The 56,866-nt window shown below is 60.1% G+C and carries 52 protein-coding genes and 1 pseudogene (2 of these 53 cut by a window edge); 23 read left to right on the top strand and 30 right to left on the bottom strand.

Annotated elements, in window-relative coordinates; genetic code table 11:
- From I8E17_RS20735 to I8E17_RS35390, 3 genes and pseudogenes are all read right to left on the bottom strand, one after another.
- On the bottom strand, positions 1 to 460 hold the 5' portion of the coding sequence (locus I8E17_RS20735; RefSeq protein WP_069610371.1) for a response regulator. 245 nt of this gene lie to the left of the window's left edge; the window shows 460 of its 705 coding nt (coding positions 1–460); its start codon is at positions 458 to 460; the stop codon falls past the left edge of the window.
- A 17-nt stretch (positions 461 to 477) separates the two neighbouring features.
- On the bottom strand, positions 478 to 1,041 hold the full coding sequence (locus I8E17_RS20740) for a DUF4153 domain-containing protein (protein WP_307777816.1): 564 nt from the start codon (positions 1,039 to 1,041) through the stop codon (positions 478 to 480).
- A gap of 76 nt (positions 1,042 to 1,117) precedes the next feature.
- Positions 1,118 to 2,170 (bottom strand): annotated as a pseudogene (locus I8E17_RS35390) (DUF4153 domain-containing protein); the annotation flags it as partial.
- A 502-nt stretch (positions 2,171 to 2,672) separates the two neighbouring features.
- Here I8E17_RS35390 and I8E17_RS20750 point away from each other — a divergent pair.
- Both I8E17_RS20750 and I8E17_RS20755 read left to right on the top strand, forming a co-directional pair.
- Entirely contained in the window at positions 2,673 to 3,746 is a 1,074-nt protein-coding gene (locus I8E17_RS20750) for a serine hydrolase (RefSeq protein ID WP_083258024.1), read from the top strand.
- 2 nt (positions 3,747 to 3,748) lie between these two features.
- Positions 3,749 to 4,306, top strand: coding sequence for a GNAT family protein (locus tag I8E17_RS20755; RefSeq protein WP_069610372.1), 558 nt, complete (start codon positions 3,749 to 3,751; stop codon positions 4,304 to 4,306).
- Here I8E17_RS20755 and I8E17_RS20760 read toward each other — a convergent pair.
- On the bottom strand, positions 4,303 to 5,130 hold the full coding sequence (locus I8E17_RS20760) for a helix-turn-helix transcriptional regulator (RefSeq protein ID WP_083258025.1): 828 nt from the start codon (positions 5,128 to 5,130) through the stop codon (positions 4,303 to 4,305). The genes I8E17_RS20755 and I8E17_RS20760 overlap by 4 nt on opposite strands.
- 294 nt (positions 5,131 to 5,424) lie before the next feature.
- Between I8E17_RS20760 and leuA the strand changes: the two genes are divergently transcribed.
- A complete protein-coding gene (gene leuA / locus I8E17_RS20765) occupies positions 5,425 to 7,098 on the top strand; it encodes a 2-isopropylmalate synthase (RefSeq protein ID WP_069610373.1) in 1,674 nt (557 codons plus the stop codon).
- A gap of 72 nt (positions 7,099 to 7,170) precedes the next feature.
- On the opposite strand, the gene I8E17_RS20770 is transcribed toward leuA, so the two are convergent.
- The 3 genes from I8E17_RS20770 to I8E17_RS20780 form a co-directional block, all read right to left on the bottom strand.
- Positions 7,171 to 7,470, bottom strand: a complete 300-nt coding sequence (locus I8E17_RS20770; RefSeq protein WP_113366219.1) for a DUF4166 domain-containing protein — start codon at positions 7,468 to 7,470, stop codon at positions 7,171 to 7,173.
- A gap of 261 nt (positions 7,471 to 7,731) precedes the next feature.
- Positions 7,732 to 7,986 carry a hypothetical protein gene (locus I8E17_RS20775; RefSeq protein ID WP_069610375.1) on the bottom strand — a complete coding sequence of 85 codons (255 nt, stop codon included), beginning with the start codon at positions 7,984 to 7,986 and terminating at the stop codon, positions 7,732 to 7,734.
- 175 nt (positions 7,987 to 8,161) lie between these two features.
- The gene (locus I8E17_RS20780) at positions 8,162 to 9,103 is read right to left on the bottom strand and encodes a phosphatase PAP2 family protein (RefSeq protein ID WP_069610376.1); all 942 of its coding nucleotides are present in this window, start codon (positions 9,101 to 9,103) and stop codon (positions 8,162 to 8,164) included.
- A 360-nt stretch (positions 9,104 to 9,463) separates the two neighbouring features.
- On the opposite strand from I8E17_RS20780, the gene I8E17_RS20785 reads away from it, so the two are divergent.
- The 5 genes from I8E17_RS20785 (at position 9,464) to I8E17_RS20805 (ending at position 13,611) form a co-directional block, all read left to right on the top strand.
- Positions 9,464 to 10,414, top strand: a complete 951-nt coding sequence (locus tag I8E17_RS20785) for a GAF domain-containing protein (protein ID WP_069610377.1) — start codon at positions 9,464 to 9,466, stop codon at positions 10,412 to 10,414.
- 154 nt (positions 10,415 to 10,568) lie between these two features.
- Positions 10,569 to 12,077, top strand: coding sequence for an aldehyde dehydrogenase (adh, locus tag I8E17_RS20790; protein WP_069610378.1), 1,509 nt, complete (start codon positions 10,569 to 10,571; stop codon positions 12,075 to 12,077).
- An 82-nt stretch (positions 12,078 to 12,159) separates the two neighbouring features.
- Positions 12,160 to 12,549 (top strand): DUF779 domain-containing protein, encoded by a 390-nt coding sequence (locus tag I8E17_RS20795; protein ID WP_069610379.1) that lies wholly within the window; start codon positions 12,160 to 12,162, stop codon positions 12,547 to 12,549.
- Between the two features lie 96 nt (positions 12,550 to 12,645).
- The gene (locus I8E17_RS20800) at positions 12,646 to 13,242 is read left to right on the top strand and encodes a DJ-1/PfpI family protein (RefSeq protein WP_069610380.1); all 597 of its coding nucleotides are present in this window, start codon (positions 12,646 to 12,648) and stop codon (positions 13,240 to 13,242) included.
- 18 nt (positions 13,243 to 13,260) lie between these two features.
- Entirely contained in the window at positions 13,261 to 13,611 is a 351-nt protein-coding gene (locus I8E17_RS20805; protein ID WP_004124790.1) for a ribbon-helix-helix domain-containing protein, read from the top strand.
- Positions 13,612 to 13,619: 8 nt separating this feature from the next.
- Here the strand turns inward: I8E17_RS20805 and I8E17_RS20810 are convergent, their stop codons facing one another.
- A complete protein-coding gene (locus I8E17_RS20810) occupies positions 13,620 to 14,237 on the bottom strand; it encodes a TetR/AcrR family transcriptional regulator (protein WP_069610381.1) in 618 nt (205 codons plus the stop codon).
- A 61-nt stretch (positions 14,238 to 14,298) separates the two neighbouring features.
- Here I8E17_RS20810 and I8E17_RS20815 point away from each other — a divergent pair, with 61 nt between their 5' ends.
- The 8 genes from I8E17_RS20815 to I8E17_RS20850 all read left to right on the top strand — a co-directional run bounded on the left by I8E17_RS20815 (position 14,299) and on the right by I8E17_RS20850 (position 20,745).
- Complete coding sequence (locus tag I8E17_RS20815; protein WP_229002173.1) at positions 14,299 to 15,219, top strand: alpha/beta fold hydrolase; 921 nt, start codon at positions 14,299 to 14,301, stop codon at positions 15,217 to 15,219.
- A gap of 152 nt (positions 15,220 to 15,371) precedes the next feature.
- Positions 15,372 to 15,677, top strand: coding sequence for an alkylphosphonate utilization protein (locus tag I8E17_RS20820; protein WP_176727953.1), 306 nt, complete (start codon positions 15,372 to 15,374; stop codon positions 15,675 to 15,677).
- Between the two features lie 163 nt (positions 15,678 to 15,840).
- The gene (locus I8E17_RS20825; protein ID WP_069610384.1) at positions 15,841 to 16,848 is read left to right on the top strand and encodes an aldo/keto reductase; all 1,008 of its coding nucleotides are present in this window, start codon (positions 15,841 to 15,843) and stop codon (positions 16,846 to 16,848) included.
- A 115-nt stretch (positions 16,849 to 16,963) separates the two neighbouring features.
- Positions 16,964 to 18,466: a PAS domain S-box protein gene (locus tag I8E17_RS20830; protein WP_069610385.1), complete on the top strand. Its 1,503-nt coding sequence runs from the start codon at positions 16,964 to 16,966 to the stop codon at positions 18,464 to 18,466.
- A gap of 194 nt (positions 18,467 to 18,660) precedes the next feature.
- The gene (locus tag I8E17_RS20835; RefSeq protein ID WP_069610386.1) at positions 18,661 to 18,840 is read left to right on the top strand and encodes a CsbD family protein; all 180 of its coding nucleotides are present in this window, start codon (positions 18,661 to 18,663) and stop codon (positions 18,838 to 18,840) included.
- Between the two features lie 47 nt (positions 18,841 to 18,887).
- On the top strand, positions 18,888 to 19,172 hold the full coding sequence (locus I8E17_RS20840) for a BON domain-containing protein (protein ID WP_069610387.1): 285 nt from the start codon (positions 18,888 to 18,890) through the stop codon (positions 19,170 to 19,172).
- Between the two features lie 55 nt (positions 19,173 to 19,227).
- Positions 19,228 to 19,746: a DUF992 domain-containing protein gene (locus I8E17_RS20845; protein WP_069610388.1), complete on the top strand. Its 519-nt coding sequence runs from the start codon at positions 19,228 to 19,230 to the stop codon at positions 19,744 to 19,746.
- A gap of 129 nt (positions 19,747 to 19,875) precedes the next feature.
- A complete protein-coding gene (locus I8E17_RS20850) occupies positions 19,876 to 20,745 on the top strand; it encodes a PhnA-like protein (RefSeq protein ID WP_229002174.1) in 870 nt (289 codons plus the stop codon).
- A 96-nt stretch (positions 20,746 to 20,841) separates the two neighbouring features.
- On the opposite strand, the gene katG is transcribed toward I8E17_RS20850, so the two are convergent.
- The gene (katG, locus tag I8E17_RS20855; RefSeq protein WP_069610390.1) at positions 20,842 to 23,040 is read right to left on the bottom strand and encodes a catalase/peroxidase HPI; all 2,199 of its coding nucleotides are present in this window, start codon (positions 23,038 to 23,040) and stop codon (positions 20,842 to 20,844) included.
- Positions 23,041 to 23,382: 342 nt separating this feature from the next.
- Between katG and I8E17_RS20860 the strand changes: the two genes are divergently transcribed.
- Both I8E17_RS20860 and I8E17_RS20865 read left to right on the top strand, forming a co-directional pair.
- Positions 23,383 to 24,393: a hydrogen peroxide-inducible genes activator gene (locus tag I8E17_RS20860; protein ID WP_069610391.1), complete on the top strand. Its 1,011-nt coding sequence runs from the start codon at positions 23,383 to 23,385 to the stop codon at positions 24,391 to 24,393.
- Positions 24,394 to 24,549: 156 nt separating this feature from the next.
- Complete coding sequence (locus I8E17_RS20865; RefSeq protein ID WP_173004573.1) at positions 24,550 to 24,726, top strand: hypothetical protein; 177 nt, start codon at positions 24,550 to 24,552, stop codon at positions 24,724 to 24,726.
- 173 nt (positions 24,727 to 24,899) lie between these two features.
- Here the strand turns inward: I8E17_RS20865 and I8E17_RS20870 are convergent, their stop codons facing one another.
- From I8E17_RS20870 to I8E17_RS20890, 5 genes are all read right to left on the bottom strand, one after another.
- On the bottom strand, positions 24,900 to 26,081 hold the full coding sequence (locus tag I8E17_RS20870) for a M20 aminoacylase family protein (protein ID WP_069610392.1): 1,182 nt from the start codon (positions 26,079 to 26,081) through the stop codon (positions 24,900 to 24,902).
- Positions 26,082 to 26,156: 75 nt separating this feature from the next.
- On the bottom strand, positions 26,157 to 26,960 hold the full coding sequence (locus tag I8E17_RS20875) for an amino acid ABC transporter ATP-binding protein (protein WP_275950141.1): 804 nt from the start codon (positions 26,958 to 26,960) through the stop codon (positions 26,157 to 26,159).
- Entirely contained in the window at positions 26,957 to 27,901 is a 945-nt protein-coding gene (locus I8E17_RS20880; RefSeq protein WP_112723419.1) for an amino acid ABC transporter permease, read from the bottom strand. The genes I8E17_RS20875 and I8E17_RS20880 overlap by 4 nt, the downstream gene beginning before the upstream one ends.
- Entirely contained in the window at positions 27,898 to 28,788 is an 891-nt protein-coding gene (locus I8E17_RS20885; RefSeq protein WP_069610478.1) for an ABC transporter substrate-binding protein, read from the bottom strand. Before I8E17_RS20885 ends, I8E17_RS20880 begins: the two co-directional genes overlap by 4 nt.
- A 46-nt stretch (positions 28,789 to 28,834) precedes the next feature.
- A complete protein-coding gene (locus tag I8E17_RS20890; RefSeq protein WP_069610394.1) occupies positions 28,835 to 29,812 on the bottom strand; it encodes an ABC transporter substrate-binding protein in 978 nt (325 codons plus the stop codon).
- Positions 29,813 to 29,912: 100 nt separating this feature from the next.
- Between I8E17_RS20890 and I8E17_RS20895 the strand changes: the two genes are divergently transcribed.
- Entirely contained in the window at positions 29,913 to 31,241 is a 1,329-nt protein-coding gene (locus tag I8E17_RS20895; RefSeq protein ID WP_069610395.1) for a PLP-dependent aminotransferase family protein, read from the top strand.
- A 9-nt stretch (positions 31,242 to 31,250) separates the two neighbouring features.
- Here I8E17_RS20895 and I8E17_RS20900 read toward each other — a convergent pair whose 3' ends face one another.
- The 9 genes from I8E17_RS20900 to I8E17_RS20940 all read right to left on the bottom strand — a co-directional run bounded on the left by I8E17_RS20900 (position 31,251) and on the right by I8E17_RS20940 (position 45,129).
- Positions 31,251 to 32,321 (bottom strand): acyltransferase, encoded by a 1,071-nt coding sequence (locus tag I8E17_RS20900; protein ID WP_069610396.1) that lies wholly within the window; start codon positions 32,319 to 32,321, stop codon positions 31,251 to 31,253.
- Positions 32,322 to 32,359: 38 nt separating this feature from the next.
- Positions 32,360 to 33,175 carry a galactosyl transferase gene (locus I8E17_RS20905; RefSeq protein WP_069610397.1) on the bottom strand — a complete coding sequence of 272 codons (816 nt, stop codon included), beginning with the start codon at positions 33,173 to 33,175 and terminating at the stop codon, positions 32,360 to 32,362.
- 77 nt (positions 33,176 to 33,252) lie between these two features.
- Positions 33,253 to 34,746, bottom strand: a complete 1,494-nt coding sequence (locus I8E17_RS20910; RefSeq protein ID WP_069610398.1) for a lipopolysaccharide biosynthesis protein — start codon at positions 34,744 to 34,746, stop codon at positions 33,253 to 33,255.
- 226 nt (positions 34,747 to 34,972) lie between these two features.
- Complete coding sequence (locus I8E17_RS20915; protein ID WP_069610399.1) at positions 34,973 to 35,602, bottom strand: DnaJ domain-containing protein; 630 nt, start codon at positions 35,600 to 35,602, stop codon at positions 34,973 to 34,975.
- Positions 35,603 to 35,934: 332 nt separating this feature from the next.
- On the bottom strand, positions 35,935 to 37,434 hold the full coding sequence (locus tag I8E17_RS20920; protein ID WP_069610400.1) for a DegQ family serine endoprotease: 1,500 nt from the start codon (positions 37,432 to 37,434) through the stop codon (positions 35,935 to 35,937).
- A gap of 261 nt (positions 37,435 to 37,695) precedes the next feature.
- Positions 37,696 to 38,352: a DUF2161 family putative PD-(D/E)XK-type phosphodiesterase gene (locus I8E17_RS20925; RefSeq protein WP_069610479.1), complete on the bottom strand. Its 657-nt coding sequence runs from the start codon at positions 38,350 to 38,352 to the stop codon at positions 37,696 to 37,698.
- Positions 38,353 to 38,499: 147 nt separating this feature from the next.
- Positions 38,500 to 41,760 (bottom strand): cellobiose phosphorylase, encoded by a 3,261-nt coding sequence (locus I8E17_RS20930; RefSeq protein ID WP_219511628.1) that lies wholly within the window; start codon positions 41,758 to 41,760, stop codon positions 38,500 to 38,502.
- Between the two features lie 176 nt (positions 41,761 to 41,936).
- Positions 41,937 to 44,405: a glycoside hydrolase family 2 protein gene (locus tag I8E17_RS20935; RefSeq protein ID WP_069610402.1), complete on the bottom strand. Its 2,469-nt coding sequence runs from the start codon at positions 44,403 to 44,405 to the stop codon at positions 41,937 to 41,939.
- A gap of 28 nt (positions 44,406 to 44,433) precedes the next feature.
- A complete protein-coding gene (locus tag I8E17_RS20940) occupies positions 44,434 to 45,129 on the bottom strand; it encodes an FCD domain-containing protein (protein ID WP_229002175.1) in 696 nt (231 codons plus the stop codon).
- A gap of 120 nt (positions 45,130 to 45,249) precedes the next feature.
- Between I8E17_RS20940 and uxuA the strand changes: the two genes are divergently transcribed.
- From uxuA to I8E17_RS20955, 3 genes are all read left to right on the top strand, one after another.
- On the top strand, positions 45,250 to 46,428 hold the full coding sequence (gene uxuA, locus I8E17_RS20945; protein WP_069610404.1) for a mannonate dehydratase: 1,179 nt from the start codon (positions 45,250 to 45,252) through the stop codon (positions 46,426 to 46,428).
- A gap of 184 nt (positions 46,429 to 46,612) precedes the next feature.
- The gene (locus I8E17_RS20950) at positions 46,613 to 48,703 is read left to right on the top strand and encodes a bifunctional diguanylate cyclase/phosphodiesterase (RefSeq protein WP_069610405.1); all 2,091 of its coding nucleotides are present in this window, start codon (positions 46,613 to 46,615) and stop codon (positions 48,701 to 48,703) included.
- 140 nt (positions 48,704 to 48,843) lie between these two features.
- Positions 48,844 to 49,269 (top strand): glyoxalase/bleomycin resistance/extradiol dioxygenase family protein, encoded by a 426-nt coding sequence (locus tag I8E17_RS20955; RefSeq protein WP_069610406.1) that lies wholly within the window; start codon positions 48,844 to 48,846, stop codon positions 49,267 to 49,269.
- A gap of 62 nt (positions 49,270 to 49,331) precedes the next feature.
- Here I8E17_RS20955 and I8E17_RS20960 read toward each other — a convergent pair whose 3' ends face one another.
- From I8E17_RS20960 to I8E17_RS20980, 5 genes are all read right to left on the bottom strand, one after another.
- The gene (locus I8E17_RS20960; RefSeq protein WP_069610407.1) at positions 49,332 to 50,162 is read right to left on the bottom strand and encodes an alpha/beta hydrolase; all 831 of its coding nucleotides are present in this window, start codon (positions 50,160 to 50,162) and stop codon (positions 49,332 to 49,334) included.
- 37 nt (positions 50,163 to 50,199) lie between these two features.
- Positions 50,200 to 51,447, bottom strand: a complete 1,248-nt coding sequence (gene kynU / locus I8E17_RS20965) for a kynureninase (protein ID WP_069610408.1) — start codon at positions 51,445 to 51,447, stop codon at positions 50,200 to 50,202.
- Between the two features lie 19 nt (positions 51,448 to 51,466).
- Entirely contained in the window at positions 51,467 to 52,390 is a 924-nt protein-coding gene (locus tag I8E17_RS20970; protein ID WP_069610480.1) for an ABC transporter permease, read from the bottom strand.
- A 7-nt stretch (positions 52,391 to 52,397) separates the two neighbouring features.
- Positions 52,398 to 53,177, bottom strand: a complete 780-nt coding sequence (locus I8E17_RS20975; protein WP_219511625.1) for an ABC transporter ATP-binding protein — start codon at positions 53,175 to 53,177, stop codon at positions 52,398 to 52,400.
- Positions 53,178 to 53,368: 191 nt separating this feature from the next.
- On the bottom strand, positions 53,369 to 54,355 hold the full coding sequence (locus I8E17_RS20980) for an ABC transporter substrate-binding protein (RefSeq protein WP_069610410.1): 987 nt from the start codon (positions 54,353 to 54,355) through the stop codon (positions 53,369 to 53,371).
- A 184-nt stretch (positions 54,356 to 54,539) separates the two neighbouring features.
- On the opposite strand from I8E17_RS20980, the gene I8E17_RS20985 reads away from it, so the two are divergent.
- Positions 54,540 to 55,268 (top strand): GntR family transcriptional regulator, encoded by a 729-nt coding sequence (locus tag I8E17_RS20985; protein ID WP_113366220.1) that lies wholly within the window; start codon positions 54,540 to 54,542, stop codon positions 55,266 to 55,268.
- A gap of 364 nt (positions 55,269 to 55,632) precedes the next feature.
- On the opposite strand, the gene I8E17_RS20990 is transcribed toward I8E17_RS20985, so the two are convergent.
- Together I8E17_RS20990 and adhP are read right to left on the bottom strand one after the other, a co-directional pair.
- Positions 55,633 to 56,007 carry a hypothetical protein gene (locus I8E17_RS20990; RefSeq protein ID WP_069614835.1) on the bottom strand — a complete coding sequence of 125 codons (375 nt, stop codon included), beginning with the start codon at positions 56,005 to 56,007 and terminating at the stop codon, positions 55,633 to 55,635.
- A gap of 143 nt (positions 56,008 to 56,150) precedes the next feature.
- Positions 56,151 to 56,866, bottom strand: the 3' portion of a protein-coding gene (gene adhP / locus I8E17_RS20995; protein ID WP_069614834.1) for an alcohol dehydrogenase AdhP. 358 nt of this gene lie beyond the right edge of the window; only the last 716 of its 1,074 coding nucleotides appear in the window; its start codon lies beyond the right edge, outside the window; it ends in the stop codon at positions 56,151 to 56,153.

Here is a 56,866-nt window from a genome sequence, read left to right on the forward strand (position 1 = left end):
GAGGTACATCGGCGAAACTGGCGGTGCGGCCACCGCGATTGAGCCGCAGAGATCCCACGGACACGGAGCCAATGGCCGCATCCGGCTCAGAGCCATGGCCGGTTCGCTTCAGGATAGTCTTCACCCTGGCAACCAGTTCGCGCGGGCTGAAAGGTTTGGTGACATAATCGTCGCCGCCGATTTCCAGGCCGAGGATCCTGTCGATTTCTTCGTCGCGCGCCGACAGGAAGAGGATCGGAAGGTTCGATGTCTTGCGAATGCGGCGGCAGACTTCCAGTCCATCCATATCGGGCATGCCGACATCAAGGACGATGAGGTCGAGACCGCCTTTGTGAAAGGCCATCATGGCCTCAGTGCCATTGCGCGCGGTCGTCGTCTTCATGCCGGCGCGGTCGAGCGCGAAGCAGATCACGTCGCGAATATTCGGTTCGTCGTCGGCGACGAGGATACGCTGGGCCATGCTGTAAGGGTCCTGGTTCACCCATTCGTTTTCTTCGTTTCCGCCTGATCTTGCAAGAGTTGCGTCCGCTTGAGGTAGCCGTCGAGGCGGGCGCCACGATATGTCCAGCTTCGCCAATCGTGCGAGCGTCCGAGATGCTGCCATAGTAGTGTTTCGCGCACCCTGCGAGCATCCGCATCGGCGGGCAGAGATGCCAGATAGGTGTCGAGCGCCGGAATGGCCGCCGGGCCGAGTGTCAAGAGATAATCAAGGTCGAGCACGATGCCTTCACCCGATATCTCGCGGCTATGTGCAACGTTGAAGCGGGCGATGAAGGCAGGAATATCCGCGAGCGCGGCGGCATAGAGCGTAAGAACCAGCATTGCGGAGCTTAACGCGATCAGCCACTCGTTGGAGCGATCCAGCAGGATGCGCAGAAGGATGAGGCAGAGACCGACCGCGACCAGCCCCATCCAGATGCCGGCAGCAACGCGCAGCTCCGTCAGCGAATAGACTTCGACATAGAGGTCGAGCCGCAGAATGGAGGAAAGGCAAAGCAGGATGTTCTGCACGATCCAGAGGTGCACCAGGCCGCGAAGCATGGGACTTCTGTCGCCTGGCCCCGCCGCGCCGCATGGCAGCAAGCACGAAGATAGCAGCGAGGATTGCGGTGAGCATCAGCGGATAGGCGCCGCGATGGGCGTATTCGGCATGGCTCATGCCATCTGGCAGGCTGGCGCCACCCCAGAGATAGGTGAGATCGAGCAGCGTCTGCACGGCAAACAGCACATTGAAGACCAGCAGCGAACGCAGCAGGGCACCATGGCTGAACAGCGCATCTTCAGCTCCGGTTGCGATATCGGGAACATCCCGTCGGCGAGGGCGCCGCCGCATGAGGCGTGGGCGAAGCAGCGGGCGAAGAAAGGCTGCAACGGCAAGCCAGAAGCCGATCCGCCATATGCTCAACAGTTGCAGCAGGAAGGTAAGGTCGAGGCTGCGAAGCGTCTTGTCGATTAGCGGATTGGCGGCTGCGAAGAGGGCAAGAAAACCCGCGGCAAAAACCAGCGGCATGATCCAGTTGCGAAGATGATGCCGCACACCGCGCGGTGACGGTTTTTGCAGGTGCTGCAGCCAGCGATAGCTCGCGCGGCGAAAAGGCCGCGCCGGCACGTCCAGAAGGAAACGCAGCAGCACGAGCGGCAGGCGAGTCCATTGCGAGGGGATCAATCCGCCGATGCCGAGCGAGATCAAGCAAAGGCTGAGAAGGCTGATTGCGATGCCCATCCAGGAGGTGGCTTCGGCAAGCGGAATGGACGCGACAAGGCCGAGGGCGACAAACGCCGCGATTTTTTGAACGGATGGTCTTTTTCGCGACGAGCTGAGCAGACCGGCGGCAACGGCATTGGTGAAGATAAAAAGATTGAGGCCGGGCTGTCTGTCGAAAAGGAGAAGGTCTGCCAGGGCGACAAGGGCAATGAATATGAGGAGTTTGCGATGGGATTTATTTGTGGAGTTTAAGGGAAGGGTCGCTGCATCGGATAGGCTCATCGGTATCGGCTCCGTAGAGGATGCCTTGCCGTGAAGGCTATGATCCTGGCGTCCTGAACGGGCGGATCGGCCTGTGACTGAGGATCGTCCAGCCACCAGCCTTCCTTGAGAAGACTGCGTGGCAGGCGGATTGGTGGAGCTGTGGTTGTTTCGGGCGTGTTGTTCATGGCGCGACGATGCCATGCGCCTTTGCAGAATTTGTGCAGAAGCTGGGGAGCTCTTCAGGAAAATTGACCAAGTCGGAACGTCCAAATCATCGCGCTTGTATGAGATCTGAACAAGAATTGCCGCTGGCAAAGCCAAACCGGGTGAGAGGGATTCTAGCGCTGCATGAAAGCTGTCTCAAAATGGGGTAGTCACTTGTGGAATTTAATCCTGTATTTCCCAGCTTCCAGTCCGCCTATGGATTGCCGGTGTGAAAATCTATTTGTTGACGCGGCTGTCGTACTCACCCCTGACGACAGCCGGGAATCTCGGAAGCGGCTTTCAGCTGCGACCGGGGTTCTCGTCAGAAAAGGAAGCCTCCACATTCGCGATGAGACTGCAAATCGCGCCTGAAGACAGGGCAGGGCTGCTCTAGAGACCGGGGAATATGGATGCCAGGTTACTCCACAATCGCCTTGCCGCATGCGCGCTTTGATTGTAGCTTTTCTCAGAAAGTCGCTGAGCGAAGGGTGAAGATTGCATGGTCATCACGCAGAGCAATTCATCCTCGTCACCTGATCGCGAAACCTTGCAGGTCATGGGCTTTGATCCCGGGCTCGGCCGCAAATTTGAAGCCGGCATCGAATCCGGCCTGCTGCGCGATCTGCATGTCGTGCTTGCCGCCCGTTCCGGGCGTGTATGCCTGGAATATTATGCCGTTGGTCCCGACGAAAATTGGGGAGATCCGCTCGGGGATGTCGCCTTCGACGCCGATACGCTGCACGATCTTCGCTCTGTCACCAAGAGCATTGCTGGCCTTCTTTATGGCATCGCGCTCGACAGGGGATTGGTGCCGCCACCGGATGCATCGCTCTATGAGCAGTTTCCGGAATACGGCGATCTCGCCCGAGATCCTGCACGCGCCAAGATCACCATTGCCCACGCGCTGACGATGACGCTGGGGATGGAGTGGGACGAGGATCGTCCCTATACCGACCCGCTGAACAGCGAAATTGCGATGGAGAACGCGGAGGACCGATATCGTTTTGTTCTGGAGCGTCCGGTGATCGCCGAGCCGGGAACGCGCTGGATTTATTCCGGCGGCAGCGTCGCGCTGGTGGGGGCGATCATCGAGCGCGGCACGGGCAAGCGCTTGCCCGACTTCGCGCGAGAGGTTCTCTTTGAACCTTTGGAGATTGCAAAATTCCACTGGAATGCCGGGCGTGACGGCGTGGCGTCGTCGGCATCTGGGTTGCGTCTCACGGCCCCCGATTTGCTGAAGATCGGGATGCTTTTCCTTCAGAAGGGTGTGTGGAATGGCCAAAGGGTCGTCTCGGAAGACTGGATCGCGCAATCCCTCGCGCCGGCGATTTCGACCGGGGACGGTCTGAGCTATGGCAGACTGTGGTTCTCAGGCGACGCGCCGGTGCCGGCGTTTGATGGGCTGCGTCCATGGTATGCTGGCTTCGGCAATGGTGGGCAGAGGCTCTGGCTGATGCCCGATGCGGATATCGCCGCTGTCATCTACTCCGGCAAGTATAATTCCTGGGACGCTTGGATCACGCCCACCCGCGTCTGGCGCGAAATCATCCTTGCCAATCTGCTGAAAGCGTGACGATGGCGCCTTCAAAAGCCGAGTTCCCCACCCTTGTCACCGAGCGGCTGCGGCTTCGCGAAGCGAGTATGGATGATCGCGACGACTTCCATGCGCTGATTTCGATTCCGGAGGTCACGCGGTTCTCGAATTGGGTTGATGCGCCCAAAATGGCGCAGATTGAACGTTCCCTGCGATGGATGATCAAAATCTTCCCCAAGGGAGCAGGTTGTTCATGGATCATTGAGGATCGGCTTTCAGGCCACTTGCTCGGCGCGATCCGCTTCAATAGCATCGATCGGCGTGCCAGATGCGCCGAACTGGGCTATGAGCTGCATCCCTCGGCCTGGGGCAAAGGGTTGATGAGCGAAGCGGCACGCGCCGTTGTCCGGTGCGGCTTCGACGATTTTTCGGTCAATCGCATCGAAGCCTGGACGTTGCCGGGAAACACAGCTTCCGATCGGGTTCTGGAAAAAGCGGGCTTCCAATATGAGGGCACACTGCGACAGAAGGCGCGGTTCAAAGAGGCCTTCCATGATTTCCGCATGTTTGGTTGCCTGGCCAGCGACCGACAGAGCTAGCCTCTAGTCGGGTCCCTGCTGGCTTCGCCGGCCAGTGCTGCGGATTGAAAATAGTCTCGGGGCGAGCGCCCGAGCGCCCGCCGGAACATGGCCGAGAAGGCGCTCGGGCTCTCATAGCCGCAGTCCAGCGCGACATCGAGAACACTTCGACCTTCTGCGAGCAAGGTAAGAGCCTTCAACATGCGTGCCTGCTGCCGCCACCGGCCGAAGCTCAGCCCCGTTTCGCGCTGAAACAGCCGCATGAGGGTTGCCCGGCTCATATGCAGCCCATTGGCCGCCTCTTCGATCGAGATTGTGCTCGCAAGATCGCCGAGCAAGGTTTCACAGAACGCCGCAAGCGCCGGATGTTTCGGTAGCGGTAACTTCAGCGGTTGAGCCGGCAAGAAGGTAAGTTCGAGAAGCAGCAGGTGAATGACTGCCTCCACAACCTCTTTCTGATCGGGTTTGTCGACAAGACCGGCGAGCCGCAGGATGAGTTCGCGCAGCAGCGGGGTGACTTCCACCACCGTGCACTCATTCGGCAATGCATCTCTGCCATTGGGATCGATCAATAATGAGCGAAACTGCACGCTGGTATGGCTTGCCGTCACGTGCTCGAGCTGCGGCGGCAGCCAGACCGCTCGGCTCGGCGGTACGACCCAGGTGCCGCTATCCGTGGTCAAGGAGATCACGCCGCTGACGGCGTAGAGCAGTTGCGCCTGCTTATGGCTGTGGCGAGAACTGGTGAAGCGGTGATCGTCATGTGCGATGACGGCGACACCTTCAGCGACATCGGTGCCGTGGTGAAGATAGTATTGATCCTTTTGCGACGATGAATGATCCATACGCGCGAGAATATCAAAGATGTCGACAGTAACCTAGAGTTCCTTTCCAGCAGGATATCTACTTTCGTGTCTGCCGCATCCCGCAATCTGCATCGATCGGACCGACCGCATAGCGCTGCCGTCGCATCGCTGCGCGTGCGGATGGATGCCGGCCCCTCGTCCTGCATACCAGTTTCCCTTCAGTTTTCCGTTGCATTGCGACTTAGCCGCGGTCGTCGGGCCTGACGGCATCCCGGCGGCTGTATTCTGCTGTCCGCTTTCTCCCAAATTGACCGACATGCAACGGAACGGATCATGCTGAAGAATCCTGAAACCAAATATCGTCCTTTCATCTCGCCCATCGAATTGCCGGATCGGCAATGGCCGAACAGGCGCCTCGCCAAGGCGCCCCGCTGGCTCTCAACGGATCTGCGCGACGGAAATCAGGCGCTCGCCAACCCCATGGATGTCGAGCGCAAGCTGCGCTTCTACGACATGCTGCTCGCCTCCGGCTTCAAGGAGATCGAGGTCGCCTTTCCATCGGCCTCGCAGATCGAGTTCGATTTCGTCCGTGCGCTCATCGAGGAAGACCGCATCCCGGAGGATGTGACGATCCAGGTGTTGACCCAATCGCGCGCCGATCTCATCGCGCGCACGTTTGAATCCCTCATCGGCGCCCGCAAAGCCATCGTCCATCTCTACAATGCGACCGCACCGCTCTTCCGCCGCGTCGTCTTTGGCATGGAGCGACACGAGATTGTCGACCTCGCTGTCAGCGGTGTTACAGCAATGCTGGAGGAAAGCCTGAAGCAGCCGGAGACCGACTGGACCTTCGAATATTCGCCGGAAACCTTCTGCTTCACCGAGCCGGATTTCGCGCTCGAAATCTGCGAGCGCGTGCTCGATGTCTGGCAGCCGACTGCGGAACGCCCAGCCATTCTCAACCTGCCGGCAACGGTGGAAGTGGCGATGCCGAATGTCTATGCCGACCAGATCGAATGGTTCTGCCGCCATATTTCGCGCCGCGACGCCGTCATCATCAGCGTTCATCCGCATAATGATCGCGGTACGGCGGTGGCCTCGGCCGAGCAGGCGCTGCTGGCAGGCGCCGATCGGGTCGAAGGTTGCCTATTCGGCAATGGCGAGCGTACCGGCAATGTCGATCTGGTGACGCTAGCGTTAAACCTCTACACGCAGGGCATTGATCCCGGCCTGACCTTTCCGTCGATCCGTGAGGTAGTGAAGACGGTGGAATATTGCAACGGTCTGCCCATTCATCCGCGTCACCCCTATGCGGGCGAACTCGTGCACACGGCCTTCTCCGGCTCGCATCAGGATGCGATCCGCAAGGGATTTGCCGCGCATGAGCGGCGCAATGACGGCGTCTGGGAAATGCCCTACCTGCCGGTCGATCCCGCCGATATCGGCGAGAGTTACGAGGCCGTCATCCGCGTCAACAGCCAGTCGGGCAAGGGCGGGGTCGCCTGGGTGATCGAGCAGGACAAGGGCTTGAAGTTGCCGCGCGCCATGCAGGTCGATTTCAGCAGGCGGGTGCAGCTCCTCGCCGATGAGACGAAGCGCGAACTGACGGCCGAAGATATCTGGAAGGCCTTCGTCGACGCCTATCATGTTGACGATGCCGAGCGCTTCGAACTCGTCGATTATGAAGGTGGTTTTCGCAGGGGAGCCGGCGCCGAGCGCATCTTCACTGGCCGGATTCGCCACGGCAACCAGGATGTCGTCGTCAGCGGTCGCGGTAACGGCCTCGTTTCGGCGGTACTTGCCGCGATTGCCGAGGCTTTCGCAGTGGAGCTGAGCGTCATGGATTATCAGGAGCATGCCCTGCGCCGCGGCAGCGATGCGCAAGCGGCCGCCTATCTGCAATGCGTCCGTGCGGACGGATCGCAGGTCTTCGGCGTCGGTATCGATGCCGATGTTGCGACCGCAACCGTCAAAGCGGTCCTCAGCGCCGCTTGTGCGGCCGGTTGACGATCGTCTGTTCCACTCGCGCTATCGGCTGCAAATCGGCCGATAGCCGGGCCGCTGAGACGCTGGATTGGATCATTTGATTGGCTGCAGCCAGCCCCGATAATGAACGACGGGGCCGATGAGAGGGAGGGCAATCGGTGCGTCGAAGTGGAAGCTATCGTCCTCCGCCCATCCACGAGCGATGCTTTGGGCGGCAGAAGGCGCGGCAGCGGAATGCACAGGAACGACCAGTGTCGCATCTCTATGCTGAGCCCGTTGCCCCCCAATGGGAAGATCGAGTGCAAAGCGGAAGGGGCCGAGGCGTTCGACGAGGTGGCCATTCTCTTCGCTCAAACGGCTGTAGAAGCGCTGGCGGAAAAATCCCGCGTCCATTCTTCTATGCCGTTGGTTTCCTCGAAGGACACATGCAGTGCGTGCTTTCCCGCCGCGGGACGTCTGGTCACAGCTTTGACCGGCTGCATTGCCGCCGTCAATTGCACGTTTTTATGGGCTGCCATGTCAAACCGGCAAACGACCGCGAGCTTTGCATCGCAAGGCTGGGCAGCGGAGGGATGGAGAGAAGCAAGATCGATCTGTCGATTGGCGCGCGGCCCGATCCAGGAGATCGGGCCGCGCGCATCGCGGAAGAGTAGCTTAGCGATAACGCCAGCCACCATGCCACCACTCGCGATGCACCCAATAGCGATGACCGTCCCAGTAGCCACGGCCGGGATAGTAAATGCCATAGGCCGGAACTGCCGGCACGACGACCACAGGCCGTCCATTTGGGCGGCAGTAGCCATAGGGGTTGCGATGCCAACCGATGCCGCATCCGTCGCGAGCCTCGGCCGGAGAAATGGCTGCAAGGCAGGCGATTGCGGCGAAAGTCAGCAAAATGATCTTTTTCATGATGTCCTCATTCGTCCTTGAAGAGCTTCAGGCTGTTATCCCTTCAGCGCTTAAACGGAGGCGAGCGGCAAATCCGTCGCTGTGTCTCGATAATTTTGCGTTCGGGCGAAAAGGCACGGAGCACTTGCCGTGCACAAGCCGGCAACGGTGCGGAACCACTGCGTATGCTGTGGAATCAGGATCGAATTTCAAGGCGCTGAGATGCGAGGCGAGCCTGCTCTTGGCACGATCTCGCTGCCGGCACCATTTTCTTGCCAATGATGGGCGCACGGCGGATCAGCGCGCGCAGCACCGCCTGGATTGCCTTGTATCGCTCCCCCGGACACAAGCGTCCATTGGAATCATAGGCAAACAGGAGACGGCGTCGCGCAAATGCGTGTGCCAGCCACAGGGAAAAAGCAACGCCGACGCCCCAGCCCATCAGGGTATCGCTTGCCCAATGCGCGCCGACCCATTGGCGCGACAGGCAGATCAGGACGCCGACAGGTATGAAGAGGGGGCGAAGCCGGGGAAAGACCAGCGCCAGCGACATCGCCATGGCGCCGGCCGTTGCCGAATGTCCGGAAGGAAAGGAGGCGAAGTCGGCATGGAAGGCAAGGGGCCGGAAAGAGAAGGCGCCGTTCGTGTCCAGGAGTTCCGGCCTGGCGCGACCGATGATGTTCTTTGCGAGCGAATCGACAATGCCGCCGCCGGCGACCGCCAGGAAGACGAAGGCCGCCGCAGTTGCGATGAGATCTGCCCCTGTTCGCATGGATTTCCGCAGTTTGTGCGCGGGCGCGAGGATTGCAAATATCAGCAGCGCTCCGCTGAATGACAGCACCAGAAGCCCGGTGCCGAGGCTGCTGATCCATTTCGCTATCCCGCGCAACTGCGCGGGAAACGACTTCATCCAGATAGCCAGGGAATAATCAGCCGTCCACATGACGAGCAATGACAGCACCAGGAAAATGACGATGATAACGATCGGCCGTTCGAGAAATGCGCGATTGGCAGGAGGCTTGGTGGCCGGTGCGCTGAAGAAGCTACGAAGGCCGCCGATCGCGCGCCTGCGACCAGTCTCGGCGGAACGCGCCAATGCTTCTTTCACAGCCTCGCGGCCTCGTTGCCATGCCTGCATAAAGCCGACTTTCCGCCGCTGTCGAAACAGCCTCTTGTGGAGCCGGGCACACCAATCGCCTTTCGCTCCGTTTCCCTCGGAAAGCTGCTACAACAACACGCTGACAGCCGCCTGAAAGGTTGCGATGGGCAGGTTAGATGCCGGTTATTGGGACGACAAAACAAAGGCCGGGCGTCGACCAGTCGGTTTTGGTTCTCGAGATGTGGAGTCGTGACCGAAAAGCTCCTCGGTGCTCAAAAAGAATGTTCCATCAATAAGATGGCGACCGAATTTCGTGACCCCGGGCGAAAGTCGCCGGGAGGATTGCTTCGATGGCCTTTTTTAGCGACAATTGGGCTAGCGTTCGGTGGGAGGAGCCAAATGCAGCACTATTCCGCACATGCGGATCAGGTTTACGCGTCGGCGCAATCGGCGGCGGCGAGTTCTTCGGTCGTTGCCTCCTGGCGACGGTGCATGGTCATGCATCGTCTGGCGCCGGAAGAGAAGCGTCTGCCGATGCGCTTGACCAGCCAGGAATTTCAAACAGCGTTGGAGCGGTCGGAACGGCTGGTTGCCGAAGCGGCCGGTGAACTGGATCGTCTTTTTCTTGCGGTCGGTAAAGCCGGTTGCTGCCTGCTTCTGACCGACCGGGATGGCATCGCACTCGAACGCCGGGGCGCTGCCGGCGACGACAAGGACTTCCACGATCTCGGCCTATGGACCGGTTCCGTCTGGACGGAGGCGAGCATCGGCACCAACGGCATCGGTACGGCGCTTGCCGACGAGCGGGCCGTTGCGATCTTCCGCGACCAGCATTTCTTCTGCTCAAACATCAATCTCAGCTGCACCACAGCGCCGATCCGCGATCATCGCGGCCAGCTTGCCGGCGCCCTCGACATTTCCACCTGCCGCGATGACGTGAACGACGCGACACTGGCGATCCTGTCGCAGACGGTGCGCGATGCGGCTGTGCGCATCGAACTCAATCTTTTCCGCAGCGCCTTTGCAGGCGCCCGCTTCGTCATGGTGCCGACGGATACGGCTTCCACCTCGGCGCTATTGGCTGTCGACCGCAACGACCTCGTGCTTGGTGCGACCCGCGCAGCCCGGGTGGCATTGAAGCTCGACGATCATCGCATTGCCGTAGGCATTCCTGCTTCTGACATTCTTAGCGAGCAGGGGGCCGGGAGTGAGGATCTCCTGGAGGCCGAGCGCGCTGCCTTGCTGAGAGCGCTTTCGCGCGCCAACGGCAATGTCTCTCAGGCAGCCGCGGCGCTCGGCATGAGCCGCTCGACCCTGCATCGGAAGATGAACCGGCTCAATCTCCACTGAAGCGCCATCAACGCGCATTCGATCTGGCAGCTGTCGCAGAGTTGCGACACTGTGCGCTGCAGCACGGCAGGCGGCCTCTATCGCCCGCCGCGATATGCCCTCAGACTTCTCCCATCGGTTCGCTCATCGAACCTGCCGACCAAGGGAGGATGGCATGCTGCATCAGAAGATCGTGGAATCTCCGTTCAAACTCAAATATGGCAACTATATTGGCGGCGAGTGGCGCGAGCCGATCGCGGGCAAGTATTTCGACAACCTCACACCGATCACCGGCGGCAAGATCTGCGAGATACCGCGCTCCGACGAAAAGGACATCAACGCCGCACTCGATGCCGCCCATGCGGCCAAGGACAAATGGGCTAGGACGTCGACCACCGAGCGCTCCAATATACTGATGAAGATCGCCCAGCGCATGGAAGACAAGCTGGAAGTGCTGGCGCAGGCTGAAAGCTGGGACAACGGCAAGCCGATCCGCGAAACCATGGCGGCCGATATCCCGCTCGCCATTGATCATTTCCGCTACTTCGCTTCCTGCATTCGCGCCCAGGAGGGCTCGATCGGCGAGATCGACCACGATACGGTCGCGTACCACTTTCACGAGCCGCTCGGCGTCGTCGGCCAGATCATTCCCTGGAACTTCCCGATCCTGATGGCCGCCTGGAAGCTTGCGCCGGCGCTTGCCGCCGGCAATTGCGTCGTCATCAAGCCGGCGGAACAGACGCCTGCCTCGCTGTTGGTCTGGGCTGAATTAGTCGGCGATCTCCTGCCGCCTGGCGTGCTCAACATCGTCAACGGTTTCGGCCTCGAAGCGGGCAAGCCGCTCGCCACCAGCCCGCGCATCGCCAAGATCGCCTTTACCGGCGAGACGACCACCGGTCGGCTGATCATGCAATATGCCAGCCAGAACCTGATCCCCGTCACGCTCGAACTCGGCGGCAAGTCGCCGAACATCTTCTTTGCCGATGTTGCCGCCGAGGACGACGATTTCTTCGACAAGGCGCTCGAGGGCTTTGCGATGTTCGCGCTTAACCAAGGCGAGGTCTGCACCTGCCCCAGCCGTGCGCTGATCCAGGAATCGGTCTACGACCGCTTCATGGAGCGTGCCGTCAAGCGCGTGGAAGCCATCAAGCAGGGCAATCCGCTCGATCCCGCAACCATGATCGGCGCGCAGGCATCGAGCGAGCAGATGGAGAAGATTCTCTCTTATCTCGATATCGGCCGGCAGGAAGGTGCCGAGGTGCTGGCGGGCGGCGCGCGCGCCGATCTCGGAGGCGAGCTGTCGAGCGGCTACTACATCAAGCCGACCATCTTCAAAGGCCACAACAAGATGCGTGTGTTCCAGGAAGAAATCTTCGGCCCGGTCGTATCGGTCACCACCTTCAAGGACGAGAAGGAAGCGCTTGAGATCGCGAACGACACGCTCTACGGCCTCGGCGCCGGCGTATGGACCCGCGACGGCAATCGCGCCTATCGCTTTGGCCGCGAGATCCAGGCCGGCCGCGTCTGGACGAATTGCTATCACGCCTATCCAGCCCACGCCGCTTTCGGCGGCTACAAGCAATCGGGCATCGGACGTGAGACGCACAAGATGATGCTCGATCACTATCAGCAGACCAAGAATATGCTGGTGAGCTACAGCCCGAAGGCTCTGGGCTTCTTCTGAGACCTCCCAACAAAGCCAGCAAGGCTCCCAGCTGCAGCTTGGGGGCCTTCGAGCATTCGCACATAGGCAATGGAGGGTGGTCATGGATGATAATGGATCGGAGCCGCGGGTGCTGGCGACCGACAAGGCACTTGAGTTTATCCGAGAGATACAGAAGGACCATCCCGATATCCTGTTTCATCAGTCGGGTGGGTGCTGCGACGGCTCTTCGCCGATGTGCTATCCGGCTGACGAATTCATGATTGGCGACAACGACGTCAAGCTCGGTGAGATCGGTGGCGTGCCCGTCTATATCAGCGGCAGTCAGTTCGAGGCGTGGAAGCATACGCAGCTCATCATCGATGTCGTACCGGGACGCGGCGGCATGTTCTCGCTCGACAATGGGCGGGAGAAGCGATTTCTCACACGCTCGCGCCTCTTCGGCGGTGGCGAAGCCTGCGCAATCCCGGACATCAGCCGTTCGCGGGCATGATAGGCAGGGCCATAAGCGGCGTGTAGTATTCGCCTAATACCTGCGACCGCAGGTACTTTGCTAAAGTGCCGTCCGTTGTTTTTAGGGAGGAAGACGATGCCAGCAGCAAAGATCCTGATGATTACGGGTGATTTCACCGAAGACTACGAGACCATGGTGCCGTTCCAGACGCTGCTTGCCTGCGGCTACACGGTGCATGCCGTCTGCCCTGGCAAGAATGCCGGCGAGACGGTGGCAACGGCCATTCATGATTTCGAAGGCGATCAGACCTATTCCGAGAAGCGCGGCCATAATTTTGCATTGAATGCGACATTCGCCAGTATTCGCGCCGAAGACTATGATGCGCTCGTCATTCCGGGCGGCCGTGCGCCGGAATATCTCCGCCTGAATCCAGAGGTCATCGAGACCGTTCAGCACTTCTTCGAGGCGGGCAAGCCGGTTGCCGCCATCTGCCACGGCGCGCAGTTGTTGGCCGCGGCCGGTGTGCTCAAGGGACGCACCTGCTCGGCCTATCCCGCCTGCAGGCCCGAGGTGGAACTTGCCGGCGGCATTTATGCCGACATCGCCATCAATGATGCAGTTGCCGACGGCAATCTCGTGACCGCTCCGGCGTGGCCGGCGCATCCGTCATGGCTGCGCCAATTCATGGCCGTGCTGGATGCCAATGCCTTGTCGTCAGCGAACGCTGCCTGAACTTGAGGGGAGACGCGCATGTGCGAATTGTTCATCAAGGCCGATGCCAGGCTCTGGGAAAGCACGACGCGCTCCCTCCGCATCGATGGCATGGTGACCAGTGTCCGGCTGGAAAATTTCTTCTGGTCGAAGCTGGAGGAAATCGCGCGACGTGACGGCATGAACGTGGTGCAGCTGATCACCAAACTGCACCACGAATCCATCGACGCCGGCCACGATCTCGGCAATTTCACCTCGTTCCTTCGCGTTTGCTGCGCCCGCTATCTCGATCTGCAGCTGGCCGGCGACATTTCCAGCGATCTTTCCCAGCCGATCGCTGGCGTGGACGCGCCCGCCATTCTCGGTCGCGAGCGCCTGAAGTATCATTGAGCGTATTGCTATGCGGCGCCCGAGAGCCGGTTCTCGGGCGCCGTTGCATCCGACAATCGTTCGGCAATCAGCCGTGCCGCCGCATCAGCCGCGGTTTCCATGTAGCTCGGATCGCGATGGAGCAGGACCACCGCAAATGAGCCGTCGAGGAGCAGCATGATCTGGCGCGCGAGCGGCAGGGCATTGCTGCCCGCGCCCGCCTCCAGGAAGACCGATCCCAGCCATTCCTCAACACTCTTCTTGTGAGCGCGCGCCGCAACCAGCGCGGGATGGCCGGGAAGGTTGATGAGTTCCACCGAAGTCCGCAAGAAACCACAGCCTTTCCATTTGGCGCTGCGCGCCGATTGCGCCAGCTGGCGGAAAATGCCGGCAACCTTTTCTGAAATATTGCCTTCGGTTTCTTCGAACCAGCGTTTGAAGACGGCAAGGTTCGGCTCGCTGCGTGCCTGCAGATGGGCGGCGATCAGGTCGTCCTTGCTGCGGAAATGATAATAGAGGGTGCGCTTGGTAACGCCTGCCTTCTCGGCGATGGCGTCGACACTGATCGCGCGAATGCCGTCGCTGTGGAAGAGTTTTGCGGCGGCCTGAAGAATACGCTCGCGTGTCGGCAGGGAACTGTCTCTCATGGCTCAATGTATACCGGGTAGTGAATATACACAACGCGGCGATCGTCCCATCTTGGCGCCCATGAGCCAGCAACCTCGACCATCCTTGAATGAAGACAGTCTTTCGATTTCCATCCCCTGTCGGGATGACGTCGTTCTCGGTGGCCGCCTTTGGCTGGCGGAGACGAAAAGGCCGGAAGGCAGCGTCATCATCAACCCGGCCACCGGAGTTCTCGCACGCTATTATCACCGCTATGCGCAATTCCTGGCGCGGCATGGGTTCGATGTCCTGACCTTCGATTATCGGGGCATCGGCCAGTCGCGCCCGCAACGGCTGCGTGGATCCCGTTATCGCTGGCGGGATTGGGGCGAGCAGGATTTCGATGCCGCGCTTCGGCTGATGTCCGATCACCGCCGCAACGGTCCGCTTTTGGTGGTGGGTCATAGCGTCGGCGGATTCCTGCCGGGATTGGCTGAGAACGCCCCGAAGATCAACAGGATGCTGACGGTCGGAGCTCAATATGCCTGGTGGGGCGATTACATGCCGAGCAGGCGGGCCGCTCTGTTCCTCAAATGGCATGTGGCTATGCCTGCGATGACCGCGCTCTGCGGCTATTTCCCGGGCCGGCGGCTTGGCTGGCTGGAGGATCTGCCGAAAGGCGTGGCAAACGAGTGGAGTTTTCGTGGCCCCAGGTTCGAGCGCAGCCATCCTGTGGGCGAGAGGCGGGAGGTGCTACGGCGAATGAGCGCCGTCAAAGCATCGATCCTGGCCGTTGCGGTTTCGGACGACGAACTTGGCACCGTACCGGCAATTCGCCGCACACTGAATTACTATACCGGCGCGCAACGCCAGCCGGTGCTGCTCCGTCCGGCTGATTTCGGTCGGGATGCAATCGGCCATTTCGGCCTCTTTCACGATAGCCATGCTGCCGGTTTCTGGGTCGATACGCTTTCGTGGCTTCGGGAGGGCCGTAATCCCTGGCCGGCAGCCGAGCTGAAATAGTAAAGCCAAGTGTCCGCATCGGCTCCTCGCTCCGCGCTTGTTGCATGGGATGATCGTCTCGGGTAGATGCCATTCACAGATCGTGAATGAGATGAAAGCCAGGCATTTGCCGGCCTTGGAATGCTCTAGAAACCCGTAGGATGGAGTTTGGCATGACCAGCCAAAATGACGAATATGTCTATGACGAAGTGACAGGCGAGTGGCGACCTGCTGCGGAGATGGCAGCCGCTGCCGCCGCTACGGGGCCTGTCGTCCACGATGCAAGCGGCAACGTCCTCGCCGATGGCGACTCCGTCACCCTCATCAAGGATTTGAAAGTGAAGGGCGCCAATCAGACTTTGAAGCAGGGTACCGTTATCAAGTCGATTCGACTGACCGACAATCCTGAAGAAGTGGATTGCCGTTACGACGGGATCAAGGGTTTGGTTCTTCGCACCGAGTTCATACGCAAGCGCTAGAACTGTTCCTCCCTCTTCGCAATTGCAAAATTGAACGGTATCGGGCCGATTATCCGGATTCCCGAATTGTAAAATTGGAAATTGGTGCTTATCTCCTTCGCTGGATGCTTTTACATAACCTGTACGGGTATGTAACGGTTGCAGGCCGGCTAGGGGATTATGCATGCATCTTGAAGACTATGCCGCACTCGGCCGCTCGGAGTTGCGCGTCAGTCCGCTTGCGCTCGGAACCATGACTTTCGATAAGGGGTTCATCCGGCATTCGCATGAAAATCAGCCTGCGGCGATCCTGACGCGCTATCTCGAACTCGGTGGCAACTATCTCGATACCGGCAACGGAGCGATGAAAGCGGGCGGCCAGACGGTCGTCGGCAGCTATGTCGCACAAAACTCGATCCAGCGCGATCGTCTTGTCATCGCCGCCAAATTCGATGTCGCGCGACATGGCGAAAGGCTTGGCCGCAAAGCCGTGGTCGACGGCTTCGAGGAGACCCTTCGTCGGCTGCGCACCGACTATCTCGACCTCTATTGGCTGAACAATTGGGACATACAGGCGCCTTTGGAAGAAATGCTGGAGGCGCTCCACGATCTCGTTCAATCGGGAAAGCTGCGTTATTTCGGCATTTCAGATACGCCGGCCTGGAAGGTGGCGCATGCCCATCTCCTGTCGCAGTCCAACGGCTGGGCTCCATTCATCGGTTTGCAGATCGAATATTCGCTTGCCGCACGGCTATTTGAAATCGAGCTCATTCCCTTGGCGCGCGGGCTGGGGCTTGGCGTCGTCTCTCATTCGCCATTGAGCGGTGGCCTCATCAGCGGTCGATATACGCGCGCCAACAATGCGGGCGCAAGAACAGGGCATGCAGCGCAATTGATGCAACGGCCCGACGAGCAGGACCTTGAAATCGTGGACGCCCTGTTCCGCGTTGCCGATGAACTCGGTACGACAACCGCACGCGTCGCCCTTGCCTGGGCAATGGGACGCCGTGGCGTAACTTCGACGATTATCGGCATCCATACGCTGGAACAACTCGACGAGGATATCGGCGCGCTCGATGTCCGGCTTTCTCCCGAACAGACGGCGACGCTGGATGCGCTTACGATCCCGAATCCCGTCATTGCCCTACCGCTGACGTTGCAGAACGCCGCGCCCCTGAGCTGTGTAGATTGAGGAATGGTCTGAGGCCGTTTTCCGGCTGGCAGCGGCATGTGCTGTCGTCGCAATCGCTTCTCTTGTCGGCTGGTCTTCCTATCTAAAGTCGCCAGTCGTCCATATGAGGCATTGCATGAGCGATGGAATACAGCAGCTGAACGTAAACCGAAACGTCTTGCGCGAGCTCGTTGCCGGGTTGAGCGACGGCATCATCCTGCTCGATCCCGAGGGAGAAATCTCCTGGGCAAACAGTGCTGCATTGCAGATGCACAGAATCTCGACCATCGAGGAGCTGGGCGGCGATGCAGCGGGCTACAGGCAGGCTTTCACGCTGCGCTACCGCAACAACCATCTGCTGGAAGAGGGGCAATACCCGATCGAGCGCCTATTGAAGGGCGAAACGGTCGAGGAGGTGACTGTCGAAATATCGCCCGTTGCCAATCTGGATCTCGTCTGGGTTCACACGGTTCGCAGCCTGGTTATTGCCGATGCCGGCGCCCGTCCGGATGTGCTTGCCCTTATCATTCGCGACGAGACGTCGCTATTCGAGGCGGAGGAGCGCTTCGAGAGAGCGTTCAATGCCAATCCGGCGCCCGGTTTGATCTGCCGCCTCGACGACCTTCGCTTTATCCGGGTCAACCAGGGTTTCGTCGAAATGACGAACTATGCGAAGGAAGATGTCATCGGGAAGTCCGTGGATGAAATGGGTCTGTTTGCCAACTGCGATACGGGCGAGGATGCGTTGGCGAAGCTTCTGGAAGGCCGATTGATCCGCCAGCGCGAGGCGTTGATCCCTTTGCCCGATAGTGGCGACCGGCTCGTCGTCGTCGCCGGTGAGCCCATCGCGGTCGGCGAGGAGGCCTGCATGTTGTTCACCTTCGCCGATCTGGACGCACGAAGAAAGGCGCAGAATGCACTGCGTCAGAGTGAGGAGCGCTTTTCGAAATCGTTCCGGCTTTCACCGGCGCCGGCGGCCATTTCGCGCCTCGAGGATTTCGTCTTCACCGAGGTCAACGACGCCTTCCTGCAGCTTTGCGGCTACAGCTTGGAGGAGGTCATCGGCAAGGCGGCGGGCGAGCTGCGCCTCTGGGGCGAGGTCGCCGCCCGGCGGGCGATGGAGCGCAAACTGGTCGACAATATCCCGCTTCGCGACGAGCTGATGCGGATGACTCAAAAAGACGGCAGCGTTGCGGATTGCCTGGTCTCCGCCGAGCGTGTCGAGATCAACGACCAACAATGTGTCATCTGGTCATTGCAGGATGTTACCGAGCGCAGGCGCAGCGAAGCCGAACTGATCGAAGCCATCGAAAGCGTGATGGCCGACACCTCTTGGTTCAGCCGCTCGGTCGTCGATCGGCTCGCGACCCTGCGGCAGGTGTCGAATGGAAAGGTGCCCTCGGCGCAGCTTCTCGATCTCAGCGACCGCGAAAGGGAGATCCTGGCCTTGATTTGCCGAGGCCAAAGCGATGCGGAAATGAGCGAGACGCTGCACCTCTCCAGGAATACCATCCGCAACCATGTTGCATCGCTCTATGCTAAGATCGGCGTCAACCGACGCTCGGCGGCTGTGATCTGGGCCAGAGAGCGCGGCTTCACCGGCTTGCCGACGGCCTCGAAGGGGAAGAAGTCGAAATAGACTGGCGCTTTCTGCTTTCAGCCGGCGCCGCCGGTGCAGAAAGGCATATCGCAGCCCAAAAAAGGCTATTTTCTACTAACGCGAATAGTAGATTCTGCTCTGCAAGCGCGCCCATTGCCGCCCTAATTCATTGTTCATGGCTTCGGCCGATGCCGATGCCTCCTCTATTGAAACAAAGCTCAAGGAGATCAGAAATGGACGAGAATCGCATCAAAGGCGCAGTCAAGGAAGCAAGCGGCTCTATCAAGAAGGCTGCGGGCAAGCTGACCGGCAACGACAGGCTCCAGGCGGAAGGCGCAGCCGAAAAGGTCGAAGGAAAGATCCAGGCCAAGGTCGGCAAGGCCAAGGACATTATCAAGAACGCGCTTCGCTAAAGCTTTTCCGCTCGCGAACATGCTCCCGCGATTTGCCGAGGCTTCCGATGCTTTTTCTAGCCAACCTGTCATCGCTGACGACATCGTCTGATAGCTGCGCAACCTGCACGGCTATCCGCTGCCTGATCGCTTACGCCGAAGGGCTCGAAGACTCGCATATCGAGGTTGCCGCGACGGAGGGTGCAATTGTCCTGTCAGGCATCGCGTCGTCCGACGAAGCTCGCGCGCAGGCACTCGATATTGCCGGCGAATATGCCGGAATTCGCATCATCAACAACATAGTCATCCGCGCCGATCGGGGATCGCCGGATCCATTCGAGACCGGCGCTTAGCCACACGAGTGCAGGCCGGATAGACGACTGCGCTCAAGCTCCTGAAGGATAAATCATGAAAAGATTGATCATTGTGGCCGCGACCATTTCCGTTGCCTTTGCCTCGGTTGCCGCCGCTGCTGGCATCCATCATCATCCGAAGAAGAGATCGCCAGAGGTCGCCTCTGAACCGAAGGAGCGTCTCGGCACGCTCTCCTGCGAAGTCGCAGGCGGGGTCGGGATGATTCTTGGCTCCAGCAGGAAGGTCAGCTGTACCTTCAAGCAGCGCACCGGCAAGGTCGAGCGCTATGCCGGCACGATCGGCAAGCTCGGGATCGACGTTGGAATCACCGGCAAGAGCTATTTGAGCTGGGTCGTGTTGAATACCGCTCCGACCCGTATCGGGGACGGCGCTCTGGCCGGCACCTATGTTGGAGCCTCGGCAGGCGCTTCCGTCGGCTTGGGTCTCGGCGCCAATGTCCTGATCGGCGGCAATGCCAAGAATTTTGCCCTCCAGCCGCTGAGCGCGGAGGCCGGTACTGGCCTCAACGTGGCGGCGGGGGTCTCGCGCCTGCAGCTGAGCCCTGCCAGCTGACGGGAGCCGGCAACGGCGACGCCATCCACAAACGCGCCGTTGCCACCTCCATGGCCATTAGTAATTCAAAAAGTCAGCGGGTTAGCAAATTGCGATCCGCTCCTATAAACTTGTCGCGAGGTCAGTTCCGTGAGTGAATCCGTCAGCTACAATCCCCCTTTCACGACATCCGAAGATATGCCGATCATGCGCCGAACATCCTGGGGTGCGATCCTTGCGGCGAGCGCGGTGGCGCTTGCCGTGCAGATTGTGCTTAACCTTTTGGGCATCGGCATCGGCGCAGCCATCGTCAATCCCGGCGGTGGCCAGAATGCGCCCGGGCTCGCGGCCTCGCTTTCCGGCGCCGCCTGGTTCATCGGTTCAGGCCTGATTGCGTCCTTCGTCGGCGGCTATATCGCAAGCCGGCTTTCGCGATCGATCTCCACAACGATCGGGAGCATGCATGGGATTGCCTCCTGGGCAGTCTCGACCCTGATTGTCATCTATCTGCTGACCACATCGATCGGAACCGTGGTTGGCGGTGCTTTCAGTGGAGTGACCGAACTCCTGTCCGGTGCTGGTAAGACAGTTCAGACAGTAGCAGTCGGCGCTGCGCCGGCTATGGGCAGCATGCCCAATCCCATTGATACGATCGAGGAGCAGATCCGCAACAGCGGCAATGACCCGCAGGCATTGCGCCAGGCGGCGGCCGTCTCCGTTCAAGCCGTGTTGACCGGCGATCCTGCCAAGGCCGATGAGGCACGTGCCCGTGCCGCGGACGCTTTGGCTCGCGCGCAGAATATTCCGGTCGATCAGGCGAAGAACGAGGTGGCTCAATACGAGCAGCAGTACCAGCAGGCCATCGATAAAGCCAAGGCTCAAGCTGTTCAGGCAGGCGCGGTTGCCGCGAAGCTTGTCTCGGCCGGAGCTTTCGTCGCCTGCTTTGCTCTTGTGCTCGCAATCGCGGCCGCGTGGGTCGGTGCCATCTGGGCCGCTGCCGCCAATCGCGACGAGTATTAGAGGGGAGAAAGCCGCTCCGCTGCGGAAGCGTTGTAAAAATACATGATCCGGGCGCGGCCTGAAGCAAGCCGCGCCCGGATCATAATTCAGCTCACATCAAGCGATGTCGAAGCGGTCGGCATTCATGACCTTGGTCCATGCCGCAACGAAGTCCTGGACGAACTTCTTCTCGGCATCGGACTGGCCGTAGACTTCGGCGATCGCGCGGAGCTGCGAATTGGAGCCGAAAACGAGATCGACGCGCGTCGCGGTCCACTTCACGTCGCCGGTTGCGCGATCGCGACCCTCGAAGACGTCCTTGGCATCCGAAACGGCTTTCCACTCCGTGCCCATGTCGAGGAGGTTCACGAAGAAGTCGTTGGTCAGCGTTTCCGGACGCTTGGTGAAGACGCCATGCTGGCTCTGACCGACATTGGCGTTCAGCACACGCAGGCCGCCAATGAGGGCGGTCATTTCCGGCGCCGTCAGCGTCAGCAGCTGTGCCTTGTCGATCAGCAGCTCCTCGGAAGAGACGGTGTAGGCCTGCCGCTGGTAGTTGCGGAAGCCGTCGACGATCGGTTCGAGAACGGCAAAGGCGTCCACATCGGTCTGTTCCTGCGTCGCATCGGTGCGGCCGGGAGCGAAGGGTACGACCACGTCATGGCCAGCCTTCTTCGCAGCCTGTTCGATAGCAACCGAGCCGCCGAGAACGATGAGATCGGCGAGCGATACCTTCTTGCTGCCGGTCTGGGCATCGTTGAACTTCTTCTGGATGCCTTCGAGCGTCTGCAGCACGGAAGCGAGCTGGGCTGGCTGGTTAGCCTCCCAGTCCTTCTGCGGAGCAAGGCGGATGCGAGCGCCGTTTGCGCCGCCGCGCTTGTCCGAACCGCGGAACGTCGAAGCCGAAGCCCAGGCGGTCGAAACCAGCTGCGGGACGGTGAGACCCGATGCGGCGATCTCGGCCTTGAGGGCAGCGACATCATTGGCATCGATCGATGCATAATCGGCCGAGGGGATCGGGTCCTGCCAGATGAGCTCTTCGCTCGGCACTTCCGGACCGAGATAACGGGCGCGAGGCCCCATGTCGCGATGGGTCAGCTTGAACCATGCGCGGGCGAAGGCGTCGGCGAATTCGTCCGGATTTTCGAAGAAGCGGCGGGAAATCTTCTCATAGGCCGGGTCGAAGCGCAGGGCGAGGTCGGTCGTCAGCATGGACGGTGCGTGGCGCTTGGACTTGTCGTGCGCGTCGGGAATCGAGCCGGCGCCTGCGCCGTGCTTCGGCACCCACTGGTGCGCGCCGGCCGGGCTCTTCGTCAGTTCCCATTCGTAGCCGAACAGGTTCCAGAAGAAGTTGTTGCTCCACTTCGTCGGTGTCGAGGTCCAGGTGACTTCGAGACCGCTGCCGATCGTGTCGCCGCCCTTGCCAGTGCCGAAGCTGTTCTTCCAGCCGAGGCCCTGCTCCTCGATGCCGGCTGCTTCCGGCTCAGGTCCGACATGGGCTGCATCGCCTGCGCCATGGGTCTTGCCGAAGGTATGGCCGCCGGCGATGAGGGCGACGGTTTCTTCGTCATTCATGGCCATGCGGGCGAAGGTCTCGCGGATGTCGCGTGCGGCTGCAAGCGGATCCGGATTGCCGTTCGGTCCCTCAGGATTGACATAGATGAGGCCCATCTGCACGGCAGCGAGCGGGTTTTCCAGATTGCGGTCGCCGGTGTAGCGCTTGTCGCCGAGCCAGGTCTCTTCCGCGCCCCAATAGATGTCTTCTTCCGGTTCCCAGACGTCTTCGCGACCGCCGCCGAAGCCGAAGGTCTTGAAGCCCATTGATTCCAGCGCAACGTTGCCGGTGAGGATCATGAGGTCGGCCCAGGAGATGCTGTTGCCGTATTTCTGCTTGATCGGCCAGAGCAGGCGGCGAGCTTTGTCGAGGTTGACGTTGTCCGGCCAGCTGTTGAGCGGCGCGAAACGCTGCGTGCCGGAGGAGGCGCCACCGCGGCCGTCGCCCGTGCGATAGGTGCCGGCGCTATGCCAGGCCATGCGGATGAAGAGCGGACCGTAGTGACCGAAGTCGGCCGGCCACCAATCCTGCGAATCCGTCATAAGGGCGGTGAGATCCTTCTTCAGGGCCTCCAGATCGAGCTTCTTGAATTCCTCGGCATAGTTGAACGCCTTGCCCATCGGGCTGGAAAGGGCCGAATTCTGGTGAAGAATCCGAAGGTTCAGTTGATTCGGCCACCAGTCCCGGTTCGAACGCGCGGAAACACTCGTGTTTCCATGCGGAAACGGACATTTTCCGGCAGTTTCGACTTTTGTGTCCATGATACTCTCCCTTACGATGATTTGATGTGTGACGACCGGAGAAGGAGCTTTGCCCGCCCGCCGGGAAATGCCCCGGTTCTAAAACGGGTATGGCAGCGACATGTCAGACGCATGAATCTCTCGTTGTTCTGGCCTCGCGTGAAACGGAGACGTGGAAGCAGGCAAAGCTTGGGGTCCCCTGCCTTCCGACCGGCCCGTGCATCGATGAACTGAACGCAGTCAATGGTCTCAATATGAGCTTCGTATGACAGGCGGCCGCATCTCATCTCTGCCGCGGCACTATAGCCAAGCCTTTTCATTAATTTAAGTTGGATTTCCTGATTGGCACGATAAGATGAGCTTATGGCAAACTTCACGCTCAAACAGCTTCGTTATTTCGAAGCGCTGGCCCGGCTCGGCCACTTCGGACGCGCGGCAGATCTATGCGCGATCTCTCAGCCCGCCTTGTCGATGCAGATCAAGGAGCTGGAGGAGCAGCTCGGCACGGACCTCTTCGAAAGAGGCGCGCGCCAGGTCCGGCTGACCAATTTCGGAGAAGCTTTCGCGATTCGCGTCCGCGACATCCTGCGCTCCGTCGACGAGCTGGGAGATCTTGCCCGCGCATCGCATAATCAGCCCGTGGGACGGTTGCGGATCGGCATCATCCCTACGGTCGCGCCCTATCTGTTGCCGAGCATCATCGGCAGCCTCACCCGTATCTATGACGGGCTTGATATCCATGTGCGTGAGACCCTGACCTCGAAACTGGTCGAGGAGCTGGAGGAGGGGAGGCTGGATACCGCGATCGTCGCCCTACCGATCTCCGAAACATCGCTCACGGAAGTGCCGTTGTTTGCGGAAAACTTCGTACTGGTGCGGCCGAGCGAGGACGAGGGCAAGCCGGTGCCCAACCGCGAGGCGCTTCGCGAAATGCGGCTGCTGCTCCTGGAGGAAGGGCACTGCTTTCGCGATCAGGCGCTCTCCTTCTGCAATATCCATTCAGCCTTGCCGCGGGAGCTGATGGACGGTAGTTCGCTGTCGACGCTGGTGCAGATGGTCAGCGCCGGCATCGGCGTCACTCTGATACCGGAGATGGCGGTAGCGGTGGAAACCCGCTCGGCCTCGGTGTCGACGGTGCGCTTTCAAAGCCCGCAGCCCTCACGCACTATCGGCATGATCTGGCGCAGGACGAGCCCGCTCGCCAAGCAGCTTCTGCAGATTTCCGAAGTGGTCCGCGAGGCGGCCGATGCCATGCGCGAGCAGCACGATTCGATCTGGCGCGCGCAAGACCTGGAGCTCGAAGCCCGGTTGCAACCGGCGGCTGCCCGCCGCCCCGGCTTTGGCACCGTCGATGGCCCGGCTCCGCGCCGGTAGGCTCCGCATCGTGCATTAACGCTGTTGGAATCTTTTCCACAGAAGGTGATATTTCAAACGATTGAAAATATTTTAATCGTTTAAATATTTTAATAGCTTGATTTACAAAGAAACTCCTCCATGTCATGCCAGTAACGCATGACAATGGAGGTCGTGATGCAAGAGCTTGAAAGCGTAAGAAATGAAATTCCTACGTATGTGATTGATCGCCTCGAAAACGAATGGCGGGTAATGCAGACTCGGAATGTGCAGCTGGAAACCGGGCTGCGCACTGAAACGCCTGCAAATACAGCGCCTGCAACGGGCGATAGTCGCGGATCACTCGATAAGTAATATTTATAAAGGCAGGAATCGCACTGCGCTCGCAGGTCTGGCGGCGCTATTGAAAGCATCGCATTCCGCTTTTTCCATGACATTCCAGAAAACGGACCAGCCCCGGCTTATTGCCAGGGCTATCGTTTATTGTCGCGTCGTCGGTTCCTCGTGCGATAGAGATAAGAATAGGTTCAGGCGTCGAGATAACGCTCGGTCAGGCGTGCCCACATCGCCGCACCGACGGTGAGGCTTTCATCGGCGAAATCATATTTGGCGCTGTGGAGGATGGCTGAATTCAAGCCATTGCCAAGGCGCAGAAAGCTGCCGGGCTTATGCTCCAGGTAATGCGAGAAATCTTCGCTGCCGGGAATCAGGCCACAGGTGGTGACTTTATCAGCGCCGACAAGTTCTTCGGCCACCATGCGCGCGAATTCCGTTTCCTTCTCTGAGTTGACGACGACCGGATGACCGTGGACATAGTCGATCTCTGCACTTGCACCATAGCCATCCGCGATAGAAGCCGTCAGCTTGCGAATACGGGCTTCAAGCAGCTCGCGCACCTTCGGATCGAAGGAGCGGACCGTGAGCAGCATCCTCGCGCTCTCCGGAATGACGTTCGAAGCCTCGCCGGCGTGGATGGCGCCGACGGTCACGACCGCCGTCTGCGTCGGGTCGACACTGCGGGCAACGATCGTCTGCAGACTGACGACGAGATTGCAGGCGACAACCACCGGGTCAATTGTCAGATGCGGGCGTGAAGCATGGCCGCCCTTGCCTGTGATTGTAATTTCGACCGTATCGGCGGCGGCCATCAGCGGGCCGGAGCGCAACAGCCAGGTGCCTTCCGGCGCGCCCGGATGATTGTGCAGCCCATAAATGACGTCGAAGGGAAAGCGTTCGAAGAGGCCATCCTTGATCATCGCGGGAGCGCCGCTGACCGCTCCCGCCTCTTCGGCCGGCTGGAAGATCAGGTTTACAGTGCCGTTGAAGTGGCGGGTACGAGCGAGATATTCGGCAGCCCCTAGCAAAATCGTGGTGTGGCCGTCATGGCCGCAGGCATGCATCTTGCCGGGCACCTTGCTGGCATAGGGCTTGCCGGTCTGCTCGGTGATCGGCAGCGCGTCCATATCGGCGCGGATCGCGATGCTCTTCTTGCCGGCTCCTACCGTCATGCGCGCAACGACGCCATGGCCGCCGACATTGCGGGTGACTTCATAGCCCCAGGCTTCCAGCTTCTCGGCGACGAAGCGCGCGGTCTCCGCCTCCTCGAAAGACAGCTCGGGATGGGCGTGCAGATGCTGGCGAATGTCTGTCAGTTCGGCTTTCATCGGCTCGAAGTCGGAAAGGCGGGCGAAATCGTTGTCGAGGGTCATGGCTATTCCAATAGTTCGCTTGAGCCGCCATCCGCCATAGAGCGTGCGGGCTTCACTGATGATATGTGTGTCGCGCTAGATGAAGCGCGACAGGAAGCTTCTGGTGCGCGGATGCTGCGGATTGCCGATTACATCCTCCGGTCTGCCCTGCTCGACGATCTTGCCGCCATCCATGAAGACGACACGGTCGGCAGCCTCGCGGGCAAAGCCGATCTCATGGGTGACGACGATCATTGTTAAGCCCTGTTTGGCAAGGTCGCGCATTGTGGCGAGCACTTCGCCGACGAGCTCCGGATCGAGCGCCGAAGTCGGCTCGTCGAACAGCATCAGCTTCGGCTTGATCGCCAGCGCTCGGGCGATTGCGACGCGCTGCTGCTGGCCGCCAGAAAGCTGGCGCGGATAATTGTGAGCCTTGGCTGACAAGCCAACGCGGTCAAGCAGTGCCAACGCATTCTCCGTCGCCTGCTTCCGGTTCTCGCCATGGATGCCGATCGGCGCTTCGATGACATTCTGCAGTGCCGTCATATGCGGATAGAGATTGAACTGCTGGAACACCATGCCGATCTTGCGCCTCTGCAGCGCGATCGCATGGTTGGATAGTTTGAGCAGCCGCCCCTTGTTCAGCTGGTAGCCGATCTGCTCGCCATCGACTTCGATAGAGCCGCGATTGATCGCTTCCAGATGGTTGATGCAGCGCAGGAAGGTTGACTTGCCGGAACCGGAAGGGCCAAGGATGACGACCACTTCGCCTGGCGCCACATCGAGGTCGATGCCTTTCAGAACTTCGAGATGTTCGAAGGACTTGTGGACGTTGCGCGCCCGCACCAGCGGCGGCAGGTCGGCAACGGTGCTGTTTGGTGTGTTCATCGGAGCGTTCATTGGCCCGCCTCCTGCGCCGGCACGAGCGCTGGCGCGCTCTCCGTTGCCGCCTTCGTCCCGCCGGTGCGGCGGTCGGCGCGGCTGTAATAGCGCTCGATATAGCTCTGGCCGATATTGAGCACCGAGGTAATCAGCAGATACCAGATGACGGCGACGAGCAGCATCGGAATGACTTCGAAGGTGCGGTTGTAGATCGACTGCACGGAGTAGAGCAGGTCGGCCATGGCGATGACGCTGACGAGCGAGGTCGCCTTGATCATGCTGATGAGCTGATTGCCCGTCGGCGGTACGATGGAGCGCATGGCCTGCGGGATGATGATGCGGCGCAGAGCCCGACTTTTCGTCATGCCGAATGCTTCGGCGGTCTCGAACTGGCCTCTGTCGACCGAAAGCAGGCCGCCGCGGATGATCTCGGCCATATAGGCGGCTTCGTTGAGAGCGAGGCCGGCGATCGCCGCCGTCATCGGGCTGATGACTGAATTCGTGTCCCAGCTGACGAAGGTAGGTCCGAAGGGAATGCCGATCGACAGCGTCGGGAAGAGCGTCGAAAGATTGTACCAGAAGATCAGCTGCACGAGCAGCGGCGTGCCGCGGAAGAACCAGATGAACAGCGAGGCGAGCGTGCTTGCCAGCCTGTCCTTGGACATGCGGGCGATCGCCAAAAGCAGGCCAAAGGCGATGCCGAGCGCCATGGCGACGACGGTCAGGCCGAGCGAGACATAGAGGCCGCTGATGACGACGGGATCGAAGAAGTACTGGGCGACGACATGCCAGCCGAAGTTTTCATTGTGGGCGACCGACCACGCCCAATAGGCTGCGATCGCAAGCGTGACGACCCAGGCCGCCACACGACCCTTCGCGAACGGTGTGTGGGCATTCGCCACATCCCGTGCCGACGCATCGCCGGAAGGCGATGCGTTGTTTCTGGATTTCGTACTCATTTCGGCAATGTCCCGCCAAGATTGATACCGGGTTCCTTGATCATATTGTTCTCAAGGCCCCATTTCTTCATGATGGCGGCATAGGTGCCGTTGTCCATGAGAAGTTTGACGGTATCCTTTAGAATAGGTCCGAGAGGCGAGCCCTTCGGCACGACGGCACCCTGATAGAGATCCTCGAAGCCGTTCTTCTGGCCGACGCCTGTCAGTTCCAGCTGGCCGTTCGCCTGCGAGACGAAATAGGTGAGCGGGGCCTGCGAGGAGAAGAAGGCATCGGAGCGCTTTGAGCGGACGGCGAGGATCGAGCTCGGCTGATCGGTGAAGGACTGGACTTCGATCGCGCCCTTACCATCCGTCTTGCATTTCTCGGCCTGAACCTGGATCACCTTTTCTGCCGATCCTCCGGCCATGACGGCGATGCGCTGGCCGCAGGCGCTGTCGAGCGAGGTGATGCCCTTTGGATTGCCTTTTTGCACTGCAAAGATGACGAATTCCTGTACCCAGTCGACGAAGTCGTTTGCTTCCTCGCGGCTCTTGAAATCGCCGATCGGGCCGAAGGCGAATTGATAGCGGCCGGAGTTGATGCCGGCGAGGATCGCAGGCAGCCCGCTGACGCTTTCATGCTCGATCTTCACGCCGAGCACCTGGCCGATCGCATCGGTCAGATCGGCACTGGCGCCGGTCAGCTTGGTGCCGGTGACGATTTCATAGGGAGGGAAAGAGCCGTTGTTGACGGAAATCATTTTGCCGGAGGTGCGGATCGCCTCTGGCAGCTTGGCCTGCAGGTCCTTGTTGACCGAAAGTTTCGGCAAGCTCGCATCCTCGGCAAAGGCAGCACCCGGCATCATCAGGCTTGCCAGGGCGACGTAGGTCATTTTCTTCAGCGACATGTTCATTCCCCTTTTTACTTTGCGTCTCTGATTTTTCAGTCGGTGGTCAGGCAGCGCTCGTCCGGCTGCCGTCGACGTCGAACGGGAAGAGTTCCTCCGGCGTCATCAGCCGCGGCAGAATGCCTTGCACATGCAGCTCCCCGGCGAAATCGGCGATCATCTTGCGGTTGGCGGCAAAGCCGCTCGCATCCCACCCTTCGGGCAGCTCGGTTGCCGATTTTAAGAGCTCGTCGAGCATGAAGGGCGTGGTGTCCGCATATTTGCGCCGCTTGCTGAGCCACATGCGTTGCGATTCATCGATAAGAGCGCTCAGTTCGCCCATAACCCAGGGATGCTCGGCGACGAGCTCGGCCTTCAAGCCGATCAGGTGCATGCCGGGTACATAGCCCACATCGGCAAAATAGCGATGCTCGGCAGCGCGGAAATCCGGCAGCAGCTGGCGGAAGCCGGAATTGCCGGCGAAATAGCCGTCCGGCATGAAGGGCGTGAAGATCGCGTCTAGCTCGCCGTCCCTCAGGAGCTCCACCATCGGCCTTTCGCCGGGTGCTGCTTCGATGCGGCCGGGGCGGCCGAAGCCGTCGAGGCGATCGGTGATCGGATGGGCTTCGGTCAGCCGGCCGGCATACCACATGGCATCTTCGACGCCGACGCCTTCGCGCCGTAGTGCTGCCCGAGTCCAGGTATTGCCGGAGTCGCGCCAGCCGGTGACGCCGATGCGCTTGCCGGCGAGCTCGGCAAAGCTTGTGATCGGGCTTTCCTTGGTGGTGATGACGCAGCGATGGCGGAAGCCGCGCATGATGAAATTCGGGATGCCGACCACGCTCTCATCGCCGTCGATGCGCATCTGCGTGTAGCGGCTGAAGGACGTTTCCGCCGCGTCATAGGCGTCGCTCTTGCCGACATGCGAGATCAGCGTGCCGACCCGGTCCACCCTAATGGCGAGTTTTGGGGAAGAGACATCGCCCAGGACCAGAGGGGTCATATAGTCCCAGTCACGCAGGGCAAGGCGGAGAGTAAGCGGCATGAAATTCACTCGCGGGAAAACTTGTTTTCTCAACGAGTAAATGTTCAATATAGGTCGATCAAATGTTATTACGTTATTGAACATTAAAAATGGTGCGAAAATGAGCGAAGCTCGGGATGCGAATTGGTTTGCCTCGAAATTGAGCGATCGGACCATTCGCGGCATTGCGCTCGAGACGAGCGCACTCATCCGAGCCGGTGCCCTGCCTGTTGGCACCAAGCTGCCGCCGCTCCGCGACCTGGCCTTTGCCCTTGGTGTGAGCCCGGCAACCCTATCGGAAGCCTGGAGCGAACTCAGACGCCAGAAGATCATCAGCGGGCGCGGCCGGAATGGCACCTGGGTCAGCGGCGACCGCTTTGTCGCCCAGCCGGCACGGCTGGCAAGCGTTGGTGATTATGGCTCCGGCGCCCTCAATCTGACTGCCGCCGTTCCCGATGTGCAACTGCTGCCGAAGCTGGAGGCCGCGATGGCCTATGGCGCCTCGGCTGAAAATCTCAACAGCTACGAGCGCAGCCGCATCCTGCCGGAGCTTGAGCGCGAAGTCAGGAAGACATGGCCCTATGAGCCGGAGGCGTTCCTGGCAACCAATGGCGGCTATAATGCCGTCTACACCCTGATCAACGCTCTTGTCATGCCGGGTGCCGCCGTTGCGATCGAGGACCCGACGGGAATGCGGCTTCTCGATATTCTTGAGGATCGGGGCGCCCGCATCATTCCGGTGAAATGTGATGAAGAGGGTCCGCTGCCGTCTTCACTGGAGGAAGCGCTGAAATATCGCCCGGTCGCCTTCATCTTTCAGCCGCGCATCCATTCGGTCACGGGCCAGAGCGTGAGCCCTGCACGTATGATAGGGATCGCGGAGATCCTTCGCGACAAGGATACGTTGATCGTCGAAGACGATGGTGTCGCCGACATCTCGATCTCGCCTCGCCATTCCATGGGGCATCTCTTTCCCGATCGGGTCATCCATATTCTGTCATTTTCGAAAACGCATGGGCCGGATCTGCGCCTTGCCGTCTTGTCGAGCTCGCGCGCTATTATCGATCAGATCCAATCCTATCGCAGCTTCAGCTCCGGCTGGACCAGCCGCATTCTGCAGGCGGCGGCTGCCTGGCTGCTGCGCGATCCGGCAACGGCATCATGCCTCGATCATGCCCGCAGGACCTATCGGGAACGTCGCGCAGGCCTCATCGATGCGCTTCGCGAGCGCGGCGTCGATGCGTGGCATGGAGAAGGATTATGTGCCTGGGTGCCGGTCTCGTCGGAGCCCTTCGCAATGGTGACGCTTGCCGCCCGGGGCATTGCAGTGCATCCCGGTGCCAAGTTCTCGATCCTGCCCAGCAGCCACTTGCGGGTCGCGACCGCCAAACTCTTGGAGCGGCGCGAATATGTTGCGGATGCCATCGCACTTGCCGCCGTTCATACGTGAAGGGTGGAGCTATTGGCTTGAAGTTGCGCCCAGGCTTTTAGGCGTGTCCCTCCAAGAGGAAGTGTACCTGACAAGGATAGTCGCTAGCTTGGCTGAGATGAGCGAAATGACCGAAATTGCCACGAGATAGATCGCAATGTAGACGGGCTGCGGCAAGTGGATATTGCGCATCAGATGCCCGTAGATCTCGGTAAAGCCGCGATGGCACATGTAGATCGGGTAGGAGAGATAGCCGAGAAAGATTCCAAGCCGCTGCAGCCTCTCCGGCAGTTCGAGCATGGTGCCGGCAAGGACGATGAGCGGCGAGATCAGAATGCAGAAGACAAGCGCATATTTCAGCGAATAGCTGGGCAAAAACAGCAAGATCAAGATCGTGGCGATGGGCAGCAGGGCGGCATAGCTGTTCATGGTCCAGCCAAGCGCAGTGTTGCTTCGAAGCCGATAGATGATCATTCCGAGCGTGAAGGAAAAGAAGACGCGGGCAAAGCCGCCGTCCACGGAGTGCCATTCCCAACCGAGGTCGAGCGATTTGTGGAAGAGGACCGAACCGATCAGCAGGGCGAGAGATGCGGCCGCGATAAGGATCAGACTCCGCGTCCTTAGCCTGAACAGTATGAGCGCAAATACGAGGTTCGCGAGTAGTTCCCAAAAAAGCGACCATGCCGGGCCATTCAGCGGATAAAGCGCCAAGATGTCTCCGGCCGACCGCGTCAGAAAGCTTGGAGAAGGCAGCATGAAGACGGTGGTCAGGATGCTTGCAGCAAGATCGGCCCGCCCGACGCCTGCCGCCTGCCAATGCAGCAGCAATTGCACGAGGCCGTAGACGCTGCCGATCAGGAAGAGCGGATAGAGACGCGCGTATCGTGCCTTCATGAAGGCCAGCACCGTCATGCCGCCGGCGAGCTTTTCACCATAGGCCCTGGCGATGACGAAGCCGCTGAGCACGAAGAAGAAATCGACGGCGATATAGGCCGAAGGCGCATAGGGCCTGTCGAGGTGATAGACGACAACGGCGAAGGCCGCCAGGCCGCGCATCGCATCCAGGGCGGCATATCTGTGTCTCGTTGCATTAGCCGGCATTGATCGGAACCTCATTGGGGGAAAAGGTTACGCCTAAGCTATCCGGCGGCGCGCACGCCGAAAAATTCATTTCTCAAATTTTTATCAAGCGGACGCACCCGCGAAAGATTGCCCAGGAACTGGCGGGGACTTGTCAGCACCGACCGGTTCAGGAAATGAGTCCTGATGAGATTGGAGGACTTGCTGTGGGCGCCGGCATGGCCGACCCGATAGATCGCGCCGCGGAAAGGCAGCGAGCCGAGCGGCGCGCCGGCGTCTGCAAGCAGCTTGCCGATGCGCACATGGCTGCCGAGCATGGATTTGATGTAATCGATCTCGGCATCCTCGAAAGTCGCCGGCAGGCGATAGAGATCGGAGCGGATGATCAGCGATGTCCCGCAAAAATTGGCGAAGTCGTTATGATGCATAAGCAGCCTGCCGCCTTCGTTCCAGAGATAGCCGCGGTCGATCTTCCAGCCGTTGGCATCGGGATTTCTGGCGGCGAAATCGACGATATTGGCACTGACGAAATCATCGTCGTCGACGATCATGAAGAAGCGGGTATCGCGCGCTGAAAGCATGCCGCTCAAGACGCGGCGGCCCTTGTCCAGCCGGAACGCATCGTAAACCTTTTCGCGATCGGCACCGTCGATGTCATGCAGCTGGTTCGGCGGGAAGGTCACACGTTCCGCCGTAAAATTCGGCGGCAGATCCGGCAGATCGGCGCCTTCATTGGCGACGACTACGCCTCGCCAGTTTTTGTTGGACTGCCCGGCGATCGATGCGATCGTTTGCGACAGGCGTCGCTTGAGCGCCGGCCAATCATTGGAATTGGCCTGATGGCGAACGGGAATGATGAACGTGACCAGTGTCATGAGGCGCCTTTCCGACTTGGTATTCTATCGCGGGATCGAATGAGCCTTGTTTCCGTCCTTATTCGCGATGACGGCTACTATGCCTTCGCGCGACGGCCTTGCAGCGTCGTCCGCACGAGGAAGAGAACCCTTTCCCTGCATAAGAGAAGGATGAGGGCCGAATAGGCGAGGCCACCGACCAGGACTTCGCAGACAAGGCGTTCCGCGAGAGGCCGGTCGATCAACGCCGACGAGATTGCCAAGACGGCGACAAGCATGCCGAGATAAGCAGCGATGGGTCTCAGGAACTGGCCGAAATATTCCAGAATGCTGAGGCCGATCAATCGCGACACCATCCACAGCGTCACCGGCCAAAGCAGCAGCACGCCGACCATGAGCCCGAAGACGACGGTCGTCACCCCATATTGGTGAAGAACGAGTACAGTGAGGATCGAGACGATGTTGCGCACCAGCTGATAGTAGAACCACCAGTCGGATCTGCCCTGACTGGTGATCAAGGAGGCCTGGATGATGCCGATGCCGGCCATCAGGCCGATGACGCAGAAGAAGCGAACCGGCCAGACGGCGGCCGCCCAGTGCGGCCCGAAGATCAGCGGAATGGCATCGTCGGCGACCGCGGCAAGCCCCATGAACGCCGGGAAAGACACCAGCGAGCAGCCGAAGGTCGCCATGAGGAAGGCTTCGCGCACCTTCTCCCGATCATGCTGCAGTGAGGAGAGCAGCACGTGGCTGACCGAATTCAGCCCGCCCGCCACGACATTGTTGAGCATCTCGTAGAGCCGCCGCGCGAAATTATAGATACCGAGAGCGGCCGGGTTTACCAGCGTTCCGATAATCAGCTGGTCGAGATTCATGGTCTGGAGGAAGCGGTTGCCCGAGGCGAAGATGCCGTAATGCAGCAGTTCGCGCAGGCTCGAGAGCTTTACCCTGAAGCCAGGCAGCCATTTCGCGCCCCAGAACGCGGCGATGCAGGCGGCCGCTGGTGCTGCGATCTGGGCAATCGCAAGCGCCCACAGGCCGAAACCGGCGAAAACCAGCGAGAGACAGATGATCGCCGAAACAGAGGTGGCGATCGCGGTGCGGGCCGCAGCAAGATGAAAGGACATCGTGCGGCCGATCAAGGCATTGGGCACGATGATCATCATATCGAAGAAGATTTTCAGGCCGATAATCAGCAGCAGTTTGACGATATCGTCATGTCCTACCCAATGGGCGAGAAACGGCGAAAGCAGAAACAGCGCGGCATAGAGGATCGCCGCGGAGACGAAGGATAGCCAAAAGACCGTATCGAGATGGCTGCGCCGAATGGATTTCTGCTGGATCAGTGCCTCGCCGAAGGCCGTCGGGCCGAAGCCGGAGGCGAAACTGACGATGGCGAAGGCGAGCGCTACCAGGCCGAAATCCTGCGGCAGAAGGAAACGGGAGGTGACGACGAAGACAAGGCTGTTGAGTGCCGTCGGGATAAGCGTATCCAGCGCCGACCAGAAGGCGCCCCTCAATGCGGCCCGTGACCGGTTTTCGCTTAAGTGTTCAAAGACGACTTCATCCGCTTCGGACGCCAGCAATCGCATACCTCGCCGTTTTAGATCTGCAGCGGATGCCGGAGATCCGGCGCCCGCCATTGCCGCTTCGCCATCATTCGATGGAGCAGGACGGCGTGTTGGATGCTTGATCTAGGCCAGCCCCTCGATTTGTCTAGGGAGAATTGTTGCATTGCAACATTGCGTTGCTGAAAGTGATTTCGCGATCAAGGCAAACGCGAATTTTATCTCTTCAGAGCGGCGAAAAGCGCCGCATTCACTGCGCGACCGAGCGGACCCTTGGCTCGTCCCATTCGATTTCGGGAGCAGCATCGGCTTCATCCTGAGGCTCGTTCATCTCGTAAAGATAGCCTTCGAGCATGTCGCAGGCGCGTTCGCTGGCGCCGATCTTGGCTTCCGTTTCGCTGATCGCGGTGGCGATCGCCTTGATGCGGGCGCGCAGCATGTGTCCGACCACGTCCTTGCCGGGGCGCTTGCCGAGCCGATCGAGATGAAGGCCGATGCGATTGGAGTGTCGCTCGAGCTCGCTCTTGCTGAAATTCGCCTTGCGAATTTCTTCCAGAAGGCTCGCCCGCATCTTGGCGACCGGATCGAATGTGCCGGGTTCCCGCTCGTCCAGCACTATCTCGGTAATCAGCTTTTCGATGGCGACCAGCGCCTGCAAGTCGACGGCATCGGTCAGTTCGACGTCATAGCCGGTATCGTCGAACACCTTGCGGCGAACGGGATCGAGAAGAAGCTCGTAGGCCTTCTGCAGCTGCGCGAAAGCGTCGGTATCGCCGCCGGAATCCGGATGGGCTGCCTTCGCGCGCTTGCGATAAGCCGCCTTGATTTGCTCTTCGCCCGCATCGCGCGCAACGCCGAGAATATCGTATGGATCAGTCACTCCAACTCCTGCCGCCGCTTATTCCTGTTTTAAGGCCTGGCCGCTGATATCGCCCGCGCGGTTTAAACGTCCCGCCCGGCCGTTTCAATCGGCTCCGGCGCTATTTGTACCATCACAAAGGCAGAGTTTGGGCAAAAAGAGTCCTATGTCAAAGGCGAGCAGCCTCTTCTGTGGAAATTCAACATCTCAAATCGTTCGGTCGAGCGTGACTGCTTGAGCCGGCAGAGTTGACAATGGTCAGTCTTGCGGGACGTCAGGGTCTTTGGGTGACGTAACGGCAATCGGCCCGCTTCGTTGACGGAAGCGGGCCGATCATTCACCGCCTCAGCTTTTTAAGCCGCCGAAAAAGGCACGGCGACGAAGGTCTTGTTGCCGTCGCGCTCGATCAGAAGCAGCACGGATTTGCGGCCATCCTTGCCGGCCTTGGCGACGGCCGTCTGCACCTCATGGGCGTTATGCACCGGCTGGTCGTTGACCGAAACGATGATGTCACCGGTCTGGATGCCGGCCGCAGCGGCGGGCTTGTCCGGATTGACACTGGCAACAACGGCGCCTTCGACACCATGCGGCAGATTCAGCTGCTCACGTACATCGGGTGTGAGGTTGGCAAGGCCGACGCCGATGCTTGGCTGGTTGGACGGCTGCACCTTGCCGTCGCCCGCGTCGTTGGCAGCCTGCTTGCCGTCGTCATTGCCGCCGATGGTGACATTGACGTCCATGCTCTTGCCGTCGCGCCACAGTGTGACTGAACGCTTGTCGCCGGGGGAGAGATCGGCGACCAGCCGCGACAGATCCTTCGGCGTCTTGACGGCCTCGTTGCCGACGGCGGTAACGATGTCGCCGCTCTTGATGCCGGCGCGTGAGGCTGGCGTATCGTCGTTGACGCTGGCAACGAGCGCACCCTGGGTCTGCGAGAGGCCCATGGCATTGGCGATATCCGAGGTCACCGGCTGTATGGCGACGCCGAGATAGCCGTGATCGATCGAGCCGTTCTTCTCGAGCTTTGCGACGATCGCCTTGGCCTCGTCGGAGGGAATGGCAAAGCCGACGCCGACGCTGCCGCCATTCGGCGAGTAAATAGCGGTGTTGATGCCGACGACATTGCCTTCGCGGTCGACCAGCGGCCCGCCGGAATTGCCGTGGTTGATGGGGGCATCGATCTGGATGAAATCGTCATAGGGGCCGCTGTGCAGGTCGCGGCCGCGGGCCGAGACGATGCCGGCGGTAACGGTCGTGCCGATACCGAAGGGGTTGCCGATCGCCAGAATCTGGTCGCCAAGCTTCAGCTTGTCGGAATCACCCCAGGCGATGGTGGCGAGCGGCTTCGGCGCGTTGATCTTCAGGACGGCAAGATCGGATTTGGCATCGGCTCCCAAAAGCTTGGCAGGCAGCTCGGTGCCGTCATCGAGCGTCACCTTGATGTCGACGGCGTTCTGAATGACGTGGTTGTTGGTGACGATGACGCCGTCCGGGCTGATGATAAAGCCGGAGCCGAGCGCCATGGCGCGCTGGTTCTGTTGCTGGCGCGGCATCTGCTTCGGGAACGGGACGCCCTGATTTTCGAAGAATTGCCGAAACTGCTCGTCCATCGGCGAATTGCTTTCGGCGCTGGTGTCGGTCGCCTTCATGGTGGTGGTGACGGTGACGACGGCCGGTTTGTCGGCGTCGACGATCGGAGCGAAGGAGCCGCCGGGCGCGATGATGCCGGCCGGCTCTGCCGCCGAGGCGAGGGTTGCGGATGTGCTGAAGGCAAAAGGCAATGCGCCTGCGCCGACGATGATAGCGGCACCGACGATGGCGGCTGTGCGATGTTTGCGGAGAAGAGAAGGCATGGCAAAAGTCCCTTGCGAGATCGTTGACGGTTTGGCGGCCCGTCCATATCGGGGATGGGCTGCGATTGGTCCGCGTCAATTTTGCGAGCGACTTTGTTTCCCGTTTTTACTACGGGAAGCAAAGTATAGATTTGAATTGGCGCTTGGTGTTAATATGATCCGCCAATTAACTTTTACAAATTAAATATTGATCATGTTTTTATTGCAAAATTTTAAGATATTACATGAATTTAATGTTGGACGGCCGGAAATTTTCCATATTTAAAGCTGCGCTGCCGGCCAACGCTTGAGGGCCTCTGTTCCAAGCTCCGTCAGTGCGTAGATGCCGCGGTCGATGCGCTCGAACCAGCCATAGACATTATCCCTTAGAATTTGTGGGGCCTTCGGCGCCGCCTCGCGCATATCCTTCGGGCGCTGCACGCCGTTTTCGATAGCGGCGGCGCAGGCAAGGGCCTGTTGGCGGTAGGCGGTCATGATCGGCTTGCGGGTGCTGCCGCCGAGTGCCGGGTCACCCTTGCGCCGGCGATGTTCGTCGACAAGGCGTGATCTGCGCCGTGCGTTCTTGCGCGGCATCGGCGCGATGGGGCTGATGACGATATCCACGACGTCGCTGTCCGATACGGCGAGCATGCCGAAGCCCAGCCTGCGGCACAAGTCGCGGAACCGGCGATCGCCTTCCCGGCCCTTGCCCTTCTTCGAGACGCGGGCGGCGATCCAAACTTCATCGCTGGCAGCTGCGCGATCCACCGCCTGCAGGATGAGTTCGAGATTGAAGGTCATCTTCAGTTCGCAGATGACCACGACCGGCGGCTCGTCATCAGTCAGTCCAACAAGGTCGCAGCCGCCGATTTCGCCTTTCACCGCATAGCCGGCGGCTTCGAGAAATGACTTGATGGGGAGATAGAGCGCCGTTTCCAAATCCGCCTCCGGGCTTTGCATGTCCGGACAAGGTTAGCCGATTCGGTTAACCAGACGGTCGATAAAGGTGCGAAGCGGCTCTTGCTGTAAAGGCGAATATTGCAGGCGTGTGAAAGGGCCGATGACCAGGCCCCTCTCACGTGTAGCTTACGCCTTGAAATCCAGCTTGACGTCGCAGGCGCCGATCGAAGCCGGCAACAACGGCTTGCGGATGCGCTGCCCGAATTGCCGCTTGAAACCGAAGATATTGCCGATGAGGCTCTTGGTATAGAGGCCGGGGCCGCTCGAATAGATGCGCCAGCCGCCATCGACGGCGATATCGCCGGCCTTGACGCGCGTCCATTCCGCGGAAGCCTGATAGCGGTCGTCGAAGGCCGCATCGCTGCTGCTGAAATAGGTATTGCGCTGGCGCAGCGACGCATGTTCCACGCGCCCACTGACCGCGATCGGATTGGCGAGCGCGAGTGCCGCCCACACGGCCTCCGCATCGTCGTCGAGCGCCAAGGCTTCGCAGTAGCGCAGATGCGCATGCACATACATGAGCCCGATCTCGCGGCCGAAGAAGGAGGAGGATTCGGCACGCCGGAAGAGCTTCTCTGGGCCGCCGGAATAGGTTGCCGGTTTTTCCATCAGCCGCACGCCGTCCGGGAACAGCAGGTTCTCGCGGATGATCTTCATATGGGCATGGCGCTGATCGGGCGTGAACAGGCCGCCGATCATCGGCTGCGTCATCGCGATCAGCGAATAATGCAGGCCCGTGCGCGTATCCTCTGGATGCAGAAGCAATTCGACGCCGTCATGGCTCGGATCGAAGACCCCGTAGCCGGCAACGATGCCGTCACGCATCAGGAGCCGGTTGAAATCGGCGCGCATGGCGACCGCAGTCGCTTGCAGCGACTGCGCTTCCTCGTTGCGGCTGGCGAGTGTCAGGATATTGGCATAGCGCACCAGCTGTTCATACAGAAGTGAAACGGTCCAGCTGCTGACCATCCAGTCGCGCAGATGCGGATCGGCCGGCTGCAGGCTGTCGTTCCAGTCGCCCTCGCCATAGCGGATGAGGCTCGTGCCCGGCACGAAGCGGCTGCGTACGGTGTCCAGCAGTTTTTCGATGTGATCGGAGATCGTCGCGCGTTCCGACGTCAGCTGTATGGTGTCGTCGGCACGCCACGGCACGGTTTCTGCAAGGAAAGCGATGTCGCCGGTCGCTTCGATATAATCGCAGAGCGCCTTCAGCGGCCAGACGACGATATCGCCGTGAGCCTCGCCGGCGCGGATATTGGCATAAGGCTCGAGCATGAACCATTGCGGCCAGTCGCCGCGATCGCGATACTGCTCGGAAAAGAGCGTCAAAAGGATCTGCCGGACTTCTTCGTCATGCTCGTAGGCGAGCAGAAACTCGATCGGCCCTTGGCAGACGTCGCGCGTTCCCCAGGCTGCCCCCGTATATTGTTCGAGCCCGTGCGGCACGCTCAAATGCACGATGGCGTCATGCGCGATCCAGGGCAGCATGATCGCCTGTGCCGCCACATCGCGGCCGTCGCCCTCGATGAGGGCGCCCCGCGTCACATGACTCCAGAAGCGTTGCGCGGGTGCGAGCATCTCTTCGCTTTCGACACCTGCGCTGTAGCGCGCGGCAAGGGCTTCCGCCGCATCCGGGTCGGTCATCGAGCCCGTGACGGCAAAGCGTAGTGCCTTCGTCGCGCGCGATTTCAGGGCGATGAACGGGCCGTTGCGGGTGGTGCCATCGGTATAAAGCAGCTCATCGCCGCCAACGGTTTCGAAGGCATCCGGCGTCGACGTGACGAGGTGATAGCCGGCCTTCGGATACCGATCCCAGAGCCAGGATGGCTGCGGCCGGAAGGAGATGCGCTTGGCGGCCGCGTCGACTGCGATGTTTGCCACGGCTTCATAGTCGCGCTCGCCAAGAACGATATGGCCGAAGACGAGGAAACGGCAGGCTTCACCCTCGACGGAGACGCTCCATTGCATGGCCGGATCGTCGCCGGAGGCGATTGCCGAAACGATGATGGTGCGATCGGGGAGCTTGTAGATCCACTTGGTATCGCTGAGCCCCATTTCGAAGGCAGCGGGCACGCCGAGCAGGCGCCAGCCGTCGCCAAGGTCGACGAGAATGCGCAGGCCGCTCGACCGCGTCAGATTGTAGGGATCGCGCGAGACCGAGAACAGCTTGTGGAAGGAGGTGTTCCCTATGGTCAGCTGTGCGGCGAAGATGCCCTGCATCCAGCAGGTGGCGGCCAGCGTCTGGTCGTCGAGCAGCATATTCTGGCCGCTGCGAACGATGGCGCCCTGGCGGCGAGCCACCAGGCGTTCTTTTTCCTGGAGCACGATGTGCCTGTTGTGCGCCCCATCCGATACGAAGAAGGAGATCAGCTTTCCATCGGCGTGCTCCTCCAGCATCCGCTTTGGATAAAGCGCCTCAACAGCGGCCTGATCCAGGTTGTCGCTTTCGACAAGAGGGGCATCCTGCACGAGACTGCGTGCCGATTGAGCGGCAGCAATCGTATCGATCGCCAATTCCCCCTGAAGTTTCGGCAGGCTATCGAGATGGGCAAGGTCGGCATCGCTGGAAGCGGCCGGATGATCGGCGATGAAGAGGCCGAAGAAGGTCGTCGCGGCGGCGCCACCTGCCGGGAGCGAAAGCGGCTTCGACTGAATTGTCGGGCAGGCGACCTCATGCTGGCGGCGCGTGCTCGGCAGGCTGGCGCCGAAATCCGGCACCATGACGCCATCATTGCTCTTGGAGGGCACGAGCAGCTGGATTGCATCTGTCGCGTAAGCCGCGGCACCCTCAAGGCAGCCTTGCGCAAGCCACGGATTTCGCCCGCCGCCCTGCTTAAGGTTTTGTCGATTCATGATGACAGGACCGAAGGCGGAATGGGTGGCGATGTGATGGTCGATATATTGTGAGGCATAGGCCTCGCTGTTCATCAGGAAGCCGCGATCACCGAGGCCGATATCCTGAACGAGAATGAGATCGGCCGAAAGCGTCGCGTTGGTGCTGTTTTCCAGCGAAATTTGCCAGAACCATGCGGTCTGGCTCGGATGCAGCCGGAGGCTGACGGTGTGTCGTACGCCTTCCGTTTCGCCGCTCCAGGAAAAGCCGCCCTTGCCATGGCCGAACTCTACCGTAGCTTTCGGGCCGACGATTTCGGCCGTCTCCGGTTTAGGCCCGCCGATGCGCAGATAGAGCCGGCCAATGCCGCCATAGACAGCCGATCCGAGCACCTGATTGATCATGACGCCGCCTTGCTGGTCGGCAAAGTCGATCGAAAACAGTGTGCCGTTCGGCAGCGCCGAAGCCGAAAGACCGGCGGTATTGCCGAGCGTGATAAGGCCAAGTTCTTCGCGGCGGGGCGTTTGAAAGCTGCGATTGGTGTCCGAGGACATAAGCGTGATCTCGCTGATTCATGGATCGGATGATGGGCACTAGATCACAAGGCGGCGCCCGATCATAGGAGGCAATTCGCCATTCACCAGCGCAATCTTTTGTGACGGCTTACGGAAAATATAGGCCTCGATCCGGCGAAATGCGCCGGATCTTTTCTGTGAGAGAGCGCCCGGTGTCAGTGGTGCGGGTGCTCCGCAACCTGGTTTGCCGTGCGGATAACAGCCGAAAGATCGGCATCGTCGAAGGCTTCCTTGGAAATGCCTTTGACCTTGAACGTCCTGCTTTCGCCGGGCGCGAGATTGACCAGCATGTCGTCGACTTCGGCATTCGGGCTGATGCGATCGACGAACAGGCAGACATCGCGCAGGAAGGACTGCGCGGTGATGGTGACAGCAATGCCGTCCGGCGTCTGCACGCTCTCGATGTCGAAACGCGGCTGCGGATATTGCAGCTGCATGTCCTTCTCGAAGAACCACCAGGCTTCCGCATCGCCGAGGCGAGCGCGCAGATATTCGCGGCGCGGGTCGCCCGGGGTCGCGACCTCGGACGGAATGTCGATATCGGTATTTTCGAAGCGGTCGCAGAGGATGCGCCAGACGTGGTGGCGGGCAAGCAGCTTGCCGGTGAAATCGAAACGCTCGACCGTGAAGGGCACCCGCCAGAACAGGGTCGCGTCATTGACGGCAACGGCGGCCAGCCCATCGCCGCGCGGCTGAATGGTGAGGAGATGCGGCGCATAGCTATGCTTCAAGGCATACCAGAGCGGCTTCTTCCTGCCAGCGCCATCGACCGCCGCCCAGGAGGTGACAGGCCAGCAATCGTTGAGCTGCCAGACGATGGTGCCCATGCAGGTCGGCCGATGCGAGCGCATGTGGTCGATGCCGTAGCTGATTGCGCGCGCCTGGTTCAGCTGGGTGACGAAGAGCCAGTCGTCGAAATTCTGCGGGTGGGGAAACCAGCCTTCCAATCCTTGCAGCAGCTTGTCGTTGCCGCCGGTTGCCTTCTGGTGATGCAGGACCGCGGGAGAGGCCGGGGCGCGATCCTTCTCGCGAACGGATTGGGCAAGTGTTGCGAAGGTCGGCGGCGCCTGCCAGCCGAATTCAGAGCAGAAGCGCGGGATATAGTTGCGGTAAGTCTCGTAGCCCACCTCGTTCCAGACATCCCAGATATGCCTGCAGCCGTGCTCATCGGCATTCGGCGCGATCTCCATCGAGCCGGAATAGGGGCTGCCCGGCCAGTAGGGCCGGGTCGGATCGATCTCGGCGACCAGCTTCGGCAGGAGGTCGAGGTAGTAACCGGCGCCCCAGGGGCGATTGCCCAGCACGTCCTGCCAGCCCCAATCGAAATAGCCCCAGATATTCTCGTTGTTGCCGTTCCAGATCACCAGCGAGGCATAGGGCATGAGCCTTGTGATCGCCTCGCGCGCCTCAGCCTCGATCTCGCTGTAGACCGGCTCTTCTTCGGGATAGGTGGCGCAGGCAAACAGGAAATCCTGCCAGACCATGATGCCGGCGGCATCGCATTCCTCGTAGAACGTATCGGTCTCATAGATGCCGCCGCCCCAGACGCGCAGCATGTTCATATTGGCATCCCGCGCCTGGGCGATCCGCTCGCGATAGCGTTCTCGCGTCACGCGCGGCAGGAAGCAATCGTCGGGAATCCAGTTGGCGCCGCGGGCAAAGACCGGCACATCGTTGACGACGAGGGTGAAGGCGGAGCCGACCTCATCGGGCGTCGTATCCAACCGCACGGAGCGGAAGCCGACGCGCCGCTTCCAGCCGTCGAGCGCCGCACCATCCGAGCCGAGCAGCTGCAGGTCGAGATCGTAAAGCGGCTGACCGCCCATGCCGTGTGGCCACCAGACCTGCGGATTATCGATGCGGCATTCGATCAGCGCGTGGGTCTCCCCCTGCGCAACGCGTACTTCCGCGCGCTTGCCGCCGATGGAGAGCACGAGCGCCACGCTATCCGTGCCCTTGTCGGCCCATTCCATTTCGACATGAAGGCGCGCGACGCCTTGGCTGCCTTGCAGGGTGATTTCCGGCCGGACGCTGCCGAGACGGGCCTTCGACCAGCTCTCGATCAGGATCGGTTTCCAGATGCCCGAAGTGACGACGGTCGGACCCCAGTCCCAGCCGAAGTTGCAGGCCATCTTGCGGATGAGATTGCTTGGGCCGGGATAATTCTGGGGAATATCGGCGGCGCTGCCCAGCTGCTTGCGCACTTCCTCGCCATGTTCATAGGCGGATTGGAAATCGACGATCAGCTCGTTGCGGCCGCTTTTCAGGTGGTCGCCGATGTCGAAGCGGTAGCTGCGATGCATGTTGCGGGTTTCGCCAAGCAAACTGCCGTTCAGTTCCAGGCGTGCCGCCGTGTCGAGGCCCAGGCAGGAGAGATCGATTCGCTCGGCGTCCTCACCATCCCAGTCGAAGGCCAGACGATAGCGCCAGGCGGAACGCCCAATCCAGTCCTGCGAGATCTCGTTGACGTCGAGATAGGGATCGGTGATCAGCTGCGCCGCCATTAGGTCGAGATGAACGTTGCCCGGGACGGTCGCGGGGATCGAATTGGGCAGGGCCGGTGCGCTGGAGGGCGCGCGAAGGCGTGAGATGGTCCAGCCGGTGTCGAGCGTCTGTCTTTTCATGTCATGTATCCGTGATGGAAGGGATGTCTCAAACAGCCTTCGGCGCGATGAATTGCAGGCCCGCCTGCAGGTGGCGGTTCATGTGATAGGCGTAAGCGATTCGATCCCGTTGTTCCAACGCTTCGATGATGGCGCGATGGTCATGATAGGCGCTGTCGACAGCCTCGCGGGAGCGCTTGCCCGCCTCCATCAGCCGCTGCAACAATGGCTGCAGAATGCCATAGACTTGTGACAGGGTCCGATTGCCGGCGAAGCCGACAAGGGCGGCATGAAACCTGAAATCAAGTTCCGCAGCCTCGGCCAATGTCGATGCGGTCTTCATCGCGTCGTTGATGGAGCGAAGCCTGTCGATGGCGACCTCATCAAGCGTTTCGAACAGAAGATCGCTGAGATTGACCTCGATGAGGCGACGAAATCCCTGGATATCGACAAAGCTCTCCGCCGAGATGTCGATAGCGAAGGAGAAGAGATCCATCAGTGCCTGCTGGCGGCGGTCCGTAATTACCGCGCCGACCTTCTGGCGGCTTTCGACAATGCCATAGGCCTTCAGGATGCGGATCGCTTCGCGCACCGTATTGCGGCTTGCATTGAACATGGAAGCGAGCTCGGCTTCCGAGGGCAGTGCGTCTCCGAGACCGAGATTGCGCTCGCGCATCAGTCGCCGCAGCGCGTCGACCACCTGATCGACCGCGGAACCTCTATCCTCGATATCAGCGGTATCCACCACCGTCTCTCCTCCGTTGTTGCAAGCATATTGTTGGTCAATAGTGGCGTCAAGCGACCAGAGATGATGGACATTTCGCTTTTCAGCGGTATTTTGACCGACAAATAGTGAGGATATCATATGGAAAGCTGCTGGCGTTGGTTCGGTCCGAAGGATCTCGTTCCGCTCTTGCATGCGCGCCAGGCCGGCGCGACAGGCATCGTCACGGCATTGCATGAAGTCTCGCATTCGCGCGTCTGGACGCCGGCCGAAATCGAGGCGCGAAAGGCGCTGGTGGAAGCGGCCGGGCTGCGCTGGAGCGTCTGTGAATCGATCCCGGTGCCAAGCGCGATCAAGCTCGGCGGGGCAGGGGCAAAGGCCGCGATTGGTGTCTGGAAGGACAGTCTCGCCCATCTCGCCCGCGCTGGCATCAAAACCGTCTGCTACAATTTCATGCCTGTTGTCGACTGGACGCGCACGGATCTGCGCTTCGAAATGCCCACCACCGCGCTCGCATTACGTTTCGACATGGCGGAGTTCGTTGCCTATGACGTCTTCGTCCTGCGCAGGAAGGGTGCGGAAGAAAATTATGCGCCGGACCTGCTGCGGCGTGCCGAGGAGCGGCTGAAAGGGCTCTCGCCGGAGGCCGTGCAACGGCTGGAGAATAACATCATCGCCGGTCTTCCCGGCGGCGAAGACAGCTATGGTCGTGACGCCATCCGCTCGGCCATCGCACTCTTCGACGGCATGACGGCTGGGGATCTCCAGGCCAATCTCGAAGCCTTTCTGCACGAGATCGTGCCGGTTGCCGCAGAGCTTGGCGCGAGGCTTGCGATTCATCCCGACGATCCGCCCATCTCGCTTTTTGGCCTGCCGCGCGTCGTCTCGACGGCGTCGGATCTGCGCCGCATCCTCGGCAATGTCGACGATCCGGCCAACGGTTTGACGCTCTGTGTCGGATCTCTTGGCTCTCGCGCCGACAATGATGTGTTTGCTATCGCAAGTGAATTCGCCTCGCGCATCAATTTCGCGCATCTGCGCGACGTTGCGCTCGAAGCCGATGGTTCATTCGTGGAGGCCTCCCATTTGGAGGGGCGCAGCGATATGTATGCCATCCTGCGCACATTGCTCACGGAGGAGGCACGGCGTCGCGAGGAAGGCCGGGAAGACCATATGATCCCGATGCGGCCGGACCATGGACATCTGATCGGCGACGATATCGATAAGCCGACCAATCCCGGCTATTCCCTCATCGGTCGCTTGAAAGGTCTTGGCGAACTTCACGGCGTTATCCATGCAATCGGCAAAGCAGGGCTTTGAACCTCACGGCATTTGCCGTCCCATGTCGGTGAAACGGGCGGAGGAATAAAGCCTGCCGTTGCATATTCGATAGGCTTTTGCCTAAAGTTTAACCTTGTTACTATTTTGATTTTATTTAGTTTTTTCGTCTATCAATGCCCAATTCGCTAATCTTCAAACTCGAATTGGCAAGGTCGACCTTCCTATGAATTCCGTTTGGCCCGACGCCCCGAACGACGATTTTCGGTCACTTTTCAAGACGCATCCGTCTCCGATGTGGGTCTATGATCCCGAGACGCTGAAATTCCTGATCGTCAACGATGCTGCCCGCGATCTCTATGGCTATAGCCTCGCTGCTTTTGCGGTCATGACCGTCCTTGATATCCGGCCTCCGGAAGAGCGCGAACGCATGCTCGATGCGGTGCACCACCGCACCGACATCGAGACGGCGCAACGCTGGACGCATCTGAAGGCGGATGGCGAGACATTCGAGGTTCTGACCTATGGGCGGGAAATCCGCTTCGACGGCAAGATGGCGATTCTGGCGATCGTGCAGGATCGCACCGAGGTCAATGCGGCACGGCGGCAGGTTGATGCCACCCAGTCGCTGCTGGACAGCATCGTCGACAATCTCCCCGTCGGCGTTTTCGTCAAGGATATGGAGCGGGATGGTCGTTATATCCTGTTCAATGAGGCGTGCGGCGCCATCGTCGGGCAGGCAGCACCAGATGTGATCGGCAAGTCGGATCGCGCGATATTTTCCGATGAGCAGACGGCGCTTTTCCGGGAGCAGGACAAGCTTGCCTTCGAAACCGCCGAAACCGTCTACTTCGAGGAAACCATTCACACGGTGGATGGCGTGTTGCGTATCCTGAAAACCGCGAAGCGGGCGCTTCCCGCCCCGTCAGGGCAAGCGCCGCGCTATGTTCTCGGCATTTCCCAGGATGTGACCGAGGAGCGCAGCGTCGAGGCAAGGCTTGCGCATCTTGCCATGCATGATTCCTTGACCGGGCTTCCGAACAGAGCTTTCTTTTCCGAGAACATCGTGCGGCAGGTGGCTGCCGCGAGGCCGGAAAAGCCAATCGCGCTGCTCTATATCGATGTCGATCATTTCAAGCATATCAACGACAGCAAGGGCCATGCCGCCGGCGACATGCTCCTGCGCCAGGTTGCCGAACGCCTCCAGCAGCTTGCCGAGAGGAGCGATCTGGTTGCGCGCCTGGGGGGCGACGAGTTCGCGCTGGTTTTGCGGATGACGGATGCCGGGCGAGCCCGGCGCTTCGCCGACCTGTTGTTGCAATCTCTCTCGGCACCCTTCGATCTCGACGGCGTTCGCGAACATGTAACCTGCAGCATCGGCATTGCCATTGCGCCCGAGCACGGCAACGATGCTGACGTGCTGATGCGGGACGCGGATCTGGCGCTCTATGCCGCCAAGACGAGCGGCCGTTCGACCTATCGGTTCTACCAGACGGAGATGCGGCTCGAAGCCGAGCGCCGCCACCAGCTCACGCTGGAGCTTCGTGAGGCGTTGCAGAACGACGAATTCGAACTTCATTACCAGCCGATCATTCGCCTGGACCAAGATACTCTCTCCGGCTTCGAAGCTCTGATCCGCTGGCGCCATCCGAAGCGCGGACTCATCTCGCCGGCAGAATTCATCCCCATCGCCGAAGAAACGGGGATGATCGTTCCGATCGGCGACTGGGTGCTGCGGGAGGCTTGCCGGACCGCCATGGAGTGGCCCGGCAACCTGAAAGTGGCAATCAATCTCTCGGTCTATCAATTCCGTCATTCGAGCCTGCTGGCCACCGTCGTTTCAGCGCTGAGCGAGACAGGTCTTTGTCCCGGACGCCTGGAAATCGAGGTGACGGAATCCATCCTGCTTTCCGAGGTCGAGCAAAGCCTGTCGCTGCTGCGTGCGCTCAAGGAGCTCGGTATTCGCATCGCGATCGATGATTTCGGTACGGGCTATTCCTCGCTCAGCTATCTGCGCTCCTTCTCTTTCGACAAGATCAAGCTCGACCGGAGCTTCGTCGCCGGCATGGATGCCGATCCCGGCAATCTTGCCATCGTGCGGGCCGTTGTCGGTATAGCATCGGGCTTCAATGCCACGACATTGGCCGAAGGCATCGAGACGGAGGCGCAATTGGCAAAATTGCGGGCCGAGGGCTATCACGAGGTGCAGGGTTTCCTGCTTGGGCGGCCAATGCCACGCGAGGATGCCCTGGCGCGAATTCTCCGTGAGGCCTATCCCGCCCCGACGTTACGTGCCCGAAAAACAGCGCATGTATGATCGCCGAAACGTTCGGGCGGCCGTCGCAAATAATAACCAAAAAAATTTGGTACCTTGTTGTCGGGAAGGGTGGTTGACCAACGTCCTTGGATCAGCCCCGACAAGGGCGTGACACCAAGAACCGTTCCAAGGAGACCAACATGAGTGATGCAACAGAACAGTCCCAGCAGCCGCGCGTGCCGGTTCGCGGCGGCGTCGTAGCCTATCTGACGGTAGATGGCGCTGTGAAGGCAGCGGAATTCTACAAGCGCGCCTTCGGCGCCGAGCAGGCCTTCATGTATCCGGTCGATGAAAAAGGCCGGACCATGCATATTCATCTCTACATCAACGGCAGCTCGGTCATGCTCGGCGACGCTTTTCCGGAATACGGTCATGCGCTGGAAAAGCCGCAGTCCTTCACGATGCAGCTTGTCGTCGATGACCTCGATTTCTGGTGGAAGCGTGCCGTCGATGCGGGAGCGGAAGTGGTCGTCGAGCCGCAGGTGATGTTCTGGGGCGATCGCTGGGGCCAGCTGCGCGATCCATTCGGCGTGGCCTGGGCGATGAATGCGCCGGTCAACGGCTGACGATATAATGCCCTCGGTGTTTGTGGCGCCGAGGGTATTTCTTTTCATCCGGCTGCGAAGCGCTATTCCGCAAGCAGGGTCCGCGGGAGAGGATGCTTAGCGTCCGTAAGGCCGTCCAGAACCGAATAGTGATGCTTGTCGGGCTCCACCACGACTTCGGTCGCCGCGCCGAGTCCGGTCCAGATATTGGCGAGCAGCGCGTTCTGGCGGATGAATTCGGCGCGCTCGGCGCCGCCAACCCAACAGGTGAGGCGAATGTTGTCGACCGGCTCGAGAAGAGCCGGGCTTTCAGTCCTTGCTTCGGCGTCATCGATGCGAAGCTGCTCGTTCATGCTGCGCTTCATGATCGGGCGCAAGTCGTGCACGCCGGAAATGGCGAGAACATGCCGGATGCGTTTGCGGATTGTCTCGCCAAGCGGCGATGTCGTCGTCATCATGCGGGCGACAAGCTGACCGCCGGCCGAATGGCCGGTCAATACGATCGGACCATCGACCAGATCGGCCGCTTTCGTGATCGCGGCGGCGATTTCCTTGCCGATCCCGCCGATGCGATTTTCCGGGCAGAGCGTGTAGGACGGGATCGCGACAGCGTATCCCCTAGCAATCGAGCCTGCTGCAAAGTGCGACCAGTAGCTTTTGTCCAGTTGCAGCCAGTAACCGCCATGGACGAAAACCATCAATCCCTGCGGCTGGCCTTCGGGCAGAAAGAGATCGAAGCGATTGCGCTCCGCAGAACCATAGGCCAGATCGAGTTTCGCGCGTCCCGCGGTCGTCAGCCTGTCCCGGAAGGATTTTGCGGGTTCGACCCAGGCGGCCGGCCATTGATCGCCGTCGACAATATAGGCGCCGTTGGTATAGGCGGCGTCCCAATCGGTGACCCTGAAATAGCTCATGTTCAGCTTCCTCTCTCCAGCTGGCGGCGCCTGTAGATCAGGTCACGGCCGCGCGCACGGCAAAGCGTGCTTCCTTCCATGATCCGCTGCTCAGGATTTCCTCAAGCACCGTCACGGCGCGCCAGACATCATGATAACCGACATAGAGCGGCGTGAAACCGAAGCGTAGTGTCGACGGAGCGCGGAAGTCGCCGATGACGCCGCGCTCGATGAGGGCCTGCATGACCTCATAAGCATTGCTGTGGATGAAGGAGACCTGGCTGCCGCGCTTTTCGCTGGCGCGCGTCGTCTCGAGCTCCACACCATATTGGCCGCATTTGGCTTCGACCAAACGGATGAAGAGATCAGTCAGCGCTATGCTTTTCCGGCGCAGCGCGTTCATGTCCACCTCATCCCAGATAGAGAGCGCCCCTTTCAGCGCCCGCAGGGAGAGGATCGGCTGCGTGCCGCACAGAAAACGCTTGATGCCGGCATCGCCGTCGAAGCTTTGTTCGAAGGCGAAGGGACGGGCGTGGCTCCACCAGCCGCTGAGCGGCTGAACGATCGATGCGTGATGACGCTTCGCCGCATAGATGAAGGCCGGCGCGCCCGGGCCGCCATTCAGATATTTGTACGTGCAGCCGACGGCGAAATCGGCGTCCGCACCGTCGAGATCGACGGGCAGGGCGCCGGCGCTGTGACACAGATCCCAGATGACGAGTGCGCCCGCTGCCTGGATGCGCTTCGTCAGTGCCACCATGTCGCGCAGTTCGCCGCTCTTGTAGTTGACATGATTGACGAGGACTACGGCGACGGTCTCATCGATCAATTCCTCGATGGTGTCGGCATCGCGGCCTTCGAGACGCAGCGTGACACCTGGGCGCGTCGAAACGACGCCTTCCGCCATGTAGAGATCGGTCGGGAAACTGTCGCCCTCCGCCACGATGACGTTGCGATCCGGTCGCATCGCGAGCGCCGCATGAAGTGTCTTGTAGATGTTGATCGAGGTGGAGTCGGTCACGACAGTCTGCCCTTCGGCAGCGCCGATCAGCCGGCCGATGCGATCGCCGAGTTCCAGTGGCAGATGAAACCACCCGGCGCTGTTCCAGCTGCGGATCAGGCCATTGCCCCACTCCTCCATGGCGGCCTGGCGCACTTCGGCAAAGACCTCATGCGAGGCCGCGCCGAGCGAATTGCCGTCGAGATAGATGACGCCGGCGGGCAGGGCGAAGCGGCTGCGAAAGACGCGCAACGGGTCGGACTCGTCCATGGCCTCGACGGCCGCGAGATCGGGAAGGCTATCCATATGTCGTTGCCTCGTAAACTTATTCGCGAATGGTTTCTCGGGTGACGGCTCCGCCGCGGCTGCGGCGGATGCTCGGCAGCGCCAGCATGATAAGCACGAACAGGCCGGTAGCGAGCTTCAGGTTGGGCGGAGGCATGCCGGCGGCAAGGCAGAGCGATACGAGCTGATAATAGATGATGGAGCCGACGAACGGCGCCAGCAACTGACGCAGGACGGTCTGCTTGCCGGTGAAAGCTTCGCCGATCATCAGCGCTGCAAGGCCGTTGATGAGGATGCCGATACCCATGTTGACATCGGCAAAGCCCTGCGATTGCACCATCAGTGCACCGCTTGCGGCTGAAAAGGCGCTGGCGATGCCGACGCCGCCGATGGTGGCAGCCCAGACATTGATGCCCTGCGCCTCGGCCATGTCGGGATTGGAGCCGACCGCGCGCATGGCCGTTCCTTTCTCCGTCTTGAAGTAAAGGTTAAGGGCGATCAACACGATGATGGCAAGCAGGCCGGCGATGACGATCTTGCTCGCGGGAAAGCCGGGCTCGGTGAATGGCACGACATCGAACACGGTCGGAGAGCCGAAAACGGAGAGGTTCGATTTGCCCATGATGCCGAGATTGACACTATAGAGCATGGTCGACATCAGGATGCCGGCAAGCAGCGTATGGATGCGGAAGCGCAGGTGAATGAAAGCCGTGCAGCAGCCGGCGGCAAGGCCGACGGCGAAGGCGACCGCAATGGCAAGCGGCGGCGCGACACCGGCGGCAAGCAGGATGCCGCAGACGCAGCCGCCGAGCGGAAACGCACCTTCACTGGTCAGATCCGGAAAGCTCAGCATACGGAAGGGGATCATGATGCCTAGGACGACGAAGCTCAGGATGAAGCTCTGCGCCAGCGTGACCGGGATGAGCGAGACGAAGCTCGAAACGGTTGATTGAATGAAATCCATCATGATGTCAGCTCACCAGCAGCATGCGGTCGGTCTTGACGGCGAAATGGCCGATCAGTTCGGGCACGGTGATGCGCCGCTTGCCATCTCCGGTGATTTCGAGATGGACGCGGCCGGCATCGAGCATGATGATGCTGTCGCCGAAATCGACGGCGTGCTGCATGTTGTGCGTCACCATCAATGTCGTCAGCTTCAGCGCCTCGACCGTTCGAACTGTTGCCTGCATGACGATATCGGCCGTGCGTGGGTCGAGCGCTGCGGTATGTTCATCGAGCAGCAGCACATCTGGCGAGCCACCGACCGCCATGATGAGCGACAGCGACTGGCGCTGGCCGCCCGAAAGAAGCTCTACCTTTGTGTCCAGCCGATTTTCGAGGCCGAGGCCGAGAACGGCGAGCCGTTCCTTGTAGGCGGCGAGCCGCGCCGCATTCAGGCCCGGCCGAAATCCTCTGGCTTTGCCGCGCAGTTCCGCCAGAAGCATGTTTTCGCCGACCGTCATGCTGGCGGCGGTTCCCTTCATCGGATCCTGAAATACGCGAGCCAGACGCGCGGCGCGTTTGTGGACCGGCATGTTCGTCACGTCATCACCGTTAATGAGGATCTGACCGGAATCGAGGCTGAGAGCGCCGGAAATCGCATTCAGCATGCTGCTCTTGCCGGCGCCGTTGGAACCGATGACGACGCCGAATTCGCCTGTCTTGAGGGAGAACGTCAGGCCATTAAGCGCGACCTTTTCGTCGGGCTGGCCTCTGTAGAAAACCTTGCGCGCGGATTTGATCTCAAGCATCCGTGCCTCCCCTGCGGTGTAGGGTTATGAAATGGCGGCGTTCCTGACGCCGCCATGGATCGGATTGATCCTACAGCGCCGCGCGTCACATATGACGCGCAAAGATCGCTGTAGCACTTTAAAGCTGCTGCATAATTTTATCCTTAGATCGACATCGATTTAAGGAATTATGCAGTAGAAAATGCCGCCTATCACTTCGTGAAGCAATTGCAATCGGCAAGCGAAGCAGGAACCTCGGCGCCGAATGCTTTCAACACGGTCTTGTTGATCAGCGGCGCATGGTCCTTGTAAGCCGGAACGGAGGGCTTGATCGTCTTCGGATCGGCACCCTTCAGGATCTGCGCGGCGATCTTGCCGGCATTTTCACCGACCTGCTCGTAGTTGACGGCAAAGCTTGCCGGCACGACGCCATTGCGGACAGCCGCGTCGTCGGAATTGACGATCGGGATCTGTGCTTGGCGGGCGGCGGCGGCAACGGCCGGGATTGCCGGCTGCAAGAGGTTGGAAGCGGGTGTGTAGATCACGTCTGCCTTGCCGGCGAGCGAGGCAATCCGCTGCTGAATGTCGTTGACGTTGTCGACGCCGACGGGCACGACTTCGAAGCCGGCGGCCGGAGCGGCGGCCTTGACCTTGTCGATCAGCGCAACGTCGTTGGCCTCGCCCGGATTGTAGGGCACGCCGATGCGCTTGGCATTCGGAAGCAGCTTCTTGGTGAAGGTGAGGATGGCCGAGATGTCCTGCAGGTCGCTCGAGCCGGTGATGCCTGTGTCACCGGCGTCCCACGACGGGACGAGCTTGGCGGCGACGGGATCGGTGACGGCGGTAAAGACGATCGGAATGCCGGAGCCGGCCAGCGCCTTCTTGGCAATCTGCGATACGGGGGTGGTCACCGTATACATCAGCTTCGGATGTTCGGATTGCAGCTTGGCGATCATCTGCGGAACGAGCGAGGCGTCGAAGCTCGTGTTGCTTTCGGAATAGACGACATCCTTGCCTTCGACGAAGCCATTGTCGGCAAGAGCCTTCTTGAAACCGGCAATCGATGCGTTGAGCTGCGGATGCTCGCCGAAATTGGCGATGGCGATCTTGATGGGCTCGGCCGACGCCGTTGCAACGCTTGCTGCGAAGGCGCCGACGACGGCGAGGCCGGTCAGCCACTTGGACGTAGATCTCAGCATATTTTCCTCCCGGATGTGACAAGGAGCCGTTTTCCTTCGGCTCTCTCGGGCAGGGATCATAGCGAGTGCCGCAGGCCTGTCAATTTGTGATATATGATATTCATGATGGGTATATATAATATATAATTTCCGGATAAGTAGCTTTTATATATAATCTGCGCCTGGGAGGATCGGGACGAGGGCCATGCGGGACAAGGATGCGCTGAGCAAGACGGATGCGGCTTACTGGCTGTTGCGGCGCGACATCCTCAATACCAAGCTAAGGCCTGGTGCGTCTCTTCGGTTGAGCGCCCTTCGGGATATCTATGGCCTCGGCTGGACGCCGCTTCGCGAGGCGCTGTCGCGGCTGGAGGCCGAAAAGCTTGTGACTGCGATCAGCAATCGCGGCTTCGCTGTCGCTCCAGTATCGCGGGCCGAACTGGAGGACCTGACGCGGGCGCGCATGGTCGTGGAGCTGCCGCTTCTCATGGAGTCGATCGAGAAGGGTGGCCCGGATTGGGAATCGGCTGTCGTCACCGCACATTATCGCCTCTCACGCTGCAAGATCGTGCCCGACTCCGCCTCGGAGGAGATGGCGGACGAATGGGATGAGAAGCACAGCGCCTTTCACGCCGCGCTTGTCAGCGCGGCAACGTCGAACTGGCTCCAGCGTTTCCAGTCAACCATCTCGGATCAGCTTCGTCGCCACCATCGTTTTCTCGGCCTTGCGCCGACGCAGCGCGCGGCTGCCGGCCTTTCGATCGGCTATGAAAAAGCCGTTGCCGCTTTGCAGGATGCCATGGCGATCGAGCATCATACGGCATTGATGGAAGCGGCCCTCGACCGGGATATGGAACGTGCCGGAGCGCTGATGACCGAGCATATCGGGTACACGCTGCAGGTTTATATTCGCTCGGAGGATAAAGACGGGTAACTCCATTATATCCAATCCCACTAAATACCACTACTATATCAATGGGAACTGTACGATCGGAACTTCGATTGCCGAGGAGATGCGTTCTCGACGTTGCTGTTTGTACTGGCCGGCAAATTTTCCCAAGAGCAAAAATATCACTATATCAATAACTTAATTCCATAGCGTCAATTCCATCTTAGACGGCTTAAGCTGTTATTTCCATTCTATAAGGCCGGGTGTACGGTTGTACCTCTGAAGCGTCACGCATTCACATCCCTTCAAGAGCAAATATTGGGCAGATCTTCCTAGGGCAACTTGCCCTCCGCCAGTGGCGATCGCTCCACGGTCGTCCTTTCATGTGCTGCGGGATCGCGAATGCTCACTACTTGCGTCCTATCCTTGGAGTTCTTGACGCGAAGGCCAGTCCGCTCACGATGATCAGCAGCATCGCCGCACAAACGAAACTTGAGGTGAAGAAGATAAGCCCACTAAAGCCAAGAAACCATGGGGCTGCAAGCAGGGCCAGGCCTAGCCAAAATTTCAACCAGTCGATCCAGGCTTCAGGATTGAAAATCCCGAGTATGGAGACGTTCACAATCGTCAGACCGATGGCTGTTCCGGTTGCATATACCATCGTCGATGCGGTAGCCACCGGAAGAAGATCAGGCGCGAACCACGGCATTAGGAAGATTAAGGTTCCGAGAAGAAGGCCGAACCAGTTTTGCCAGCGTGGTTCCCGCATGGTAAAATCCTCCATGGTGACGGATTATTCTTGTATTTTTCATCGATGAAATCAGTGACTTACATCGACCTTTCTGCAGTTTTGTTCCATTTCGACTCGTTGTCGGAGGTCGATGAAACTGGACAATGTGAGATGCTGAGGTGTCTCGTGCGCCAAGCTCAAACTTGAAGTGCTTTCCTTGCGGATTGCTCTTCAGCGGTGTCCATAGCCATGTCGAGGACGATCCGCCCGTCTACGCGGCCCTGCTTCAAATCGGACAGCACCTTATTGATGTCCTTCAGCGGCGCGCGTTGAATAGCTGCCTTGACCTTGTGATCCGCGGCGAAAGCGATCGCCTCATCGAGATCGCGACGCGTTCCAACGATCGAACCACGGATGGTGATGCGTTTCAGGACGACGGCGAAGATCGGCGTCGCAAATTGGCCCGGCGGAAGGCCAACCAGGCTGATCGTTCCCCTCTTGCGGACCAGCGATAAGGCCTGTGAGAAGGCGGATGGCGATACCGCCGTTACAAGAACGCCGTGAGCGCCGCCTTGAGTTACTTTCATTACCTCTGATACCGTATCCGGGACCGCGGCGTTGATGGCGAAGTCAGCTCCGGCCATGCGCGCGAGGTTCAGTTTCGATGGCGCGATATCGAGGGCGATCACCTTTAATCCCATTGCCTTGGCGTATTGGATGGCGATATGCCCGAGCCCTCCGACACCTGAGATCACAACCCATTCGCCGGGACGGGCCTCGGTCTCCTTGAGGCCCTTGTACGTCGTCACGCCGGCGCAAAGGATGGGCGCGATTTCGGCGAAATCAACATGCTCAGGCAGGCGGGCCGCGAAGCGGGCATCGGCGATGACATAGTCGGCAAAGCCGCCGTCGC

Origin of the sequence: Rhizobium sp. AB2/73 (assembly GCF_020871915.1) — a bacterium.
GTDB lineage: Bacteria > Pseudomonadota > Alphaproteobacteria > Rhizobiales > Rhizobiaceae > Rhizobium > Rhizobium dioscoreae.

Bases quoted from the DNA above. Each gene is read 5' to 3' on its own strand.
- I8E17_RS20740 (WP_307777816.1), bottom strand. From the start codon at position 1,041: ATGCTTCGCGGCCTGGTGCACCTCTGGATCGTGCAGAACATCCTGCTT.
- I8E17_RS20750 (WP_083258024.1), top strand. From the start codon at position 2,673: ATGGTCATCACGCAGAGCAATTCATCCTCGTCACCTGATCGCGAAACC.
- I8E17_RS20755 (WP_069610372.1), top strand. From the start codon at position 3,749: ATGGCGCCTTCAAAAGCCGAGTTCCCCACCCTTGTCACCGAGCGGCTG.
- I8E17_RS20760 (WP_083258025.1), bottom strand. From the start codon at position 5,130: ATGGATCATTCATCGTCGCAAAAGGATCAATACTATCTTCACCACGGC.
- leuA (WP_069610373.1), top strand. From the start codon at position 5,425: ATGCTGAAGAATCCTGAAACCAAATATCGTCCTTTCATCTCGCCCATC.
- I8E17_RS20770 (WP_113366219.1), bottom strand. From the start codon at position 7,470: ATGGACGCGGGATTTTTCCGCCAGCGCTTCTACAGCCGTTTGAGCGAA.
- I8E17_RS20775 (WP_069610375.1), bottom strand. From the start codon at position 7,986: ATGAAAAAGATCATTTTGCTGACTTTCGCCGCAATCGCCTGCCTTGCA.
- I8E17_RS20780 (WP_069610376.1), bottom strand. From the start codon at position 9,103: ATGCAGGCATGGCAACGAGGCCGCGAGGCTGTGAAAGAAGCATTGGCG.
- I8E17_RS20785 (WP_069610377.1), top strand. From the start codon at position 9,464: ATGCAGCACTATTCCGCACATGCGGATCAGGTTTACGCGTCGGCGCAA.
- adh (WP_069610378.1), top strand. From the start codon at position 10,569: ATGCTGCATCAGAAGATCGTGGAATCTCCGTTCAAACTCAAATATGGC.
- I8E17_RS20795 (WP_069610379.1), top strand. From the start codon at position 12,160: ATGGATGATAATGGATCGGAGCCGCGGGTGCTGGCGACCGACAAGGCA.
- I8E17_RS20800 (WP_069610380.1), top strand. From the start codon at position 12,646: ATGCCAGCAGCAAAGATCCTGATGATTACGGGTGATTTCACCGAAGAC.
- I8E17_RS20805 (WP_004124790.1), top strand. From the start codon at position 13,261: ATGTGCGAATTGTTCATCAAGGCCGATGCCAGGCTCTGGGAAAGCACG.
- I8E17_RS20810 (WP_069610381.1), bottom strand. From the start codon at position 14,237: ATGAGAGACAGTTCCCTGCCGACACGCGAGCGTATTCTTCAGGCCGCC.
- I8E17_RS20815 (WP_229002173.1), top strand. From the start codon at position 14,299: ATGAGCCAGCAACCTCGACCATCCTTGAATGAAGACAGTCTTTCGATT.
- I8E17_RS20820 (WP_176727953.1), top strand. From the start codon at position 15,372: ATGACCAGCCAAAATGACGAATATGTCTATGACGAAGTGACAGGCGAG.
- I8E17_RS20825 (WP_069610384.1), top strand. From the start codon at position 15,841: ATGCATCTTGAAGACTATGCCGCACTCGGCCGCTCGGAGTTGCGCGTC.
- I8E17_RS20830 (WP_069610385.1), top strand. From the start codon at position 16,964: ATGAGCGATGGAATACAGCAGCTGAACGTAAACCGAAACGTCTTGCGC.
- I8E17_RS20835 (WP_069610386.1), top strand. From the start codon at position 18,661: ATGGACGAGAATCGCATCAAAGGCGCAGTCAAGGAAGCAAGCGGCTCT.
- I8E17_RS20840 (WP_069610387.1), top strand. From the start codon at position 18,888: ATGCTTTTTCTAGCCAACCTGTCATCGCTGACGACATCGTCTGATAGC.
- I8E17_RS20845 (WP_069610388.1), top strand. From the start codon at position 19,228: ATGAAAAGATTGATCATTGTGGCCGCGACCATTTCCGTTGCCTTTGCC.
- katG (WP_069610390.1), bottom strand. From the start codon at position 23,040: ATGGACACAAAAGTCGAAACTGCCGGAAAATGTCCGTTTCCGCATGGA.
- I8E17_RS20860 (WP_069610391.1), top strand. From the start codon at position 23,383: ATGGCAAACTTCACGCTCAAACAGCTTCGTTATTTCGAAGCGCTGGCC.
- I8E17_RS20865 (WP_173004573.1), top strand. From the start codon at position 24,550: ATGCAAGAGCTTGAAAGCGTAAGAAATGAAATTCCTACGTATGTGATT.
- I8E17_RS20870 (WP_069610392.1), bottom strand. From the start codon at position 26,081: ATGACCCTCGACAACGATTTCGCCCGCCTTTCCGACTTCGAGCCGATG.
- I8E17_RS20875 (WP_275950141.1), bottom strand. From the start codon at position 26,960: ATGAACGCTCCGATGAACACACCAAACAGCACCGTTGCCGACCTGCCG.
- I8E17_RS20880 (WP_112723419.1), bottom strand. From the start codon at position 27,901: ATGAGTACGAAATCCAGAAACAACGCATCGCCTTCCGGCGATGCGTCG.
- I8E17_RS20885 (WP_069610478.1), bottom strand. From the start codon at position 28,788: ATGTCGCTGAAGAAAATGACCTACGTCGCCCTGGCAAGCCTGATGATG.
- I8E17_RS20890 (WP_069610394.1), bottom strand. From the start codon at position 29,812: ATGCCGCTTACTCTCCGCCTTGCCCTGCGTGACTGGGACTATATGACC.
- I8E17_RS20895 (WP_069610395.1), top strand. From the start codon at position 29,913: ATGAGCGAAGCTCGGGATGCGAATTGGTTTGCCTCGAAATTGAGCGAT.
- I8E17_RS20900 (WP_069610396.1), bottom strand. From the start codon at position 32,321: ATGCCGGCTAATGCAACGAGACACAGATATGCCGCCCTGGATGCGATG.
- I8E17_RS20905 (WP_069610397.1), bottom strand. From the start codon at position 33,175: ATGACACTGGTCACGTTCATCATTCCCGTTCGCCATCAGGCCAATTCC.
- I8E17_RS20910 (WP_069610398.1), bottom strand. From the start codon at position 34,746: ATGCGATTGCTGGCGTCCGAAGCGGATGAAGTCGTCTTTGAACACTTA.
- I8E17_RS20920 (WP_069610400.1), bottom strand. From the start codon at position 37,434: ATGCCTTCTCTTCTCCGCAAACATCGCACAGCCGCCATCGTCGGTGCC.
- I8E17_RS20930 (WP_219511628.1), bottom strand. From the start codon at position 41,760: ATGTCCTCGGACACCAATCGCAGCTTTCAAACGCCCCGCCGCGAAGAA.
- I8E17_RS20935 (WP_069610402.1), bottom strand. From the start codon at position 44,405: ATGAAAAGACAGACGCTCGACACCGGCTGGACCATCTCACGCCTTCGC.
- uxuA (WP_069610404.1), top strand. From the start codon at position 45,250: ATGGAAAGCTGCTGGCGTTGGTTCGGTCCGAAGGATCTCGTTCCGCTC.
- I8E17_RS20950 (WP_069610405.1), top strand. From the start codon at position 46,613: ATGAATTCCGTTTGGCCCGACGCCCCGAACGACGATTTTCGGTCACTT.
- I8E17_RS20955 (WP_069610406.1), top strand. From the start codon at position 48,844: ATGAGTGATGCAACAGAACAGTCCCAGCAGCCGCGCGTGCCGGTTCGC.
- I8E17_RS20960 (WP_069610407.1), bottom strand. From the start codon at position 50,162: ATGAGCTATTTCAGGGTCACCGATTGGGACGCCGCCTATACCAACGGC.
- kynU (WP_069610408.1), bottom strand. From the start codon at position 51,447: ATGGATAGCCTTCCCGATCTCGCGGCCGTCGAGGCCATGGACGAGTCC.
- I8E17_RS20970 (WP_069610480.1), bottom strand. From the start codon at position 52,390: ATGGATTTCATTCAATCAACCGTTTCGAGCTTCGTCTCGCTCATCCCG.
- I8E17_RS20975 (WP_219511625.1), bottom strand. From the start codon at position 53,177: ATGCTTGAGATCAAATCCGCGCGCAAGGTTTTCTACAGAGGCCAGCCC.
- I8E17_RS20980 (WP_069610410.1), bottom strand. From the start codon at position 54,355: ATGCTGAGATCTACGTCCAAGTGGCTGACCGGCCTCGCCGTCGTCGGC.
- I8E17_RS20985 (WP_113366220.1), top strand. From the start codon at position 54,540: ATGCGGGACAAGGATGCGCTGAGCAAGACGGATGCGGCTTACTGGCTG.
- I8E17_RS20990 (WP_069614835.1), bottom strand. From the start codon at position 56,007: ATGGAGGATTTTACCATGCGGGAACCACGCTGGCAAAACTGGTTCGGC.